The sequence below is a fragment of the Clostridioides sp. ZZV14-6150 genome (assembly GCF_020657875.1).
GTDB lineage: Bacteria > Bacillota > Clostridia > Peptostreptococcales > Peptostreptococcaceae > Clostridioides.
The window spans coordinates 346,029-403,699 of sequence record NZ_JAGWDA010000001.1; the positions used below are offsets into that span (position 1 = coordinate 346,029).

The following is a 57,671-nucleotide window of genomic DNA, read 5'->3' on the forward strand; positions in this document are numbered from 1 at the left end:
AATTATGTAAATGATTTATTAGCAAGAAAAGATATCACAGGAGTTGTAATAACACATGGTACTGATAGTTTAGAGGAAACTGCTTATTTTCTAGACCTTACAATTGACAACATTAAGCCTGTAATAGTTACAGGTGCTATGAGAAGTAGCTCTGAACTTGGTTATGATGGTTCAAGCAACTTATCTGCATCAGTTTGTACTGCTGTATCTAAAGATGCTATGGGTAAAGGAGTTCTTGTAGTTTTAAATAATGAAGTACTATTGGCTTCTGAAGCTACTAAAACAAATACACTTTCTTTAAATACTTTTAAATCTTTAACTAGTGGTCCATTGGGAATAATCGACTGTAACGAACTTGTCCTTACAAGAGATATTGTAAATAGAACAATTATAGATACTGATAAGGTAGAATCTAAAGTTGCACTATTTAAAGCATATGTTGGAGAAAATGCAGATTTTATAAGATTTGCTGTTGATAGTGGATATAAAGGTATAGTTATTGAGGCTATGGGTAGAGGTAATATTCCTCCTCAGATGCTTTCTGGTGTTGAATATGCTAGAGAAAAAGGGCTTCCTGTTGTTATAGTTTCTAGATGCCATTCAGGTAGAGTATTTGATAGTTATGGTTACTTTGGTTCTGGTAGAGATTTAAAAAATATAGGATGTATATTTGGTGGAGACCTTCCAGGGCAAAAAGCTAGAATAAAACTTATTTTAGCTCTTGGAAAGACTAATAATATTGATGAAATCAAAGACTTCTTTGAAAAAGGAATCTATTGTTAATTATATTATTGCGTTTAGAATTTAAAATAAATTATATCATAGAGTTTAAAATAAAATTTCCCCCTACTGCAATTTTTTAATTATATTGCAATAAGGGGATTTTATTTTATAGCTTTATTTTTTTATTTATTTCACAATTTTTTTATTTATTTCACAACTATATTAACTAATTTCTTAGGAACTGCAACAACTTTAACTATAGTTTTATCTTCAACTAGAGCTTTAATTTTTTCATCTTCTAAAGCCACTTTTTCCATATCTTCTTTAGATATATTTGAGCTAACAGTTAACTTTCCTCTGACCTTTCCATTAACTTGTACAACAACTTCTATTTCATCTTTTACTAGTGCTGTTTCATCATATTTAGGCCAATCTATATCAAAGACACTTCCTTCTTGACCTATCATAGTCCATAATTCTTCACCTAAATGAGGTGCAAATGGTGAAATTATAGTTACTATTGTTTGTACACCTTCTTTTATAACTGCTTCATTTATATTATCTAGCTCCTTATATTTGTACATATCATTTATTAATTCCATAAGAGCTGATATAGCAGTGTTAAATCCAAATTTCTCACTTAAATCTACAGTAACTTTTTTAAGTGTAGAATGTATAGTATATCTCATATCTTTATCTTGAGAACTTAACTCGCCAAACTCAACATCTTTTTTGAAGACATCTGCTAACTCATCAACTAATCTATATACTCTATTTAAGAATCTAAAGCATCCATCAACACCTTGCTCTGACCAGTCTAAATCTCTTTCTGGTGGTGCTGCAAATAATACGAAAAGTCTTGCAGTATCTGCTCCATATTCATCAATTATATCCATAGGAGATACTGTATTGCCTTTAGACTTACTCATCTTAGAACCGTCCATAAGAACCATACCTTGAGTAAGTAAGTTTTTAAATGGTTCATCAAAGTCTACCATGCCCATACTCTTAAATGCTTTTACAAACCATCTAGCATAAAGTAAATGCATTATAGCATGTTCTACTCCACCTATATATTGGTCTACCGGATGCCATCTGTTAACTAAGTCTTTACTAAATGGTTCATCTTCATTTTTATTGTCTACATATCTTAAGAAATACCAAGAAGAATCAACAAATGTATCCATAGTGTCAACTTCTCTTCTAGCTGGTTTTCCACAGTGAGGACAAGTTGCTGACATAAACTGTTTTGAAGTAGTAAGTGGAGACTCTCCTTTTCCAGTAAATTCAACATCTGTTGGTAAAAGAACTGGTAAATCTTCTTTCTTAACTGGAACTATTCCACACTCATCACAATAAACTACAGGTATAGGACAACCCCAATATCTTTGTCTTGAAACTAACCAGTCTCTTAATCTATAATTAATTGTTCTCTTTCCTCTACCTTCTTTTTCTAATTTATTTATTATTCCTTCAAATCCTTCTGAAGCATCTAATCCATCAAATTCTTCTGAATTTATCATTTTATTATCTTCTGTTATTACATCTATTATATCTAGATTATATTTTTCAGCAAAATCTCTATCTCTTTCATCATGTGCAGGAACTGCCATTATAGCACCTGTTCCATATTCAACTAATACATAGTTTGCTATCCATAGAGGAACTTTTTTTCCATTTAAAGGATTTATAACATATCTACCTATAAACATACCTTCTTTTTCTACATCAGCTGCTGTTCTCTCTATTTCTGTCATAGTATGCATTTTTTGAACAAAAGCTTCAACATCTGCTTCATACTCAGTACCAGCAACCAATTCTTTAACTAGTTCATGTTCTGGAGCAAGTACCATATAAGTAACTCCATAAGTTGTATCTGGTCTAGTTGTAAATACTGTCATAGATTTGTCAGTTCCATCTATATCAAATACTAAATCTGCTCCTGTACTTTTTCCTATCCAGTTTCTTTGCATTATTTTAACTTTTTCTGGCCATCCATCTAATGTATCTAAATCATTAAGTAATTCTTCTGCAAATTCAGTAGTTTTAAAATACCATTGTTCTAAGTCTTTCTTTAATACTGTTGATTTACATCTTTCACATGCTCCTTGAACAACTTGTTCATTTGCAAGAACAGTCTCACAAGAAGGACACCAGTTAACATAAGATTTTTTCTTATATGCAAGACCATGTTCTAAAAATTTCAAAAATATTTCTTGAGTAAATCTATAGTATTCTGGAGTTGAAGTTGCTACTTCTTTATCCCAATCATAGCTAAGCCCTAATAAATTTAATTGTTCTTTCATTTCTTCTATATTTTCCATTGTCCATTTATGTGGATGTATTCCATGTTTTATAGCTGCATTTTCAGCTGGCAAACCAAAAGAATCCCATCCCATTGGATGAAGTACATTATAACCTTCCATTTTTTTGAATCTTGCGACAACATCACCTATAGAATAGTTTCTAACATGTCCCATGTGTATCTTTCCAGACGGATAAGGGAACATTTCTAATGTGTAATAATTAGGTTTTTCAGTTTGTGCTGTATCCATTTTGTATTGGTTATTATCTTTCCAAATTTTTTGCCATTTCGATTCTACTTGTTTAAAATTATATACGCTCATATTTTGCCTCCTATTTTTAGTTGCGTTCAACTACTTTGTTTAATATTATTTACTTATAATTTCCAAATAATTCTTTGAAAATAAAAAATCCTCGTCACTAAACTTACGTTTAGGGACGAGGATAAATCTTCGCGGTACCACCCTAATTAGCCTACTTTTATAGACTCTCTTAGATAGCTTTTAATCCAGCCATGGAGAATAGGTTTTAATCTAGTAAGTTCAAAGTTATATAATATTAGTTCTCACCTTACACTAACTCTCTGAAAAAATATAATCTTTTACTGCTCTAGTCTATTCAATTCAATACAATTTTTCAAATTTTCTAACTATAATAACATATATTATCATGTTTATGCTAATGTGTCAATATCTATATAAGGTGCATCTTTCCATAATTTTTCTAAATTATAAAATCCTCTATTTTCCTCATTAAATACATGAACCATTATATCCCCATAGTCAAGAAGTACCCAAGTTTGAGTTCCTTGTCCTTCTTTTCCTCTTGGCTCTAATCCTAGTTTTGCTAATTCATCTTCAACATTACCAGCTATAGCTTTTACTTGTCTTTGAGAAGATGCTGTAGTAATAACAAAATAATCACATAAACTAGAAACTTTTCCTATATTTATTATAACTGTATCTTGACCCAGCTTATCTTCTATGGCATCATATGCTATTTTTGTCATTTGTTCCACTGTCATATAAAATTTCCTCACTTTCCTAATTTAAATACACTTAGTTATTCTAACATATTAATACGATTTTGTAACATAGTCAACTTTAATTTTATTAATATGTTTGCCTTTATATAAGATTTTTATAATAACTTTTCTTTAATTAGGTAGTTTCTTGCCATAACAGTTCTTGGATGTATTTCTTCTTTTTTATTAATGACAAACATTAAAGTATTATTAAATGAAGTTAAAAGTGCTTCGTCAAGCTTACCTTCATAGGCTAATTCTCTCAATGTATCTACAACTGGAAATTTTCTTCCTTCTTCAATTAAATCTGCTATGTAAATTATTTTTTCTAAAAGAGACATATCTTCTCTTCCTGTTGTATGGTATTTAATTGCATTTATAATATCTTCATCTTCTATACCAAACTCATATTCACATATGTATGACCCTATCACACTATGAGATAGAGAGCGGTTTCCATCTTCTATTGGGTCTAAGTATATTTCATACTTATTAACATAATCCTCTACTTCTTTATCACTTAAGTATTTCGCACAATCATGAATCATCCCCGCTATATAAGCTTTTTCTTTGTCACATCCATAAATTTCACACAATTTTACAGCACATTCTGCAACATTTTTTGAGTGACTAAGCCTCCCTACTGGTAGCATTTGATTTAATCTTTGGTTAATATTCTCTAAGTTCATTTAATCATCTCCATATTGATATAGTTTATTTTCATACAAATAATTTTCTACATTTTCGGGTACTAAGTAACGTATAGACTTGCCTTCATTTAGCTGTTCCCTTATATATGTGGATGATATATCCAATGATGGAACATAAACTGTTATAATGTCAGCATTATATTTTTTAGTCAGTTTCTCTATAGTTTCTTGTGACCTTAATAAGCTAATACCTGGTCTAGTCGCAGCTATAAAAGTAGCTAACTCAAAGTTTTGCTTTACATCTTTCCACTCTTCAACACTACAAATAGCATCTGCCCCTGTTATAAAGTAAATATCAGCATTTTTGTATTTTTTCTTTAAATATTTTAATGTATCGATTGTATAAGTCCTTTTATTTCTTTCGATTTCTATTTTTGAAACTAAAAAATCTTCATTGCTTTCAGTTGCTAGAAGTGTCATATTGTATCTATCATACTTATTTGTAGTGATACCTAATTTATGTGGTGGATTTCCTGATGGTATAAAGATAATTTTGTCAATTTCATACTTATCTCTAATAAACTCTGCTGTTGCTAAATGAGCATAGTGTATAGGGTCAAAAGTACCTCCTAATATACCTATTTTGATTTTGCCTTTATGGCGATTAAATTTCTCTAGTTTTTCAGTATTTTTCAATTCTGCCTTCTGAACTAGATTTTTACTTCTCATATTTTGTCTCCTTTTAATGTTATAATACTATTGTACCATTATTTTTTATTTCTTAAAGCTTATAAATTATTTTTTTTGGTATATAATCATATTTATATGGTAAAAAACACTTTAAAAAATAATTATTTAACATAGTTTCACTTAACTTTTTAATAAAAATAACTTTTTATTATTTTGTCTTAATTTAGATTAAATATAACGTATAATTATAAGTTTTTTATTAAATTTTATTAGTTACTTTTGTTAATATAATTACATATAAAAAAGGAGGTTATCTTTAGTTAATAAAAACATAGACAAATATAGTTATTTATAGTAAATCATAGTCAAGAGGTGATTATATGAAAAACAATAACTATAAACCAAAAAAGTTTGCAGAGTTAATTAATATTTCAGTCAGAACTCTGCAACGTTGGGATGTTGAAGGGAAGTTAAAGGCTTTTAAAACTCCAACAGATAGAAGATACTATACTTATGAACAATATTTAGAATATAAAGGAATACATAAAGAACAGGTAAATAGAAAAATTGTTATTTATACAAGAACTTCAACTTCTAATCAAAAAGATGATTTGAAAAATCAAGTGGAGTTTCTTAGACAATATGCAAATGCTAAAGGAATAATAGTAGATGAAGTTATTGAAGATTGTGGAAATGGACTAAATTATAATCGTAAAAAGTGGAATAAACTAATTGATAGTTGTATGACTAATGAGGTAAATACGATTATTGTAACTCATAAAGATAGATTCATTCGATTTGGATATGAATGGTTTGAGAGATTTTTAGGTAAATTCAATGTAGATATTATAGTTGTAAATAATTAAAGTCTTTCACCACAAGAAGAATTAGTTCAAGATATAATATCAATACTTCATAGTTTTAGTTGTCGCATATATGGATTAAGAAAATACAAGAAAAAGATTAGAGAGGATGAAGAAGTTGAAAAGAGCATACAAAATAGAAATTAATCCTACTACTGAACAAAAATCTAAAATACATCAAACGATTGGTGTTAGTAGATTTATATATAACTTCTATATTGCTCACAATAAAGAAGTTTATGAGAGTAAAGGTAAATTTATAAGCGGTATGGATTTTTCTAAATGGTTAAACAATGAATATATTCCTAATAATCAAGATATGAAATGGATTAAAGATGTATCTTCTAAGGCTACAAAACAAGCTATTATGAATGGAGATAAAGCCTTTAAAGATTTCTTTAAAAAAACTAAAAGTTTTCCTAAATTCAAGAAAAAGAATAACAAAACTGATTGGACTATTGAAAGGCATAGGGTCAAAATACCTACTCTTGGTTGGGTAAGACTAAAAGAATTTGGATATATACCAACAAATTCAATAGTTAAAAGTGGTACAGTAAGTCAAAAATCTAATAGATACTATGTATCTATATTAGTTGAGGAAGATGATATTCAAGTATCTAAATGTACTAATGAAGGAATAGGTATTGACTTAGGAATTAAAGATTTTGCAATATGTTCAAATGGAAGTAAATTTAAAAATATAAATAAGACTTCAACTATCAAAAAAGTTGAAAAGAAATTAAAAAGAGAGCAAAGAAAACTTTCAAGAAAATATGAGAGTTTAAAAGTAAGAAATAAAAATATAAAAGAAGGAGTAGCTACTCGTCAAAATATCCAAAAACAGATAGCCAAAGTACAAAAAATTCATCAAAGATTAGCTAATATAAGAACTGATTATATTAATAAAACAGTATTTCAGGTAACAGAGCAAAAGCCAAGCTATATAACTATTGAAGATTTAAATGTTAGTGGAATGATGAAGAATAAGCATTTATCAAAGGCTATATCAAGTCAAAAGTTCTTTGAATTTAGAACTAAACTAACTGCTAAGTGCAAACAAAATAATATAGAACTTAGAGTAGCTGATAGATGGTATCCATCATCAAAGACTTGTAGCCAATGTGGAGAGGTTAATAAAGGTTTAAAACTTAAAGATAGAGTGTACAAATGTGAATGTGGATTATCTATTGATAGAGATTTAAATGCAAGTCTTAATCTTAAAAATGCTAAAAAATATAAGATAGCTTAAAATCAAAGTGATTCGCCCACACGTGGCTTAAAAGTACTTATATATGTACGGAGGGCTAACTTCGGAATTTAAGCCTTTGGAGAACTATACCAAATCGTAGTAGCTTAGGCAAGGCGAGGTTCAGTGAAGAAGGAAAAATCTCGATATGGATATATTTGACCATATTTTGAGTAGCAGGAATTATGAGTATAATTACAAAAATAGAACAACAAAAAAGAAATGATGATAGAGTAAATATTTATGTTGATGATAAATTTTTTATTGCTATATTTAAAGAACTTGTTTATACATTTAATTTAAAAAAAGGAAATGAAGTAAATGAAGAGGAATTAAAATCTATTTTAGATGATGAGATGTATATAAAAGCTAAAAATAAAGCATTAAATATTTTATCTCGTGCTGACCAGTCTGAAAAAAAAATGAAAGAAAAACTATCAGCAGATTTTGAGGAAGATACAATTGATAGAGTTATAGATTTTCTTAAAAATTATAATCTTGTAAATGACAATATATTAGCTCAGAAAATAGTTAATACCAACGTTAATTTAAACAAATGTGGTAAAAACAGAATTAAACAAAATTTATACAATAAAGGTATTGAGAGAAGTGCAATTGATGAAGCAGTATCAGAATTAGACAAAGATACTGAATTTGAAAATGCCATGTATCTAGCAAAAAAAAGATATGAGAGAGTAAAAAAAGAAGATAAAAAGAAAATATATCAAAAAATTTCTCAACATCTTTCCTATAAAGGCTTTGATTATGATATTATTAAAAGAGTTTTAAATAAACTTTTAAATTTTGATGAATCTGATATATAAGTATATTTTTAAATATACTAAGGAGGTAAATTATGAAACTAATTATTGGTGGTTTAAGCTTTTTATTAGGATTATATAATATATATCAATTATATAGAGAAGATAGTATGAGATAAGTATTATTTTATTAAAATATAATATTTATTATGGAGGGGAAATCAAATGAAAAGTCAAAAAAGATTTAAAATTTTAGATGTTGATATTTACCTACAACCATTCGAGTCTGACATAAAAAAAAGAATGAAACACTATGAAGATGTAAAAGCAAAAATATTAACTAACTGTGAAAATTTTAGTTCTTTTGCAAATGGTCATCTTTATTATGGATTCCATCAAACAAATGATGGATGGTTTTATAGAGAGTGGGCTCCAAATGCAGATAGTTTATCATTAATTGGTGACTTTAATAATTGGAGTAGAAAATCCCATCCTCTAAAAAAAATAGATTCTGGTAATTGGGAAATTTTCATACCTGATAAAAACAGCTTACCTCATAAATCCGAGGTGAAGGTACAGGTCACTGCAAATGGTGAAATATTTGACCGTATACCATTATACATAAAGAGGGTAATACAAAAAGATTCTGGTAACTTTAATGGGCAGATATGGCAACCAAAAACTCGATTTAGTTGGACTGATAATGAATTTGACTTAAAAAACATAACTTCTCCTTTAATCTACGAATGTCACATAGGTATGGCTACTGAAAAAGAATCTATTGGAACTTATAATGAATTTACTGAAAACATACTTCCTAGGATAAAGAAAGCTGGATACAATACTATTCAACTTATGGCTATCATGGAACATCCATATTATGCTTCTTTTGGATACCAAGTTTCAAACTTTTATGCAATTTCATCTAGGTTTGGTACACCTGAAGACTTAAAAAATCTTATAAATACGGCTCATTCAATGGGAATTGCTGTTTTGTTAGATTTAGTTCACTCTCATGCTGTAAAAAATACTTTAGAGGGAATAAATGAATTTGATGGAAGTGAGCATCAATTTTTCCATTCAGGTTCAAAAGGTAATCACCCTGCTTGGGGAACAAAGCTCTTTAACTACGGTAAACCTGAGGTAATTCATTTTTTACTTTCAAATATAAAATTTTGGCTAAATGAGTATCATTTTGATGGTTTTAGATTTGATGGTGTAACCTCAATGCTATATCATAACCATGGTCTTGGAGTTTCATTTGACAGCTATAAAAAGTATTTCAGTACAAACACAGATATGGAAGCTATAACATACCTTCAATTTGCAAATGAACTAATAAAAGAAATCAAACCTAATTCAATAAGCATTGCAGAAGATATGAGTGGAATGCCTGGAATGTGTATACCTATAAGAGATGGTGGAATTGGCTTTGACTATAGATTAGCAATGGGAGTACCTGATTTTTGGATAAAGACTATTTCAAATTCTTATGATGAAAATTGGGATTTAGGCAAAATGTGGCACGAGCTTACTACTAGACGCCCTGGTGAAAAAAACATTGGATATTGTGAATCTCATGACCAAGCATTAGTTGGTGACAAGACAATTATATTTTGGTTAGCAGATAAAGAAATGTACTGGAATATGGAAATAAACTCAAATAATCATATTATTAATAGAGCTATGGCTCTAAACAAACTAATTAAATTAGCAACATTTTCTCTAGCTGGTGAAGGATACCTAAATTTTATGGGAAATGAATTTGGACACCCTGAATGGATTGATTTTCCACGTGAAGGAAACAATTGGAGTTATAAATATGCTAGAAGACAATGGAGTCTTTCAGAAAATGATAACTTAAAATATAAACAACTATTAAACTTTGATAAATCTATGCTTGAACTTACAAAATACAGTGATATTTTTACACAGAATAGCTATGAACTTGTACATATGGATAATGAGAAAAAACTTTTAGTATACAGTAAGGATAAATATTTATTTATATTTAATTTTCATCCTAATCTGATGCAATCAGTAGACATATCAAAGTTCCAAGACAAAAAATACAAGACAGTATTAAGTACTGATATGATAGAATTTGGAGGAAAAACAAGACCAGAAAACTTAATAGACTACGATATCTATTTTACTTCTACTCCTCCATCTTCTAAAATACCTATTGCATCTCGCACAGCAATAGTACTTTTAAATAATACTATCTAGATAAATAACTACTAAAAGCCAAATAACAATTTTGATTTTGATACAAAACGTTATTTGGCTAATTTATTTTCTTGCTACTTAATTATTTTTTACATCTGACATTATAACTTCCAATTTTTAATTTGTGGCATTATATTCATCTTAACAGTCTGTGTCTTTAAAGCATTTCTAAATTTTTCAGTAGATATATTTTTAAACATTTTACTAGAAGCACTTTTAAGATTTTCCATAGAATCCCAGTGTTGTATCATAATCCATTTTTGATTTTTTTCGTCATATAAAAGCTCAGTATCAATAAATCCCGATTGAACAGAGTGAAAATTTATTTCTAAATCATTTACAATCTCTACAAATGCATCTTTTGATAAATGCTCTTCCACATTAAATTCTACTATTTCTGTAATAATTTTCATATACAAACCCTCCAATTTATATTTCTTACATCATAACAAGAAGTAAATTAAAGGTATTGTAAAAAATCGACAATATAATTATAAATAGTTATACTTTGTATTTTCTTTAATAGTTTTATGCTCATTAATAAATTTAATTGGCGATACTCCTGAAAACTGTTTAAATTCTTTAATAAAATGAGCTTGGTCATAATATTCATTTTCATAAATCAGGTCAATTAAGTCATTATTTTTAGAGTTATAAATGAGCTGATTGCTTGCCATTTTAAATCTATATATTTTCCTTAGTGTTTTAGGTGTATATCCAGTATATTTTAAACAAGCTCTTTCTAACGTTTTAATATTTATGTTCATATCATCACAAAACAATTTTATAGTGCTATATTGATTATTATATATAAATAAATCCAGAAGATTTACCATCTTATTTGCAACTAAATCTTCATCTAGTACAGATACTAATATTTTTTCTAAATGTAAAACTATATCTTCTATTGATGATATTTGATTTAATGTACTTTCCAATTTCCCAACAAAACCTTCTGATACTTGTTTTAAATCAACAATTTGACTCTTAAACTCTGAAATTGGTATCTTTAAAAATGGATAAAGCCCAAATGGATAAAAAGAAATACCCATAACACGTATATTTCCACGTTGAATAACAAATCCATGTTTATCTCTTATTCCATTAAAATGTATATTACTTGCATTATAATTTTTATTTTCAATCTTATATTCCATAACATCAGAAAGATTAATGATAATATCTACACTATCTGTAGGCAATAACTTATTATTTAGCAATATATTTGATTTTGTCTCAAGATACCAAATAAACTTTACCCAGGGTTTTAAACGAGCATTTCTAACTGCATACCTTGTAACTGATAACATCGTAATTAACCTCTATCCTAAATTTTTTTATCATTATATACTCTATCTTAATATTATACAATATAATTTATCCTATCAAAAACTTAATCTATTCTATATCTATCTTATACATTTTTTTAATGCTTTAGAAATAGGAAGTGCTATTATAAGACCTATTAATACCTGCATTAAATTGCCTGGTATTGAAGTAAGTGGAGTTATAAAATTACCATAAAGTATAACCTCTGTTACATAATATCCAAACAACATCCAAATTGATGAAACTACTACTCCTATTACATTAATCAAAAAATTTTCTCCATTCTTGCCATTTGCCCATACAATCTTTCCAAGTAAATACCCCATGACACCTCTGACTATAAATGTAAATGGAGCCCATAGAGTCCACCCAGATATCAAATCAAAGAGAGCCATCCCAATAGCACCAGATAAAGCACCTTTTTTACTTCCAAATACTATTGCTGATATAAATAACATTGCTGTTCCTAAATGTACAAGACCTCCATTTATAGATATTGGCAATCTTATATTTATAAATTTAGTTGCAACAAATACCAACGCTATTAATAGTGAAGTTTCCACCAAATCTTTTGTTGTAAACTTCTGTTTAGCTGTAGCTTCCATACCGTATCCCCCTTTTATATTGTGACTAAAAATAATATTTATTAAATAAATCTATTAAACTTCCATTTGCATCAAATTCTAGTTCTTTTAAACTTTTATCTAATACATTTAATATGTGAACTATTTTATCAAGATTAGCATTTTCCCCCATATGACCTATTCTCAAAATAGTATCCATATATTGATTTAACGATGTTGCAACAAGTGTATTGTAATTTTTAAGCATATAATCAGTAAGTTTTAATGCTCCTATACTTTCAGGTATTTTTATTGCTGTCACTGTATTAGAATATCCTTCTTCTAAAAATAATTCTAAACCATATTCCTTAACAGCTTGTCTTACACTAGAAGCTATTTTCTCATGTCTACTTAATACCTTTTCTACACCCTCTTCTAGTATATTGTCTAATGCTCTATCAAGACCCATTATGTCACTTATTGGCATTGTATAAGGGAAATATTTTTTTTCATAATATCCTTCCCATATACTTAAATTACAATAAAAACCTACTATGTCTGTTTTTCTATTTTTTATACAATTCTTTGCATCTTGACTTATACCAACTATAGTAAGACCCGCAGGTGCAGAAATAGCTTTTTGAGAACCTCCTAATATTACATCTATTTTAGATTCATCTACATTTAACCTTTCTCCCACCATACCTGCTATAGAATCAACTACAGTTAAGATTCCATATTCCTTCAATAGTGGACATATCTTACTTACATCATTTAATACACCTGTTGGAGTATCACAATGAACCACTGTTGCATATTTAAAATCATTATCCTTTTCTAAAAACTTTCTTAGCTCATCAACATCTATACTTTTTGTATATTCACTTGAAAAAAGCACATACTCCCCACCATACATATTTACAAAGTCTTTAAATCCCTCTCCATATATACCATTGTCAATTACAAGAACCCTATCATCCTTCTCAGTCAGTGATGCACAAGCTGCTTCAAGTCCCAATATTCCTTCACCACTTAATATGTAAATATCGTTCTTTGTACCAACTATATTTCCAAATTTTTCACATGTCTTCTTATAAAATTCAACAAAATCAACATCTATATCTGGGTTAGTTGTTTTCTCTGCTCTTATTAATCTTACATTTTCTCTAGTTTCTGTTGGTCCTGGTGCATAATTGATTTTATTATTCATATATATCAGCTCCTTTTTATTTTCTATACGATTATTATACAAAATTTTCATTTTTTATGGTACAATTTTAAGTTTTTTTAAAATTGTACCGATACATTTTTTCTAATAACAATCTTCTGAATATTAAACATACTCTTATTTACTACTTAAATCTATACATTTTTTCTGATAACAATCTTCTGAACATTAAACACACTATCACTTACCACTTAAATTGATAAGTTATATTGATAAGAATTTTATAACAATAAAAACGACAAAAAACAGGACATATGAACATTTAAGCCACTTGCCCTGTATTTGTATATATTATCAACCTAATTTAATTCTATTTTTATATTTTCTCTAATTCTGTTTAAAAATTAAATATAGCTTTCTATACATTTTTATTCACTATATCTTACTCTATCAATAAGAGATTCTTTGTTAAAACTTCTTCCTATTAAGTAAGTTGTTATAAATTGAGCTATAAGGATAAATACAACCATAAATAAAATTGGTACTATTGGTAAAGCGTATGTTGCATATGATAATCCAGTTTTTCTTAAAAATACAACTGCAAAGTATCCTAACGTACCTCCAAAGACGATACTTCCTATCATCATTCTAGAAGTGTAATATATAGCTTCTGAATTAAGCATTTTTACTAATTGCTTATTAGTAAGTCCAATTGCTTGAAGCATTCCAAGTTCTTTTTTTCTAGTAACTATACTAGTTATCATTGTATTTACAAGATTCATAAATCCAATAACACCTATTATACCAGTTAAAGTATAGCCCATTATTTTTATAAATGAGATTGTAGCCTTATTTGATTCGATTCTACTATCTATAAAATCCGTTTCTAAATATCCGTTAGATTTAGCAATTTTCTTTATAGTGTCTTTAACTTCTTGATACTTTCCTTCTTCAGTATATATTCCAATGGTACTTGTTGTATCATATTTCAAAGTTCTATCTATAAAATCTTTTCCTATCCCAAAACTTGGAGTTCCCATAGCTATTGCTTGAACTTTAAATTCTTTTTTTATCTCTTTATCTCCATCATATAGAGTTAATTTTATTTTATCTCCAGCCTTTACACCCATTTCTTTTGCTGTATCAAGGTGAGTAATGACTATTTCATCTCCTGTTTGTAACCTTTCAAAATTTATTTTTCCATCTATTAGATTCTTATTTAATGAATTCACATCATTTTCGTTTATGCTCTGTAAAAGGTCATGTTCAAATTCAACATTATAATCTTCCATTCCAATTTTTACAGAGTTTCCTAATTCAGTTTTTTTGACTCCTTCTATACTCTTTATTTGATTTAAAAAATCTTTACCTAATGGATTATTCATTTGTAGAATATTCAAATTATTTTCAGGATTCTTGTTGCTATTCATTTCATATCCAGTAAATCTAACTTCTATATCATAAGGGAAATGCTCTCTAGCCATCTTCTCAGCGTTAAAACTTTCTAAAGCAGTCGATACTGTTATAAATATAGTTCCACTTAATATAAGAGATGTCAATGTCATATAAGTACGCTTTTTATTTCTTTCTAAATTCGCTTTTGATAAGTTCTTTAAATTTATATTTTTATGCCCTTTTCTATTCTTTTTACCACTTATTTCATTTCCAGTATATCTTACTGCATCAACTATAGATACTTTTGAAGCTACTTTCATTGGTTTCAAAAGTGATAAAACAACAGACATAAAACTTATTACCACAACTAATAATAACACTGGTAATTGTGATGATTTTACATCTACATCCATAAATGATTTTATTATAATATTTGCAAGTGCATAGCCTAAAATTGTTCCTACTGGTATTGCTATCCCAGCTAATATAAACCCTTCCTTAAACACTATCGCTTTTACTTGTTTTTTAGTTGCACCAATTGCTCTAAGTTTTCCAAATTCTTGAACTTTGGTAACTATTGAGATGTAAAATATATTATATATTACCAAAATACTAGATAATACAATTACTAAGCCTATAAAAACTCCACCCATAATTGTTTCCATATCTGGTTTTAAAGCATTTATATAATTTTCATTTACAAGTACATTATTAGTATCTAATCCTATATCATTAGCAATCTTATTTAATTTTTCTTTTGCCTGTTCTATAGATAAATCGCTCTTATCTTTTAGTCTAACATATATATTGAAATCTTCTTGTGACATATCTCTAGTATTTTTCATATATGTTTCTGATATAATAGCAGAATAATACTTTCCTGCTTCATATATTTCACTAGTTTCTAAGATTCCAGTTATTATAAATTCTTTTTCCATTCTTTTGTCGCTTTTATAATCATCATAAGGTATTTTTATTTTTTCACCTAATTTTTGACCATGACCTAATGCTTTTAAAGCTCCACTATCTAGTACTATTTCATTTTCTTTTGTTGGTAATTTTCCTTTTATAAATTCAAAATTATTTAATTTTAAACCCTCTTCATTCATATATGATAATGAAATAGTTGTATCATCTTCTAGTTTCTCAACACCAACTCCATTCATTTTTCCAGTTAGTTCAATATCTGCATGATTACTTAATATTTCAGCTTGTTTTTCATTTACATTTGCTAATACTCCTTGATAATTGCCTGAATACTTTATTGTATTTTCCTTTTGATATTCTCTTGTATCGACAATATAAATACCTATAGATGAAAGCATCAATGTTGAAAGTATTATAGTGATTATTATTAATATACTTTTTGATTTATTTTGTTTTACATTATTTTTTGCTATTTTAGTAGTATTAATCATTTTTGTCACCAACCTTTGATACCTTGCCGTCCTCTATAAATATAACTCTATCAGCCATTTGAGCTATACTATCATCATGAGTTATCATAACTAAAGTTTGACTATATTTCTTAGACATGGACTTTAGTATACTCATAACTTCATCTGATGTTTTAGAATCTAAGTTTCCAGTCGGTTCATCAGCAAGTATTATAGCTGGTCTTGTTGCCAAAGCTCTTGCTATTGCTACTCTTTGTTGTTGACCTCCTGATAATGTATTTGGTAAAACATCATGTTTATTTTCAAGTCCCAAAGATTTTAAAAGGTCTCTTATAAAGTTTTCATCCACAGCTCTTCCATCTAGACCTATTGGTAATACTACATTTTCCCACACATTAAGAGATGGAATCAAATTGTAACTTTGAAATATAAAGCCTATTTTTCTTCTTCTAAATACGGCAAGTTCTTCTTCTTTCAATGTAAATATGTTTTTATTATCAATGTATACCTTGCCAGATGTAGGTATATCAAGACCACCTATCATATGTAATAATGTACTTTTTCCAGAACCAGATTTACCTATTATAGCTACAAATTCACCTTCATTTATTTCTAAATTTACATCATCTAAAGCTTTTACTAGGCTTTCTCCTTTTCCATAATGTTTTGATAAACTTTCAGTATATAATATTTTCATAAAATTATCCCCTCACTCTAAGTTATGTTGCTCCTTAATCATTTACTTTTAATTTGTGGAGCTGTTTATACTTATATAATATATGTAGAGGATTACATTCTCCTTTCAGGAAACATTACATAGTTGTAAGAAACAAAGAAAATTTACTTCCTTTTCCTAGGTTAGAAGATACCATAATATTACCACCTTGTTCTTCTAAAATTTTTCTACTTAAATACAATCCTACACCACTACCTTCTATAGATTCAATTTCTTCATCTATTCCTCTATAAAAACGTTTAAATATATTATTAAATTCGTTTTTTGCAATTCCTCTACCATTATCCTCTATTATGATTTTAAAATAGTTTACAGTCTCTTCTATAGATATATTTACTTCTCCATTTCTTTCTGTATACTTAACAGCATTATCTAATACATTAAAAATACTTTCCTCAGTCCATTTTTTATCATGAGGTATAATTCTACTATTAAATTCATTTAATTTTAATGTTATATTTTTACTTTTTGCTTTAGGAGTTACACTTTCTATAGCATTTAAAATAGTACTTTTTATGTCATTATCTTCTTTTTTTATGCTTATCATACTAATCTCTAGCCTTGATATGTTGACTAAAGAATTTATTAAGTTTTCCAATTTATTTATAGAATTTTTATTAGTCAATAAAAACTCCTGTGCTTCATCTTCGTCTAAATCTTCTTCTATAAGTAATGTATTGTATAATTTTAATGATGCTAAAGGAGTTTTTAATTGGTGGGAAATATCTGTTACCAATGATTTTACACTTTCTTTCTCTTTTTCTAATTTAATAAACTTTATCTTTAAGCTCCTATTTAACTCATACAGACAGTTGTTAATCTTACTAAATGTACCCTCTTTAAAATACTCATTGTATTCTACTAAATATCCAAAACTATCTAACTTGGTACCTTCTTTTAAATAATTTTCTTGTGACATTTGCTCCACTATAAAATAAATCTTGCTTAATCTTTTGTTTATAAATCTTATAAAATAATATATTATTCCTGTAACAGCTATAAACATCATTAAAAAAACAAAAATTGATTCTTTAAAAAAAGATTTTAAATATATGCCAAAGTTTTTATCATTTGACATTTTATTTTCTAGCCCATATCCGAATTTTTCAAGTGCTTTTTCTCCAACCTCTGCCTTGCTATAGTCAAAATTATAAATAGACTTTATTATATCTACCTCATCATCTGGATATTTTTCAATCAACATACCTGCAATACTTTGAGTATTTTTTATTTGATATTCATATAAGTCATATAGTCTATTGTATTCAAAAAATATAAATACAAGTGTTACTACAAGCATAGATAAAATAGAATATATAACAACCTTTTTCATTATATAATCTTCTTTAATGCTCAAATTATCTTTGATATTTATATCTTTTAACATTTTTTTATACTCCTTTCTCCCCATATATATCCCACTCCTCTTACTGTTTTTATATACTTAGGTTCAGAAGGATTTTTTTCTACTTTTTGTCTAAGTCTTCTTATATTTACTGCGACTGTATTATCATCTACAAAATTACCACTACTATCCCATAAAGATTCTAATAGTTGTTCTTTAGTCAAAGCTTGCATTGAATTTTCCATCAAATATCTTAATAGTTTAGTTTCTGTTTTACTTAAAATTATTTCTTCTTCTTTGTCATCATTTTTTATAACCAATTTATTTTCTATATAATAAAAAAACAAATCATCACAAACCAATAAAGTATAATTCTTTACTGTGTTTACCCTTTTCATAAATGCATTTACTTTTGAGATTAACACCATCAAACTAAATGGCTTTGTAATATAATCATCTGCTCCTAAATCATAACCTGTAACAATATCCACTTCTTCATCAAGCGCTGTAAGCATTATTATGTAAACATCACTTTTCTTTCTAATCTCCTCACAAAAATCAAACCCACTTCCATCTGGTAGACCTATATCAGAAATAATTAAATTTATATCCTCCTTAAAAAAAATACCTCTTGCCTCTTCTATACTAAATGTATTAAAAACATTGTATCCTTCTTTTTTTAATTTAAAGCTAATCCCTCTATTTAAAGATTTATCATCTTCTAAAAGTAATATATTATTCATGCTTTTCCCCTCCATTATTATGTATACTAGCTAAATTATATCATACTAACTAAGCCATTTTATTTGACAATTTATAAATATTTTTTAATCACCAAGAAGATTTTACACACTTAGATAATAAAATAAACATACCAATAATAAGTTAATAATATATTTATTTTTAATCAAGAGTACAATTATTGATTGGATATTACTATACTAAATATAAAAAAACAAAGATAATCCAGTATTCAAACATCCAATTACCTTTGCTTAAGTTTATATTTTATCTAAGACTCAATATCTATTTATTAATAAATAGATATTGAGTCTATTTTATTATTTATTTCATTTTAATTTTTTCTTTTTTAAATTTATCTGGTTAGTGTTAAATAAGTAAATTAAAACACTTGAAGCTGCAAATATAAACATACTATCTTTTATACCTAAATCGCCTGTTTTAGGAGATTTCTCTTTAATTTCTGCTTTGGATGCTTTTACATTAGAACTTTCTCTAACTTTCATTTTATCTAAATTTTTACGTTTATTCTCATTCGAGTTTTTAGTATCCTCATTATTTATACTGTCTTCACTATCATTTAAATTGTCTTCATCACCATTTAATACTAAGTTACTCTCATTACTTTTAATTATCAATTCTTCCTTGGTTTTAATGCTAATTCTTCCATCTACACTCTTACAGATTTCTTTTTTATACTCTATATACTCAATTACTGCGCTTTCTAAACTTCCAAAATCTTTTAACATTGGCTCTTTTGATAAACAAGGAAATTCATCTCCACCTAGTGCTATATAATCATTAGTTGCAACTGTATACTCTTTATTCATGTCTAGAGATTTTCCATCTTTCATAATACCAGTTATTTTTTCTCCTTCTTTCTGCTTTGGGTCAAAATAGTATGAGATTCCACCCACTTGTAAAAAGGCTGAATTTTTTTCTGGATAAAGTTTTACTCCATGTTCTAAAACACTTTTAATTTGTTCTCCTGTAAGTTTTTTAGTAACTATAGTGTTGCTAAAAGGGAATACATCTGCAATACTTCCTATTGTTATATCCCCTTTTTCAATTGTATCTCTTATATTCCCCCCGTTAAATAGCGAAATATCTGCTTTAGTTTTATCTAATAAGATATCACTTATTAAATTTCCTAGATTCGTTTCTTTTGTCCTTACATTTTCATATGAGCCATCTAGAGTATTTTTTGTTACTCCTATCACTTTATCTAAAACTTTTTCCTGCTGTTTCTTTATTTCACCAATCTTTTCACTTACGTTAGAATCAAGCTTATACTCTAATGCTTCTTCTTTTTCAATTAATCTTGCTGATTTATTTTCTATTTTTATATGCTCTGTATCATTAGTATCCAATGTTAACTTTACTTCACCAATATGTTCTAGGTATTGCCCTGTACTTACAATCAGTGTATCACCAACCTGTTTACCATTTTCAAACTTAGTATGGCTATGACCATCAATAATTAAATCAATACCATTAACTTTATTTGCGATATCTATACTATTTGGCTTACTTAAACTATTAGTTCCAATATGTGATATTGCAACTATTACATCAGCTCCTTTTCTTTTTAATTCATTTACTTGCTCTTTTGCACTTTCTATAGGATTTCTAAACTCTAATCCTTCTACATTTTTAGAGCCTGTCTTACTTTTTGTTTCTTGAGTTGTAAGCCCAAAAAATCCTATTTTTATACCATCTATTTCTTTTATATCATTACTGTCAAATATGTTCTTATCATCTTCAAATATATTTGATGCTAAAAATTTTAAAGTTTTATCTCCTGAATTAGCAATTTTGGATAGCTCTAATAATCTATCCTTTCCATAATTGAAGTCATGATTTCCTGGAGTAATATAGTCATATCCAACACTTTTAATTAATTCAATTGCATCTTCACCTTTATTCATATTTACTATTGGTAACCCATGTAAGCAATCTCCTGCATCTACTAAAATTGAATTTGGAGTTTCCTTTTTTAATGTAGCTAGATTACCTATTTGTATATACTCATCACCTTCAGCATATCTTCCATGTATGTCATTAGTGTGAAAAATAGTTATTTCTTCAAAGCTCTCTAGTCCATAAGAAATAAAACTCTGGCCTGTTGTAATTAGAATTATAATTACTAAAATTAAATATCTTCTAATTTTCAATATAAGTTATCCTCCTAAAATTAGTTTCAGCTTTAAAATAAGACTCTTATTTTAAGATAAAGCTTTTTAGATAAATATTTAAATATACAAAGTTAATCATTTCGATTTTTAATATTTATCTATCAATTTAATTTTGTCCATATCCAACAGGTTTTAATCTAATTACATTTTTTCACACTTATATTTTCCATTTATTTTATATGTATTTTTTTAGAACCTTTTTAGCTGGTCTCTTTTAAAAGTCCATTGAGGAATTGTTAAATCCCCCTCAAAATTCAAGTTATACCAAGGACTTAAATTTGGTTGTTTACGATTAATAAGAAGCTGAGTTTGTTGAGCAGGCATATAACTTTGAGCTATCATAAAGACCTTTTCTCCAGTTTTTTCATTTTCTGCCATATCCATAATTATACTTGCATGTCCTGGACTGCCTCCAACTATAAAAACATCCCCTATTTTCATATCATCAAGTTGTACAGGTTTTAATTCTTTTTCAAGCGATAAAGTACCTGAATAAGCAAATACTATATCCATAAATTTTCTAAAACTCTCATATGATGTTGAATATTCACTTGCTTTATACCAACTTGAACCACTATCTTTTACTGAAATCCTATAACCTTCTGCCCATTTTGAATACTTAGCCTTAAAACCATCCACAAAGTCAAAACTTATTTCATCATATCTCTTATTCTTATACAGGTATTCTGCTCTCATAAGCATAATTGCATCTGCACATTGATGCAAATCTCTATCGCCAATATCGACATCGAATACACTATCATAGATTCCTTTTGATTCCTTAGTCCTACCATCGTAATACTTGACTTTCTCACCATAATTTTTCAACTTAGTATTCCTCAAAAAACTTTCAAAACTACCTTTTTCTACCTCAACCCTTTTAAATCCTTTTGGTGGTTCATACCTATCTTTTAATATATTTTCATCTTTATGTACTACAATAGCTTGCTCTTCTTTTTTAGAACTTTGAATTTTGTTAGAACCTTCAACTGTTTTTTTACTTTCCCCATTACTACATCCAACTAAAGTCAATATTATCAATGATAAAATAGTAATTCTTTTTGACAGTTTCATTAGACTTACCTCCTATAAATTTTTCAAAAATAAATTTAAAGTTATACTTATAGAGTTTTTGTATATTATTATACAAAGTTTCTATTTACTAATATTTCTTGACTCAAATACACATTTATTGTTGTATTTAATGTTAAAATAATTATAATAGGATATCATAATAAAAACAAACAACAGATTTGTGTTAATTTTAGAAAGGGGAAAAAATGATAGATTTAACTTTACTTGGATGTGGTGGAAATGTACCCATGCCACATAGATTTCTATCTTCTGTATTTATGAATTATAAAGGTAGAAAAATACTAATTGACTGTGGTGAAGGCACTCAAGTATCTATGAAGTTGAAAAAATGTGGCTTTAAAGATATAGACTTGATTTGTATAACACATTTACATGGTGACCATATATTTGGACTTTTAGGGCTTCTATCAACGATTGGAAATAGCGGTCGTACAAGTGATTTAACTATAGTTGGCCCTATTGGAATAATTGATTGTATTCGTTCTATGAGAAATTTAGTAGAATATATACCCTATACTTTAAAAATTATAGAAAATCCTCAAGGTAGTTTTTCTTTAGATAATGAGTATTTAAAAAACATAGAGATTTCAACAATCCCTTTAGAACATTCTATAGAGTGTATAGGATATAGTTTTAATTTTAAAAGAAATCCTAAATTTGATATAAATAAAGCAACTCAAAATAAAGTTCCTAAAACAATATGGAAAAAGCTTCAAAATGGTCAAAGTATTGTTTTAGATTCAAAAAAATACACTCCAGACATGGTTTTAGGAGAATCAAGAAAAGGAGTTAAAATAAGTCTTACAACAGACACAAGACCTATAGACTCAATACCTAACTTTATAAAAGATAGTGATTTATTTATATGTGAAGCTATGTATGGTGATGATTTAGATATTTCAAAAGCTGTCAAAAACAAGCATATGACTTTTAGAGAAGCTGCAAATCTTGCAAAACTAGGAAATGTTAAGCAACTTTTATTGACACACTTTAGCCCATCATTAGATATGCCTAATATGTACTTAGAAAATGCTACTAACGTTTTTGAAAATACGATTATTGGTGAAGATAGACTTAGTTTACACTTAAATTTTGATGAATAATTAATTTTATAGCTTTAGTAAAAATTATCCGTAATAAAAATTTAGGAATGAGCTTACCTTAGATAAAATTATTTTAGGGTAAACTCATTCCTTTAGTATTTATTACTATTATTTAATTTATTAATAATTACGTAATTATTAATAATTGCTTAGATAAAATTATTTAGATACATTTCCAGCTACATTTAATACATCCCATGTTCTTGCAAATGGAGGAGCATAACATAAATCTAACATACCAAGTTGACTTGTAGTCATTTTTCCAAAGATAGCAGCTGCTAACACATTAGTTCTTTGAACAGCATCTTTAAAACCAGCTACTTGCCCACCTAAAATAACTTTTGTATCTGCATCATAAATAAGTTTTACATATATTTTATTTCTTCCAGGATAATAATGAGTTTGATTATAATCAGAAATAAATTTGGATTTGAAGTTTAATCCCAAAGCATTAGCTTGTTTCTCTGTAATTCCAGTTGAGGCAGCCTCCATATCCATAACCTTTATACAACTTGAAGATAGAGAACCTTGATAAGAGACTTCTTTACCTGCTAGATTTTCTCCTACTATCCTACCTAATTTATTTGCTCCAGTTGCTAAAGGTATATATGCGTTTTCATTGCTTACTATATTCTTTATAGTCGCACAATCGCCAGCAGAATATATATCTTCAACAGAAGTTCTTCCATATTCATCAACTACTATAGCTCCATTTTTTAATGTTTTTATATTTGTGTTTTGTAAAAATTCCGTGTTCGGTTTTACACCAGTAGCAATTATCACAACATCTGTATCTATTTCACCTTTATTTGTTATTACTTTTTCCACTCTATCTTTTCCAGACAATTCTACAACTATCTCATTCAAATGCAATTTGACATCGTGATTCCTTATTTCATCCTCTAAGACATCTGTAATTTCCTTATCAAATACTTGTGGTAATATTCTCTCTTCCAATTGAACTACTTGTACATCTTTACCCAATTTCTTGCATGCTTCAACTGCTTCTAATCCTATAAATCCAGCACCTATTATAGTTACTTTTTTTATTTCTTTTCCACTTAATAATTTTTTTAGATATTCTCCATCATATAAGCTTTTTAGTGTAGAAACATTTTTTAAATTTATATTTTTTATAGGAGGCATTATGCTTCTTGCCCCAGTTGCTATCATCAATTTATCATAGTAATCTTCGTATATCTCATCTGTTTTTACATTTTTTATTTTTATTTTCTTAGACTCAGTATCAACTGCAATAACTTCTCTAAATATATTTAAATCAATACCAGATTCTCTAAGTTTTTCAGGTGTTCTTGCCAATAAATCATTAGCATCATCAAAAAAACCACCTACAAAATATGGCAATCCACAAGCTCCAAAAGACACTATTTCAGTTTTTTCATAAACTACAACCTCATATTCAGGTTTAATTCTTTTTAATTTCGCTGCAGCACTCATACCAGCTGCAACACCACCAATTATTATTACTCTCATTTTATCTCTCCTTAGACGTCTAATTAATTTCTCTACTTATTTTAAACTTTTCATTTGATATCTATTCTATGTATATATTTTCATGATAATTTTTAGTTATTTTTTTAACATTTTTTTATTTGAAATCAAATTTTATAAAAGTTATTCTTACATCTATTACCCTAATCCAAAGTCTTTAAACATATATTATACCCCATTTCCATCTATTTAATCACATTTTGATAAATTAAATCATTTTATTCTATCTCGGTAAATTGTGATATAATATTGACATTTTTTTAATATATTGATATCATTTAAACTTAGAAAAATTTATTTTTAGACAAAGGAGAAAAAATATTGGAAAGCTCATTCTTATCACAATTTCTTATGATTACAGATTTTAAAACGATTTTTTTCATAGTATTACTTATAGGTATATTTTTTATTGTTAGACAATTTGAAAAGAAAAAAATCAAATTTTCATTGAGAACAATATATGCTACAATAATTGGTCTTATATTAGGAATTATTATTCAAGCTTTTGCTGGTTTTCCTACTGATACAACTCAAATTACTTGGTTGCAAGAAGTAAGCAAATGGTATAGTTTATTTGGTTCTGGATTTATGGACTTATTAAAAATGTTAGTAATACCTTTGGTTTTCTTATCAATTATAAAAGTAATTATTAACATGAAAGATAATAATCTTGGAACTTTAACATTTAAATCTCTAGGAATGCTCCTTATTACTACGGCTATAGCAGCAATTGTTGGAATTGTTGTTGCAAACACAATGAAATTAGGAGTAGGAGCTGATTTATCTAGTTTAGGTGGAAATCAAGAACTTAAGGAAATAAACTCTCTTGTAGATACTTTAAGAGGATTATTGCCATCAAACCCTGTAATGGCTATGGCAAATGGAAATATTGTAGCTACAATAATATTTGCTACATTTATAGGTACCTCAATAAAGAGATTAAGTAAAAAACATTTTGAAACTATAAAGCCATTTATAGATTTTATAGAAGCATCTTACAAAATAATTGTTAGTGTCTCTATGACTGTTATCAAATTTATGCCTTATGCTGTAGTTGCACTACTTGCAAATACAATAACTTCACAAGGTATTAGTTCAATAATTTCTGTTTTATATTTTATATTAGCTCTTTATATATCAGTTGCAATATTATTTGTTATACATTTAATTTTTATAACTTTAAATGGTCTAAATCCTATTACTTATATAAAAAATTCAACTGAAGCTCTACTTCTAGCATTTACTTCACGTTCTAGTTTGGGAACATTGCCTGTTACGATAGAAAGTTTAGTACAAAATCACGGAGTTGATGAGGGTGTATCAAGCTTTACAGCAAGTTTAGGTGCAAATATGGGTATGAATGGTTGTGCTGGCATATATCCTGCTTTAATGGCTGTTACTCTTGCTAATATGGCTGGAGTAAATATGGATATCAGTTTTTATGTTATGCTGTTAATTGTTATAACAATTAGTTCACTTGGGATAGCAGGACTTCCAGGGACTGCTACAATAGCTGTTTCGGTTGTTATTTCTGGAGTAGGTCTTGGTTCTTATTTCCCACTAGTTGGTGGAATACTTGCAATAGACCCTATACTAGATATGGGACGTACAATGATAAATGTCAATGGAGCTATGGTATCTTCAATTACTGTAGGTAAATCACTTGGAAAAGTTGATAAAGAAGTATTCAATAAGAAAAATATTTCTTAAAAGGAATCATAAAAAATAAATGGCTGACATAGTACAAAGTTAGCCATTTATTTTTTATTTTATTTACAAAATGGAAAAAATTCTTTTGTAAGGTTTTGAGGATATACAGATATAAAAACAAAGTCATAATCTTGAGACTTTGCATATTCTAATATATCTCCATCATAATATCTAGGGTCTATCATATCCATAGTTGAACAAACAGAAGAAAAGAATGCTGCTGTTGGTACAATTAATGAGTCCTTAACAAATAACACTTTTAATCCTTCTGGATTTTCTATATTTTTAATTTTAACTAGTGGACGATTCCCCAATAAATATGTAAAATATTTATCTGATTGTCCATCCATTAAATTAAGGTCAGCATTAAAAGGGTATGATAATATCAAACTCTCTTCAAATCTTCCTTTTAATTCAAATTTTTGAGATTTAGAATCTGTATAGTATGTATAATTTGTCTTAAATTTAGGATAAATTAGTGTAAAATCATCTATCCCGCCATATAAAACTCCTGTCTTTCTTCCCATAGAACCAAGAAATGACCTAGGATATACAATCGAATTATAGTTCTCCTTATCTCTATAATAATAATTTTCATCTAATTTCATATTATATTTTTTATTAAGCTGTTCAATTAATTCTCCAAATGCCCAAAAAGAAGTCTCTACTTTCCAATGGTGGTCTGTTTTAAAGAATAAATCATCTTTTGAAATACCACTTTTTAAAATATTTTCTCTAAAATCTATATAGTCAACATTATCCTTTTTTAGCTCATTTAAAAAATTATCTGCTGTCTCATTACTATAGGAATAAGGTATGCCTTTAGGAAACTGTGTCACTCCTTTTATATATTTATCTGGAGTCATTAAATAAACCAATTTAGTATTTTGTTTATCCATTTCCTTAGAGAACTTACTTACTCTATCTACCAATACATCAACTTGATTTGGAGATTTAGCAAAATATGTGTAATGCATTTTTCCAGAAGTATCTTTCACAACACTAAACTTTGAAAATTCATTTTTACCCATTAGTTTTTGTAAATATCCATAAGTTTCAATAAAAGTATTTTTATATATCACTTTGTCATTTACTGTATTATCAATAGACGATATAGTATCCTTTAAACTATTCTTATCATTAATTGAATTTTTTATTTCTTGTATCATATCCTTTCCAGAATAACAGATATTAGAGATAGAGAAGGTGAATAAAACAACTAAGAATATAATTGTAGTTATTAGCCTTACTTTAAAAAATCTATTCATACTTTTCCTCCTCAGCTAAAAATTAAAGTAAATAAATGGATTATAACTTCCAGTTACTAAATATGTCACAGAAATAAAGAACAATAAAATAGAACAAATTGGATAAAATAAATTAAATAATGTACTGTATTTAGCTTGTTCAACAACAAATTTATTAACTTTCTTTGCAATAGGTACACTAAAAATAAATGCAAATATAAAGAAAATCAAATATTCTTTCAAGAACATATATGTATAATCACTCCATATAACTCCACTTGCACCAAACATAGCTTTAAAATAGTTATATGCTTCATTTAAATTTGGAGCTCTGAACAGTACCCATCCAAAGTTTACTACTAGTAAAGTATAGATATGTTTTATGAGATTATAATTTTCAATCTTTTCAAACATTATGAATCTCTCTATAATTAAAAAAACAAAATTCAAAATCCCCCAAATCACAAATGTCCATTCTGCACCATGCCATATTCCAGTAAATAACCATACTATAAACATATTTCTAATCATAATGTCTTTATTTAAAACTCTAGAACCACCAAGTGGAAAGTATATATAACTCTTAAACCACATTCCTAAAGAAATATGCCATCTTCTCCAAAACTCGGAAATTGATTTTGAAATATATGGATAATTAAAGTTTTCTTCAAATTTAAAACCAAACATAAGACCTAAACCTATGGCCATATCCGAATACGCAGAAAAGTCAAAAAATATTTGTAAAGTATAAGCTATTGAACCAAGCCAAGCCAACGATGCAGCTATTGAACCTTGACTATTCATAGTGTAAATATAATCTGCTACTATTGCCATATTATTAGAAATTAATACTTTTTTACCTAAACCAGTTATAAACCTACAGGTTCCAATAGAAAATTTATTCCATGTTTCTTTTCTGTTATGAATTTGTTCTGCAACACTTTCATATCTAACTATAGGTCCTGCTATTAATTGTGGGAAAAAAGCTATATATAATCCTACATAAAAAGGGTTCTTTTGAACTTCTCCATGTCTACGATAAACATCTATAACATAAGACATTCCTTGGAAGGTAAAAAATGAAATACCTATAGGTAAAACAATACTTGGAATGGCAAGTTCTGTATTAATAAGTGAACTAATATTTCTTAATGCAAAAGCTAGATATTTAAATATAAATAGAACACCTATATTATATATACACATCAAAATCAAAATAAGCCTTACTTTTCCTTTACTTTTTCTGTATCTATCTACTAGTAAACCAAATATATAGTTCATTATTATCGAAGCTATCATAATAACAACAAATTTCGGTTCTCCCCATGCATAAAAAAATAAACTAACAATAAGTAATATCATATTTTGGATTGTCCGATTAAATCTAAATAAATAATATAATACCAGAGTTGTTGGCAAAAAATAAAATAAAAAAATCAAACTTGAAAATAACATGCTATACCTCCTCTCTTTACTCAGTTTTTGAGTATTTTTTCCAATATAAGTATATACCTAAACATATTACTACTAAGGATATAAATAAAATGCGAATAAAATTTAAACTGTTATTTATAAAATTTACTGTTTTCATATTTTGTACTGTTGGTGATTGTTTAGGAGCTACTAAAGTATATGGAACACCATCTTTATCTTTTTGATTAATACTCCAAGACTGAGTCAATGCTATCTTCTTTCCAACTTTAAATTTGTCATCAACATTAACTTGTAAAATAATTTCTCCAGGTTGTACTTCATTATTTAATGTTAATTTACCTTCTTGAGATATATTTACATTGTTTTGTTTTTCTACAAATGAGTACTTAATTTTTGAACTATTTTCTAGTCCTGACACTTTATATTGACTTATACTTTGACCCAATACAGGTATTTGTACTTCTTCATCACCAATTATTTTAATATTATGCAAGGATTCAAGTTGCTCCTCTAAAAGTAAAGATACTTTTCTTATTGTAATAACATTATGTTCTTCATTAGATGGAATAAATGTAATTCCCCACCCATTAATATCTGATAGCACATTTGAATCTAACACGACATTATTTTTATCATTTATAAAACTGCTAAAATTTACATAAATTTTTCCCTCAAACTCACCTGGTATATCTATGCATCCATCTTTTATTTTATCTGAATATATTATATTTTGATTTTCAATAAATATTTCGCTACCTTCTTTTAACTTAAAGTCAAGCATATCCTTACTTTGTATATTTAAATTAATTCGCTGAGAACTTTTATTTTTATTTTGAATCTCAATATAAAAATTATGGAATCCATTCCAGTCCTCTTTTATATTTTTATAAATATATAGATAACGTTCTTTATTATTTTTAGAACTCTCTGTCTCTATTTTTATGCTTGTATTTTCATGTATAATGTTAGCACTTAAATTACTTTCCACCTTTTTAAAAGATAAATCTAAATTTTTATTACTTATTGCTGAACTTATAAAAATACTGTTTATAAAAAAAATAAACACTAAAATAAAATATTTTAAATAACACAAAAACACTTTTAAAATTTTCATTTTATCTCTCCTAAATATATTTCATGGGCTCAAACTCATCTGTGCATTCGTCTTTCTTTTCATTAGGTTTTGAAATTATAATTGTTTTATGTTGTAATATCCACTCCATCATTTCCTCTCTTAAAAATAAATTTTGCATTATACTATCAATATTATTTACCTTGTATAGAACACCTCTCACATCAGCTTTACCTTCACATAAATCACATTCAAGTATAATATCTTCATTAAGTTCTATTTCTATTTTTTGAGGATAAATATTTTTATTTTCAAAACTTAGTAATACATACTGATAATTAAAATTTACCAGTTTTACCTTACCTATATTTTCTATAGTGCGTTCAAAATCTGTATTAATTCTTGGACTTCTTCGCGATAAAGTTTTGGATTTTTCAATACGTTTTTTTACATTAATTTGCAAGTCATCAAAAAAACCTAATTGATTAGATATTGTCATTGGCAAAGTAGGTACCCTATCATGAACAATACACATCCAATTATCAAATTGATTATCTTCAATGTGTGTAATGTAACATGCATACTTCCATTTCGAGTTTATTTCCACAACATTAACTATTTTTGCCTTCATACTAGCTATATATATTTCATTTCCTGATTTTTCTCTAAACTCTATCTCAAATTCTTCTGGAGAAATATACTCTGGATTTTCCAACAAAAATGCAAATCCATTTTCTGATATATCAATCGTTTTTGAAGAAAGAATGTACGAATTTTGCTTTAGTTTAAAATCAATTTCAGCAACATAACGCTCAGATTTTCTCAATTGCTGTCTTCCTGATATAAACAACATTGCCATAATAAGGTTAAAAAGATTTCCAATTAACCAAAACAGTACAACTGAGTATGTCATTGAATTCATTTTAAATATTGATATAAACATCTTTAAGATTCCTATTATAGATAACACTATATAGATAAAATATGGTGCTCCCTGCAAGACCTTATATATTATTTTTTCTTCTGCTTTATTTTTATTAGTCACTGAAAACTTATTCTTAGATATTGCAAATGTTTCAAGTATTACTGCTGGCATTAAAGACTGAAACATTATAGTTTCATATATGTTAGTCCATCTTGTATTTCTTATATTTTGAGAAAATATTTTAAGAGATAGACTACTTAAAATATACATAGGCAACCAAAATATCAATACTTGAAGTAATGTGCATTTTACAACAATTACATTAAAGACTGAAAATAAAATGGGAGCCATTATATAAGTAAAGCGCTTTATACTTGCATACCAATAAGTAATTGAAGAAATATAACTTATTTTCTGCCAAAATCCTAAACCTTTTCTAAACAAAATATTTAATCGTCTGCCCGTCTGTATACATCCACGTGCCCATCTTTCACGTTGTTTAATAAGGCTTTTTAAATCTGTTGGAGACAATCCTGATGCATATACCTCTGGAATAGCATAGCATCTATATCCTTTACTTTGGATTAAAATCCCTGTTGCAAAATCTTCTGTGATAGAAAAAGTATAAAATCCTCCAACTTCGTTTAAAGCTTCTCTTGAAATAACTGTATTACTACCACCATAAATTACAGAATTGGTTTTATTTCTAGCTAACTGAATATCTCTATAAAAATAATCTTGTTCATTTGGAATTCTACCTTCAGAGTGTAAATTAAATTGAAATAAATCTGGATTATAGAAACTTTGTGGTGTTTGCACAAAACCAATCTTTTCGTATTGTTCTTTTTCTCCATCTTTTTTAGCTTGCTCATTTTTTAAAAAGTATGGTACTGTATCAATTAAAAAATCATGCATAGGTATCATATCTGCGTCAAACGTAGCAATTAAAGGAGAGTTTGTCTGTTGCATTGCATTATTTAGGTTTCCAGCTTTAGCGCCTTCTCTTTCTGTTCGAGTTATATAATTGACACCCATTTTTTCTGACAGAAGACGCATTTCCTCACGATTACCATCATCACATATGTATATATGCACCTTTTTCTTATCAGGATATTGCATATGAAGACATCCATTTATTGTTTTTCTCACCAAATCAACAGACTCATTATATGTTGCAATAAATACATCTACATGTGGATAAAGTTCTTCACTTATAATTGGCTTTTCAGGATACTCAATATTAGACATTCCATAATAATGTACAAACATTTCCATCATTCCTATTAGCTCCACTGAAAGTAGTATTATCGCACAGATTAATGCAAACGCCCCTTCTTCTTTGGGTATTGTATAAAAAATTCTCCACAATATATATATGATATTAGTAATAATAGTTAAGGTTATAAGTACCTTTTTTGAATTTTTCTTCACCAAATCACCTCTTTCCTATTAGTGCATTCAATATATCTTCATCCCAAGTACCTTCAACTTGATTATATATTCCAAATCCAGAAGCAAGTTCCCAATAAGCCCATGAAAAATTTCGTTTTTCAGCCTCTTCTCTTACTGCTTTTATCCAAGCTACTCTTGAAGCTTCTGGTGCCTCTTTTGTTATTCCAAACTCTCCCAAGAAAACTTTTACATTATTTTTATTAGCCCACTTCTCTACTGTATCAAATCTTTTCTTTAGATACTCAAGTTGTTCATTTGTTCCTTCCCAAGTAATATTACTTAAGTGCTCAAACCCTTTATGATAAATATTTCCTTGGAATGCAAAATCATTTGGTTCATAATAGTGAAATGAAACTACTATATTAGAATTTTTAGGAATATTCAAATCCTTTAAATAGTCAATTTGATAGTAATTGTATGGACCTACTATAATTGTCCTTTTATGGTTAGTTTTTCTAATTATATTTATAGCTTCTTCAAAGTATTCATTTAGTAATTGTGAAGACAAACTTTCTTTAGGTTCATTTAATAATTCAAATACCAAGTTTTTATCATAGTTTTTGTACCTACTAGCTATTTGCTGCCATATTTTTAAAAACTTTTCTTTATTAGTTTGTGGTTCTTGCATAATTTCTTCAAAGTGATGTAAATCTAGCACAACTACTAAATCCTTATCCAATGCATACTTTATATGCCCATCAATCTTTTTGAAGAATTCTTCATCAATTTTATAATCATTAGAATCTGAGGTGTAATCAGAAAATCTTACTGGTATACGAACTGTATCAAAACCTGCCTTTTTTATATCATCAAAATATTTATTTGACATTTTAACATCCCAAGGAAAATCTTTTGGTGATTCCAATGAATTTCCTATATTTATTCCTCGTTGCATTGTAACTGTATCACTATTTCCCCTTATTACAAAACAAACGCCAACAAAAACTATACTTAAAAAAGCTGTTATACTAATACCTATTCTTTTTATATTACTCTCCTCCTAACAATTTCATTTTTGTATGATACATTTTAATAAGTTTATTCTATCCGCAGTAGCCTTAATATAATTAATACCCTATTATAACAATTTAAATTATATCATGTCATGTCTAATTATGCTTCTTTATAAATTTTTTCTCAAATATTCTTTAAAAAATAAGGGCAGTATATCTTAAAATAATTAAAATTATTTTAAGATATACTGCCCTTATTTTTTTTACAATTTATCTAACAAATCTAAAACTTGTTTTTTTATCTTATCATATCCACAATTATCTAGTGAATATCCAAGCTCTATATTTCCAAAACCTTTAATCTCAGCATTTTCTTTTTTATTTAACAAAGTTTGCATAAGCTCAACTTCTATATATTCTCTTCCCTTTTCTTTTTCTAACATGGTGAATAACTCAAAATCTTGTATGCCAAATCTTAAGTTTTCCATTCTAACACTTCTAACAGGCTTTAAGTCTTTTCCAGGATAAACAAAGAACATGTCTCCAGCTTTCCAAATAGGGAATTTATAACTTGCGTCTTTCCAAGGGTCTTCTGTCCATAAATTATAATCCCATCTTAAAAATCCATCAAGACCAAAATAATAAGTATACCACCCTATTATTCTATTTTCTACAAAAGGAGAACTTATAAAACTATTTGGTTTTTCTGGGAAACAACAAACAAACCAAGTCAATATTCCGCCTTTATCATGCATTTTTTTCTTTAGATTTTCTATATCTTTATAATTTTGAATAGTAAGTTTTAAATTTATTGACATATCATCAACTTCATCTTTGGCTCTATCTAAAAAATTTTGGTCATGAGTTGCTGATTTATATTTAACTTGATGAGTACTTACAGTAGAGTTTATAAATTCGATACACTCTTTTACGACCTCTGGATTATTTGGTTCATCAGCTATAATTCTGACGCTATCCCATAGATCACATTCTATTAAATGATTTAATACTAACCCTATATACGCTTTTAAATCATCTGTATTATTTATAAATTTAAACACTTTGTCTTTTTCATCAAAGTATCTTACTCTTATAGGGTCTTTGTAGCCCTCTATCGGGTTTCCAAACTCTCCAGCACACCAATTACCCAACAGACCAAATAAATCTATCTCCTGAGCCATTTTGTACTTACTAGCTATACTTATATATTTGTCCATGCTTTCAAAATTACACTTGATATTTCCATCTAAATCTTTTGATACACCCACCATATTGTATTCGTATAAGTTTGATGGATTTTTATAAACTTTATAACAACTTTGACCTGCCCATGGATAATCTGAAACTATAACTGTTGCAACTTTTTCTCCTAAAGATGCTAGTTCTTTGAGATAATTATCTATTATCTCAAAATGTATATCAGACCACAATTCAACTTTATACATTCTAGCTAGACAACTTGGATGTTGCCATAAATCTAAAAAGAATTTACTTTCGTCTAAAGGCTTTAACACAACATTTTTTACTTCTATTGGCACATCAACTGTACAAACTTTTTCTTCATCTTCATATCCAAAGCTTTTAAATATATCAATACTTATATTAAAGTTATTTCCTAAAAAAGCCTCAGGTACTTGCCCTTCAATCCAAAACGTTTGAGGCAAATATTGTTCCACTAGCACATCTTTATCTCTCAAAATAGCATCATTTACAAATGCTTTTGTATCATCTTGAACATACCCTAATATATTTATACTAAAATTGTTTTCTAATCCATCAGACACATTTAGTTCTAATCTTACTCTATTTCCCAAGCCTTTCCATGATATAGCACTACTACCATCAATTGTGCAATTAAATTCTTCTGTAGCTTTCAACATAATTTGAAAGGCAAATTTTTCACCTCTAGCTACTACAATATTTAAATCCTTATGTTCCCAAGTTTCAGCTTCTATAACTGAGTATTTATTGTGTTTAAATGTGCAATCTTTCAATACATATGAAATTTCCATGTTTTAATTTCCTCCGCATCTATAAATTTTATTTTGTATTTTTAAAATAGACTATTTAACCTTTTATACCAGATAAAGATACACCTTCAACAAATTTACTTTGTAAAATTAAATAGAAAATAAATGGAGGTAAAAATGTTATTGTTGCTCCTGCCATCATTTGTCCATAATTCGTTATCTGGAATGTCTTAAGAGTGGATAGCCCTACTGTTAATGTCCTCATTGCATCTTTAGTTGTTGCTATAAGAGGCCACATAAACTCATTCCATGCTCCCATAAAAGTAAATATAGCTAGTGTAATTAATGCTGGTTTGATTAGAGGTAACACTATTTGTACTAAAATTCTAAGGTCTGAACAACCATCTATTTTTGCTGATTCTAAGAGTTCTTTTGGTACTCCTAAAATAGCTTGTCTCATTATAAATACACCAAATGCAGTTGGTATTGGCATAATAAGAGCCAAATAACTATTTATCCATCCTAAGTGTTTCATTATTATATAAAGTGGTATCATTGTAACTTGAGATGGTATAATTAAAGTCATTATCATAAATAAAAATAACTTATCACTACCTTTAAAATCCATCTTCGCAAAAGAATACCCTGCTAATGTACTAAATACTAAATTTAACAGTACTCCTGAAAAAGATACTATAGTTGTGTTTAAAAAATATTGCATAAATCCTTTTTTGGTAAATATATCTATATAGTTTTGAAGTGTTACTGTTGAAAAAGATATATCCAAATTGTACGAATTATATGTTACCTTTAATGATATTATCAACATATATATAAATGGTACTAAGCTTGCACATGCTATAAATAACAGCAACCCATCACTCAATAATCTCTTTGTTGTTTTCATATTATACCTACCTTTCTAAAAATCTGAACTGTCTCGTTTTACAAGCTTATTTTGTAAAATTGAAACTACTGCTATCAACAAAAATAATACATTTGCTACAGTCATTGCATATCCAGAATTGAAATTTTTAAAGTTTAAGTTAAATGCGTGCATAACTATACTCATAGTAGATATACCTGGACCTCCACCTGTCACAGTATAAACCAAGTCAAACACTTGTAACGACCATATTGTTCCTAAAAACACAACCATTATTGTAGTTGGCTTTAGTAATGGAACTGTTATTTTCATAAATTCTTGAAGTTTTGTAGCTCCATCAACCTTTGCCACCTCATAACAATGTTTTGGTAAATTCATTATAGCTGAAATATAAATTACCATAAAATATCCTATGTTTTTCCACATAGATATAAACATAAGTGTAGGAAGTGCTGTCTTACTATCACCCAAAAGTTTAGATGATTCTATTCCAAAAGCACCTAATAATTGATATATAATTGAACCTTCTCCATTTAATAAAGCTCTCCATACCATACCAATCAAAACCATAGATGATAATACAGGTATAAATATAGCTCCTTTAGCAAATGAAGCTATTTTACTATTTCCTTTTCCTGTAATCCAAACTGCCAAAATCAATGATAAAATAGTCTGGCAAGGTACTACTACAACAGCAAATTTAATTGTATTTATAATAGATACTTTTAATGTTTCATCTGTGAATAATTTTTTATAATTTTCTAAACCTATAAATGTTGCTGGACTAATAATATTGTACTTTGTAAAACTAAAGTATATTGACATTATTATTGGTAATACATAAAATGTCACTAAAATTATGCCCAATGGTAATATGTATATATATGGTTTAATATTTAGTTTTAATTTTTTTCTTGTTGAATTTTCTTCAAACTCTCTAACTAAGTTATTCATTTTTATCCTCTCCAATATAAATATTAGCATTGTACTTATAAATACAATGCTAATTTTAATCTGTAAAGTATTTTATAACATCTTACAGCCTTAAACTTTTATTGTGCTAATAAATCATTTGAATATTTTGCAGCATCATCTAATGCTTGTTTTGGAGTTTTATCTCCTGAAATCATAGTTTGAAGTTCTTTCCATAAATATTCATATATTTCAACACCATGTGGTCCTACTACTAATGGTCTATATACATCCTTATCATTTTCAACCATTTCTTTAAATCTTTCATCACCTTGATATGGTTCACCTTTTGTTATTGGTGCTCTTGGTATTGCTTTATGGAATTCTGTCATTGATTCAACACTTAACATATGTTGTATTAATTTATATGCAAGTTTTTTATCTTTTGCTGATGACATTAAAGATAAATGGTCTACTGCTCCAAAAGTTGCAGCTTTCTTATCTTCTAAACCAGTTACAAATCCCCAATTTAAATCTGGAAATGACTTATCAAATACACTTGTTGCAGCAGAAGACAACATTATAGTAAATGCTGCTTTTCCTGGTCCAAATACACTTTCTATCATTTCATTACTATCTTTAGATAAAGAATCTTCAGGTACATATGCTTGTAATTCTTTTAAGAAATTAGCCGCGTCTAAACCACTCTTATCATTAAATTTAACTGATTTTAAATCGTCATTAAATATGTCTCCACCAGCTTGCCATAAATATGGATACCAGTTCCAGTTCATGTTACCAAAAGTTTTAGCTCCCCATCCTTGAGCTAATCCCCATTGGTCTACTTTTCCATCGCCATCAGTATCCTTTGTTGCTTTTTGGCAGATTCTTTTAAAATCTTCCCATGTTTTAGGAGGTTTTTCTCCTATCTTATCTAGAATATCTTTGTTATAGTATAATACACCTGGATTTGCTGCTTGGAATGGCATTCCATACATTCCACCCATCATTTCAGATGTTTTTATGTAAATAGATTGTTCTTTATCTTCTTTAGTTGCATAGTTAGTTAAATCTTCTACTGCTCCACTTTGTATAAACTGAGGATACATTTCTGCATACATATACCCAACATCAGGGCCTTCATCAGCACTTATGGCTGTTGCAAATTTTTCTGAATAATTTTCCCAAGGAATTATCTGTAAATCTACTTCACAGTTATTTTTTTCCTCAAATTTATCTAAAATAGGGTCCCAAACTTCCTTCATATTATCTTCTACTGGTGGCATCCAAAGAACTAGCTTTTCTTTTTCTCCATCCTTTTTTGCATCTTTTCCACTACCACTTGAACACCCTGTTATAAGTGTTGTAGTCATAATTACCACCATAGCTAGTGAACACAATTTTTTCAACATACTCACTTTAATTCCCTCCATCTTGTTTGGTTTTTCTTTTTTCATTGTAATTCTACATAATTTTACTCCATTTAAAATATTATCAAAGCATGTATTTCTTGTCTAATCAGTTTTTTCTATATATATTTTTCTATTATAGTTTTTTTCTATAGCAACGTTGCTATTTTTATTTTTTATAGTAATCAATATAGTTAAGATAAACTAGAATTTTTTAGTGAAATTTTTGATTTTAAAATCTCTTTTATTAAATTGCTCCATAAAAAACAGACCATATAATTATATGGTCTGTTTTTATCTACTTAAAAAAATTTATTTTTTAGGTCTAAGTTCAGCTTTATCTCTTTTTATTTCTTCTAATATTTCTTTTAAATTATACTCAACACTAGAAAGTACATCTTCTGCATATTCAATTGAACCAATTCTTATCTCATTGGCTATTCTTTCAGCTCTGTCAACTATATCCTTAGCTCTTTGGTCTGCTTGAACAACAGGTTCGCTTGACTCTACATATGCTTTTACTACATCTTCAGAATTTTTCTTTAATTCTTCTATATTTTCCTGATATTCTTGTTGTATTCTTTCAGCTTCTTTTTGTGCTTGTTCAACTATGTTTGTAGCATCTTGTTTAGCTTGGCTTATTATTTTATTTCTTTCTTTATTTATCCAAACTGCCTGTGTTACTTCTTCTGGTATTAAAGTTCTTATATCATTAACTATTGCTAGAACTTCATCCTTATCTACAGTACATTTATGTGAAAAAGGAATTGTAGAAGCACTTCTAATTATCTCCTCTAATTGATCAAATAGTTCAATCATTTCTAAATCTATCTTCATATATCAATTACCCCCAGTAGTTTTTTTCTTTAATTCTTCCAAAACAATTTTTGGAACCAAATTTTTTATATCAGCATCAAAGAGCAAAACCTCTTTTATTAAAGATGAACTTATAAATGAATATTTTGTACAACTTGGTAAAATTATAGTCTCTATATCTGGATTAAGCTCTCTATTCATATGAGCCATTTGAAGCTCATAATCAACATCAGCACCACTTCTTACACCTCTAACTAATGCTCCAATTCCATTTTCTTGACAGTAACTTATTAATAGCCCATCAAAAGTTACAACTTTTATATTCTCTAGATGGCTTGTACTTTTTTTTATAAGTTCTACTCTTTCATCAAAGCTAAATAGACCTTTTTTATTAGGATTATTTAGGACTCCTATTTGTAATTCGTCAAATAACTTCGAAGCCCTGCAAATAATATCTAAATGTCCATTAGTAATTGGGTCAAAGCTTCCTGCAAATATAGCTTTTCTAGGTTTATTTTCCATTTTATGCCTCCACCTTATAAAAAGTTAATGTAGTATTTCCATATTTTTTATCTTTAGTTTTTTGTAACTTACATATTTTATCTGGAAATAAATCATTAGTATCATGCTCTACAACTATTATTCCATCTTCATTCAATAAATTGGAATTATCAATTTTTTCAATAGCTTCTATAAACATATTTTTATAATATGGAGGGTCCATAAAAATTATGTCAAATTTACTATTTTGTAACTTAAGCTTATCTATAGCAGTTTTAAAATCAAGGTTTAAAATAAAACTCTCATTTTCAACCCTTGCTTTTTTTATATTAGATTTAACAATTTCTATGCTTTCTTTACTAATATCTACAAAAGTACATGCTTTTGCACCTCTGGACAAACACTCTATCCCTAAAGAACCAGTTCCAGCAAACAAATCTAGAACTTCACTTTCCATTATATATGAATTTATTATATTAAATAAAGATTCTTTTACTCTGTCTGTTGTTGGCCTTACATCTTCATTTTTTGGAGTATTTAATTTTAATCCTCTTGCTTTTCCTGAAATTACTCTCAATATGACAATCTCCCTTCAGCACATTCTTACATCAATAATATTTTAACATAAATTAAAATTAATTTAATGAAATTTCTTCCAATGTATCTTTAAATTTATCTATAATTTCATTTTTAAGTGGAATATTCTCTTTCAATTGTAGATTATTATCTTCACCTAATATATATCGTGCTTCCTGCTGTGCTAACTTTAATATTTTTATATGCTTAAACAAATTTGCTACTTTTAATTCTGGAAGTCCATGTTGTCTAGTCCCAAAAAACTCTCCAGGGCCTCTTATTTCTAAATCCTTTTCTGAAATTCTAAATCCATCATTTGTTTCTTCCATTATAGACATTCTCTGCCTGCATACATCTGTTTTAGAGTCATAAATTAGTACACAATATGACTTATGGCTTCCTCTCCCAACTCTACCTCGAAGCTGATGTAATTGTGCAAGACCAAACCTTTCAGCATTCTCTATTATCATTAGAGTTGCATTTGGCACATTGACACCAACTTCTATAACTGTTGTTGAAACCAGAATATCTATTTCTTTATTCTTAAAGTTACTCATTACTTCATCTTTTTCACTTGATTTCATTTTCCCATGAAGAAGTCCAAGTCTTAAATCTGAGAAGTATTCAGCTCTTAATTCCTCTACTAATTCAACAGCTGACTTAGCTTCTATTGCTTCACTTTCTTCCACTAATGGACATACAATATATACTTGCCTTCCCGATTCAACTTCTCTTCTTACTAGGTTATTATAAGCTCTATCTCTCTTGCTCTTTTCAATAGCAAGTGTTTCTATTGGCTGTCTCCCTGGTGGGAGTTCATCTATAATAGAAATATCTAAATCTCCATAAAGTATAAGTGCTAATGTTCTTGGTATTGGTGTTGCTGTCATTACTAGTATATCTGGATTTATTCCTTTTAATGAAAGTCTACTTCTTTGCATAACTCCAAATCTATGCTGCTCATCTGTTATAACTAGACCAATATTATTAAATTCAACTTTATCTTCAATTAACGCATGTGTTCCTATCAATATATCAATTTCATTATTTTTAATTTGTTCTAATACCGTATCTTTTTGTTTTTTTGTAAGGCTACCTATTAATAAGCCTACATTTATGCCAAAATCTTTTAAGGTTTCAGTAAGTGAAATATAATGCTGTCCTGCTAATATCTCTGTAGGTGCCATCAAAGCGCCTTGATAACCATTTAAGACACAATTTGCAAGTGCTAAGAGAGCAACTACTGTTTTACCACTACCTACATCACCTTGAACCAATCTATTCATTATTTTATCGGAATTCATATCATTTATAATTTCATCTAATGCTCTATTCTGAGCTTTAGTTAATTTAAATGGTAAAGAACTTATTATATTTTTTAAACTTTCACTTATTGTAAATTTTATTCCATTTTCTTTATTTCTTCCACTTTTAAATACAAACAGTCCCAACTGTAATATAAGTAATTCTTCAAATACAATTCTATATAAAGCTATTTTTAACGATTCCTTATTGCTTGGTGAATGAATGTTTCTAACTGCAAAATCTATGTTACATAATCTATATTTTTCTATAATTCTTTGTGGCATGTATTCTTGTATAATTAATTCCTTATCTTCAAGTACAGTCTTAATTATACTCATAATCTCTTTATTTGTAACACCATATGTAAGTTGATACACAGGCATAAATCTACATGTATTTTTAGGTGAATTAGTAAGATATTCTAATTCACATGATGTAAGTTCTAAGTTATTAAATCTTTTCTTAACTTTTCCAAAAACTAATATTGAATCTCCAGGTCTAAATGTATTTTTTATATAAGTTTTATTAAAAAATACTAACTTAGCCGAACCAGTTTCATCTTTTACATCAATCTTTGTTAAAGTCATTCCTTCTTTTGGACTAAATGTATTTATACTTGATATTACTGCTTTTATTGTAGCTTTTTCATCATTCTCCAATTGTGCTATTTTCTTAAGATTGTTTCTATCTTCAAATTGCCTTGGAAAATAATACAATAGGTCCTTTAATGTGAATATACCCAACTTATTTAGCTTACATGCTTTTTTAGGGCCTATTCCTTTAACATATTGAACATCTTTATATAAATCCAACAAATATATCACCTACTACACAAAAATCCTGTACAACCAACTTTATAAAAGCTACATGGTCATACAGGTTCTTATAATCATTATTCAACTGAAATTAAGTAATAATAAAGAGGTTGTCCTCCATAATATAATTCCACATCTACATCTTCAAATTTTTCTTCTAAAGAAGTACGAAGTTCATTTGCCTGAGATTCTGTAACATCTTCACCAAAGAATAAAGTTATTATAGCAGTATCCTCATCAACCAATTTTTCAATAAGATTTGATGTTACTTCATCTACATAATCCCCTGCTGATAATAATTTACCTTCTGCAATTCCAATTATATTACCTTCTTTAACATCAATTTCATTCATTACTGTATCCCTAACAGCAAAAGTTACCTGACCTGATTTAACTGAATTTAAAGCATTCATCATAGCTTCTTCATTTTCATCTTCACTTAATTCTCCATTAAATGTTACTAATGCAGCAAATCCTTGAGGTGTGTTTTTTGTAGGTATAACTATTATATTTTTATCACTCAATTCTTTAGCTTGGTTAGCAGCCATTATTATATTGCTGTTATTTGGGAAAATAAATATATTTTTAGCATTTATATCCCTTATGGCATTCATAAAGTCTTCAGTACTTGGATTCATAGTTTGACCACCTTCTATTATATGGTCAACACCAAAATCTTTAAATATATTTGCTAATCCTTCACCCATAGAAGTCGCTATGAATCCAAATTCTCTTTCTTCTTCTAAAGGCTCACTATCATTTTCTTTTTTTTCTTCTACTTCCAATATTGTATTTTCATGTTGTAACTTCATATTTTCTATTTTTATAGTTAATAATTGACCATACTTTAGAGCTTCTTGAAGCACGTCTCCTGGGTCATTAGTGTGTACATGTACCTTTATGACTCCATCATCTCCAACTACTGCTAGACTATCACCATAAGCCATCATTATATCTCGTATTTTCGTATCTTCTACTTTAGAACTTTCTAGTATAAATTCTGTACAATAACAGTATTTTATATCATCTGTGCTAGTGCTATTCTTTGGGAAGTCTATATTTGTTGCAACATTAGTGTCTAGGCTAACACTTTTTATTTCTATATTGTTACCCTTTATAGAAGCTAACATACCTTCATATATAAGTACAAGCCCTTTTCCTCCAGAATCAACTACACCAGCATCCTTTAGATTTTTTAGGAGGTCTGGAGTTCTTTCTAGTGAAGCATTTGACTCCTTTACAAGCATACTTAAAAACTTTACTACATCTTTTTCTTTTTTAGCAGCTTTTACTGCAAACTCTCCGCTCTCTCTAACTACAGTAAGTATAGTTCCTTCAATTGGTTTTATTACAGCTTTATAAGCTGTATCAGCACCATTTTTAAAAGCTTTTGCTAAATCATCTGTCGATAATTTACTTTTTCCCTCTATAGACTTAGCTATACCTCTAATTATTTGTGAAAGTATAACTCCTGAGTTTCCTCTCGCACCCATTAAAGAGCCTTTAGATAATGCTTTTCCGATGTCTGATATATTATCATTGTCTACTTTCGCTAACTCTTTTAAGGCATAAGATATAGTTAAGGACATATTGGTCCCTGTATCTCCATCTGGTACAGGGAATACATTTAATTTGTCAACTAAATCTTTATTGTTTTGGAGATTGTTTGCACCTGAAATGAACATCTCTCTTAACCTTTTACCATCTATATACTGAATCATTTCTTTCCTCCTATAAAATTACTTAACTCTTATTCCTTGTACATTAATATCAATTTTAGTGACTCTTACGCCAGTCATCTTTTCAACTACATATTTAACTCTATCTATTATGTTATTTGCAACTGTAGATATATTTGTACCATATTGTATTATAACATAAAGTTCTATTGCTATGGCATCTTCTTCTACTTCTTCTACTCTAACACCTTTAGTAGCATTTTCACCTTTTAATAATTCTACTATTCCTTTAGATTTAGATGCTAAACCTACTAGACCATAACTTTCCATTGCAGCTCTATATGTGACTTGAGCTATTACTTGATTATCTATTTCTATACTTCCATATTGATTCATTACCTTTGCACTCATGGTTGACCCCCTTAAGTTTATTTTTATTAAAAATGTTTCTTAATTTATTTTTTACTATTTTTACTTATTTATTATATAAAATTATAATCATATCATACTATAAATATGGTATAATTTAAACCTAGAAAAGTTTTTGGATAAAATTTCTTGTATTGTCTATATATTTAAAGAAAAATAATAATTATTTTTCAAATATATTTACTTTATATAAAATTATATATATAATTTTATATTATAATAAGAAATTCTTCAATATATGTAAGGCAAATATATATTTCTATTGCAAATTTTTGTTATTTATGATAATATAAATATGTTTTTAGTCTTTAAATAGTTATCATTTTAAGGAGGTGTGCGTAGATGGCAAAAGTATGTAGCGTATGTGGTAAAGGTAAGGTTTCTGGAAACCAAGTATCACACTCAAATAAACATAATAAAAGAACATGGTCAGCTAATTTAAGAAGCGTAAGAGCGATTATAGATGGAGCTCCTAAGAGAGTAAAAGTTTGTACTAGATGTTTACGTTCTGGTAAAATTGAAAGAGCTTAATAGCCACGTTTAAAAGCCTACTTCCGAAAGTAGGCTTTTTAAATTTAATCATTTTTACTCTTTCTCATAAATTTTAAAACTATGTTTGAAATCCATTTTGGTAACTTTATTGTTACTACTTTCATCAATACTCACCCCACACTTTATAGTTAAAATTATTTTAACAAAAAAATAATAATGCTCCACATCCAATAAGTATTAATGCGGTAAGTGCTGACCAAATCCAGCCAGGAAGCAACATAGATAAAATTACTGCCATTCCTGTTGCTAGACACAGTATTCCTAGCAATACCTTAGACTTGTTATTTCTCATGGAACACCTCCACATAGAACTTGTATCTACAAATATTTTCATATTTAAGTTTATGCGATAAGTTCCCATTTTAGACCGATAAACACATTATGTAATTTTAATTTTTTATACTGGAATTATTACTATCTTCTGATGCAGATTCTATAATATCTAAAATACCTCTTTTTTTACTTAACCTTTCAGGTCCACTATATAAAACTACTGGTATAACTTTTGGGAGTTTAAAATCTTTGCGCTCTATTTCTTCAAGACTCTTTTTCATTATAAAGCTTTTCCAAATTTGCTCTCTGTATGATTTTAACCTTGGTACAATCTCTGTATCCATTTCTGTTTGAAACTCCAACACTATATAGTGTGAAATTTTACGATTTTCAGAAAAAACTTTATAAATTATATCTACCTCCTTTCCTTTATATTCACATATGAAAGATGTTTCTAACTCTATATTTTTAAGAGTTAATTCCTTTGCTATTGAGACGCTTGTAAAATTTTGAATCAAACTTAAAAAACTTTCTTTATCTGAATACAGCCTTCTATATTCTTCACGTTTTTCTTTGCTTCTTTTTAAATTCATACAATTCCTCCCAGGTTATAGATTCTCTATCTTTTGATAAAAATAATCTATAAATTTTATTTTTTAATTTTCACTAGTGATTATTGACACTTATGATTAAAATATCCAATAAAGATATTTTTTTATATTTTTATTAAAAGATATAAATTTTTATATTTTAATGTATTGACATTGACGTTACGTAAAAGTGTATATTTAATTTATAGGAGGTATTACTTATGGAATATACAGTTCAGAAATTAAGTAAAATAGCTGGTATAAGTACTAGAACCCTTAGATACTATGATGAAATCGAGCTTCTTAAGCCACTTAAAATAAATTCCTCAGGTTATCGTATATATGGTCAAAATGAAGTTAATAAGCTACAACAAATACTTTTTTATAGAGAATTAGGCATCAGCTTAGAAGATATAAAAAGAATTATAAATTCACCAACTTTTGACAGTCTAAGTGCATTAAAACAACATCATAGCAAATTACTAGCTAAAAGAAAACAAATTGACTTACTGATAGAAAATGTAACTAAAACTATAGCATTAAAGGAAGGAAAATATATTATGACAGATTTAGAAAAATTTGAAGGTTTTAAAGAAAAGATGATTGATGAAAATGAAAAAAATTATGGAACTGAAATTAGAGAAAAATATGGTGAAGATGTAATCAATCAATCAAATAAAAAATTTAAAAATATGTCTAAAAAAGATTATGAGGATTGGCAAGATTTAAGTGCTGAGATAATTAGTAAACTCAAACAAGCTTTTGAAACTGGTGATGCATCTAATGAACTTTCTCAAGAAGTTGCAATATTACATCAAAAATGGTTGAGTTACACTTGGAATACGTACTCTAAGGAGGCTCATGCTACTTTAGCGCAGATGTATGTAGATGATGAACGTTTTACATCATATTATGATAAAGAACAACCTGGGCTGGCAAAGTTTCTGAGAGATTCCATAGTATTCTATACAAGATAATACTCAATGTAAAGCAATAAAAAGAGTGCTACTTTAAAATAGCACTCTTAAAAAATTTTATTTTGCAAATTCTATAGTTATAATCTGTGATAAAAATCTAACTTAGTTTTTATTAAAAGTAATTGTAACTTTAAATAAATCTCCATCTATATCTATCTTCATTTTACCACCTTGTAGCTCTACAAAACTTTTTGCTATTGCTAGACCAAGTCCAGAACCTTCTGTATTACGTGATTTATCTCCTCTTACAAATCTCTCCATTATATCATCTACACTAAAATCAATTTCAGTTGCTGACATATTTTTAAGCATGATATTTACTTGTCTATCTGTTTCTAAAATATCAACATATACTCTTGAATTTGGCATTGCGTATTTACTTATATTTATTATAAGATTCTCAAATACTCTAAATGTGCGTTGACTATCTAATGGTAATATTATTTTTTCACTTGAAAAATTATTTCTTACCTTCAGTGATGACTCTGCTATTTTATCATCTAATTCCAGTAATGTCTGTTTCATTAGAGATATAATATCTACATTTACTATATTTAAATGCACATCTCCACTATTTACCTTGCTCACTTCAAATAAATCTTCTATTAAGTGTTGTAGTCTTTGTGACTTTCTATCCAATGTATCAATATATATTTTACGATTTTCATCTGTTATATTTTCATCCTTTAGTAAATCTATATAAGTGATTATAGATGTCAAAGGTGTTTTTAAGTCATGTGATACATTTGATATAAGCTCTGTTTTCATCTTTTGACTTTTAACTTCTTCATCGACAGCTTTTTTAAATCCAGATTGAATATTTCCAAGCTCATCTTTGATAGGATTAAAGAACCCTAAATCATCTTCCATATTTACTTCTAAATTTCCATCTGAAATTTTCTTTGTAACATCTAAAAGTTGATTGTATTCACATATTGTTTTCTTAGAGTAGTCTGACAATAACTTAAATAAAACTACTGAGTAAATTAATGCAAGTATTATTCCAAAGAACCACATACTACACATTATAACTATAATTAATAAGTTTACTGATAGAATTATAGCTATAGTTTTATTTGGCTTTTCTTTTAAATTTGTCATTCTAACTTGATTAATAACTACCTTACTTGATTTTTTAAACCATTTTAAAAACATTCCTGTCAAAGTATTTTTTACAAAGTATTCTTTTATTCCAAAGTTTAAAATATGTTTTAAAAGTGCTATAAATACAAATATTATTGAGAAGACTACAAACCAATAAATTAAATTCATTGAGCTTACTAATATATTTGCCATTTTACTACTTATATCATTATTTATTAGATACTTTACATAATTTCCATTCAATGTGTTACTTATTATACCAGTAGGATATAAATCTACAATACCCTGTATAATAGCAATAGCAATAAAAAGTATCTCTAATGGTATTCTTGTGATTATCTCAAACCCTAATAACTCTTTAAATTTTCTATATGGAAATACTACAGCTACAATTACAACTATAGATACTATGATTTTTATAATCATTGCAGAAATCTTATAATACGAATTATTCTCTACATTATTTATATATCCACTTATATCATCACTACTATAAATCATTCCATAATCATTATATGAGCTATATGAACTGTCTTGGCTTATTACTTTAGGTACAGCATATACTAATGTTTTATTTTTTATTGGAGATAATTTATATGAGATTGAATTCCCACCTAAATCTGTATCCATCAAATCTTCTCTAGATTTAGATAATAACATTTGGCTGATAATGTTTTGATTTACTCCATAAGAGTCTACAATATTTACTTTTCCATCTTTATCAAAATTCATTACAAGATAAAATCTATAATTTGCTTTTATATTTTTAATCTTTTCTTGTCTTTCTTCATCATTCATAGTTGTATCTTGAGGCTGATTTTTATCAGACTCTTCTTTTGATACATCATTTTTTGTTGTATCAAGTGCTTTTAATTCTTTATTTTCATTAAAAAGCTCAAAGTTATTTTCTTTATCAACTAAATAATATTTTAAATTTTTACTTGAATTATTAATAAAAGATTCCCATTCATCAAAGTTTTCATTAAAATCTGCATTAATACTATCATCAGAATAATAGTTCTCTGAACCTTCATATGTGCTTTTTTCTTTACTAGCATTTTTTATATAATTTATAGTTTCTTCACTTAAAAAAAGCTTCGAAGGTTGTATCATCTTACCTTCTTGTTCTTCTTTCATATTGTGATATAAAACATAACTTCCTTTATATATGTCATCTACAAATCCTTCTTGCTCAAATGGATTTTTAGCTCCACCTTTAGCAGCTGCCTGTATAGTTGGATATTGACTAATCATACCTAATGATGCTGATAACATAAGTATAAAAACTATCACACTAATTATATATTTTTCCTTAAATTTTTTCAATTTTGTATCCAACACCCCACACCACCTTTAAATATTTTGGATTTTTTGGGTCGATTTCTATCTTCTCCCTTATATTTCTAACATGCACCATGACTGTATCTGTATTTACAGCATTTTCATTCCAAACTCTTTCATATATTTCGTCTGCAGAAAAGACCCTTCCTGCATTTCTCATAAGTAAACTTAATATCTTAAATTCTATAGGAGTTGTTTTTATATAATTTCCATCAATACTAACTTCTTTTGTATTTTCATTTAATTCTAATCCACCTATTACAAATACACCTTCATTACTTTCTGAACTTTCTTCTTTATTTTTTATCATATTTAGATACTTAGTATATCTTCTAAGTTGAGAATTAACTCTAGCCAATAACTCTAATGGCTTAAAGGGTTTTGTTACATAATCATCCGCGCCTATGTTAAGCCCCATTATTTTATCAACTTCTTCTGATTTTGCAGATAACATTATCACTGGAAAATTATGATTTTCTCTAAGCTTCATTGTAAGCGTTATTCCATCCATTTGAGGCATCATTATATCAACTATAGCTAAGTGTATTTCTTGGCTTTCTATAATTTTAAGACCTTCCAATCCATTGTAACCTTTAAAAACATTATACCCTTGATTTAAAAGGTATATTTCTATAGCATCTGCTATTTCCTTTTCATCTTCTACCACCAAAATATTATATGAATTCATTTTAATCTCCTTTATATCAATTAATTTATAAACTACCTTTACATATATGATTATACAATATGATAGAAGTTTTTCCATTTTTTTATAAATTTATAGTGGTCTATTCTAATTATTTATCTTTAATGTCCATTTCAGAACCCTCCCTTTAATTTAACTTCAATACTGTTTTACCTTATTTATATATCTAATATTAAAGCTAAAAACTTAAGATATTATAGATACTTTTCTAAAGATTTTCTAAAGATTTAAATTTACTTGTTTTAATATACACAAAAAAAGTAGGCCTTATTGTATTAATTAAATCAACAACCTGAAATATAAATTTAATATCAATAAAATCTACTTTTTAATTTTTGCATATTTATTTTTAATTTATTTATTTTTTATAAAAATTTTTGTTTTTATTTTATAAATGTACATATGTCTTCTACTGGTTTTTTAGATGGACTTCTTAAGTTATCTTCTGGTACTCCAAGTGCCAACATTGCTCCCAAGAAATATTCGCCTTTTTCAAATCCTGTTTCTTTCTCTAAAACAGCTTCTATCTCATCTGCTGCATAGTTCTGGCTTGTCAACCAACAAGAACCATACCCAAGTTCAATTGCTGATAATGTAAAGTTTTCAATTGCTGCTCCTAAACTTTGCATGCCTGGATTTCTTACAAACAACTTATCTATAGTCTCTTTAGGTGCATTTATAAGTTCTAACTCATAATAGCCAGATGGATTGTATACCTTTGTAAAAACTAATACCAAAACTGGAGCTTTTAAATAAAATAAAGTAAAGTTTGGCACAAATTTTCTAAATCTATTAGCTTTTTCTACTGATATTTTATCCATCTCTACAAGTATTTCTTGCTGTTTTTTAGTTATCACATCTGCTATCTTTTCCATTAAATCACGACGCTTTATAACTACAAAATGCCAGTTTTGAATGTTTTTACCTGATGGAGCTGCCCCTGCAGCTTTTACCATTTTCAAAATATCTTCATCTAAAACATCTTGTTCTTTAAATTTTCTTACACTTTGTCTTTTGTAAATAGTATCTTGTAATTCCATTTTAAGTCCCCCTGTAGATTATTTTTGTTATTTAAAAACAAACTTTATACTTCTCTTATTTTAATATATCATGTTCTAACAAATCTTTAAATGACTCTATAGAATAATCATATTCATCCACATTTCCAAAACCATATTTTGCATATACAAAAGGAATCCCAGCAAATTTAGCACTATTTGCATCCCCTTGAGTGTCTCCAATATAGATTGGGTTAGTTAGTTTATTTCTATCAATTATGAGTTTATTATTTTCACCTTTATGCAATCCAGTATTGCCAGGACACTCAAAATCTATAAAGTACTTTTCTAGCTTGTGTGCTTTTAAAAAAGATTCTATATATCCTTTTTGACAATTACTTACTATAAATAATTTATATTTTTCAGATAATTTCTCAAGAGTATTTTCTATATCTTCAAATAATTTACCTCCATGTTCAGATAAGTAATCACATTCTCCTGCAGAACATTCATCTAATAGATTCATTCTTTGTTCTTCATCTAAATCTGGAAATAAACGCTTTGCTATTTCATCAAATGAAAGACCCATAACACTTCTAAATAATTCTACTGTAACATTTAAACCTATATCCTCACGTTTATCTAAGACCTCTTGCCATACCTTACATACTCCTTCAGTTGAATCCCATAGAGTTCCATCTAAATCGAAAATAATACTGTCTATCACAAAAAATCCCCCTTGCGTCAAAAGTTATTATATATTTATAATTATATACTAAAAAGCAGATACAATTATAAATATATTTTACTTGATTGTATCTGCTCTGTAATATAAAATCAATTATTAAAGTCCATTTTTATAAATTTCTAACTACAAGTACACATCCTTGCTCTACTTTAATTTTACAAGAATTCCCTAACATAACATTGGATATTCCAATAGGTACTGAATACTTCATATAATAATCATCCAAAGGATATTCTAAACCAGTAAGTGTTACTCCTTTAGCATCTCCTTTTACAGCTATTACAGAAATAGTATCTCCTTTGTTTCCAAACAAGGTAAATTCTTCATTTTCAACTATATACATCTCTTCTTTATCTGAGAGTATCCTAGAATATATTCCATCTTCTTTTAAATAATATAATAGCTTTATATTTGCAAGGGTATGGTCAATTCTTCCACCTAAGGCACCAAAAAAATCAATATGGTTAGCTTTAATAGTTTTAGCTAAAAAGAGACATAGCTCTGTATCAGTTTCATCCTTTTTAGATGGAAATTTTTCAAATTTAACACCTTGATTTATATAGAAATTTATCTTCTCTTCTTCTACTGAATCTAAATCTCCTAAGATATAATCTGGTATTATATCCATTTTATAGGTGTGATTTGCGCCTCCATCTGCACATATTATGCAGTCATAACATTCTTTAAGTATAATATCTCTTGTAATTTTATAGTCTTCAATTTCACCATTTAAAACAATACAGATTTTCATACCTAAGTCTAAACTAATTCTTCAAGAGAAGCATTCTTTCTAAATAAATTAACTGTTTCTTGAATGTCATCACTTCCAAATATTGCAGAGCCTGCTACTATTACGTTAGCTCCTGCTTGTACAACTTCAGCTACATTTTTAGGACTTATACCACCATCAACTTCTATATCAATATTTAATCCTTTACTATTTATAAGTGTTTTTAACTCTTTAATTTTATCTAGCACACAAGGTATGAATGATTGTCCTCCAAATCCAGGATTAACAGACATTAAAAGCACCATATCTAAATCAGATAGTACATGTTTAATAGTATCTATTGGTGTTGCTGGATTAAGTACTACACCTGCCTTTATTCCATGTGATTTTATATTTTGTATAGTTCTATGTAGATGTGTACAAGCTTCCTGATGAACAGTTATTATATCACATCCTGCTTTTACGAAATCTTCAATATATTGGTCTGGATTTTCTATCATAAGATGAGCATCAAATACCATATTTATATTCTCTTTTTTTAAACTTTTAACTACAAGTGGTCCTAGTGTAATATTTGGTACAAAATGTCCATCCATTACATCGATATGAAGATATTCACATCCTGCACTTTCCACTTTTCTTACATCCTCTAATAATTTTGCAAAATCTGCTGATAATATTGATGGTGCTAATTTAATCATGTTTCTAATACCTCCTACTGTTATTTTGTCTTATTTCATTTAGTAGCTGTATATAACTATCATATCTTTCTTTAGATATTTCTCCATTTGCAACAGCTTCTTTTATAGCACAATTAGGTTCATTTTCATGAATACATTTTGAACCAAACTTACAATCATTAAATTTATCAAATTCTATAAAATAATCTTTAAGTTCAACTTCTTCTATGTCTTCAAGTGCAAGTGAACTAAAACCTGGTGTATCTGCAACCATTCCACCAAACTCTAACTTTAAAAGTTCAGCATGACGAGTGGTATGTTTTCCTCTTTTGATTTTATCACTTACTACACCTGTTTGCAGTTTAAAATTTTCATCTATTTCATTTAATAAGCTTGATTTTCCAACTCCAGATGGTCCTGCAAATACTACTACATTTTCTTTTAATTCATCTTTTACTTTATCTATATTTAACTTAGTGACATTGCTTACAGGAATAACCTTATATCCACTAAGCTCGTATATATTTTTAACATGCTCTAATATGTTATCATCATCTAAATCTGCTTTTGTAAGGATTATTACAGTTTCTAAATTTTCTTTTTCTGCCAAAACTATAAATCTATCTAAAAGAGATAAGTTTGGTTTAGGATTTTTTATTGCAAATACTATTAGTGCCTTATCTACATTTGCTATAGGTGGTCTTATAAGTTCTGTATCTCTACTATCTATTTCTTCCACAATTCCCTTTTTTTCATCTTCATCAACAACACTTATTTTAACTCTGTCACCAACTAAAGGTGTTACTTTTTGCTTTCTAAATATACCTCTAGCCTTACATTCATAAAGACCTTTCTCTGTATCTACATAATAAAATCCACTAATCCCTTTTATAATTTTTCCTTCTAGCATCAAATACCTCCCTTTATAAAATTATATAAACATATGCTGTTTATGAGTAGTATATAGTGTTATTCTTTCCTATTTTTATATAATACCACATTTTTTTTAAATAACAAATCCTCCGTTTGGACTAATTACCTGACCAGTAATAAAACTTGATTTATCAGATGCTAAAAAAATAGCACAATTTGCTATATCTTCTGGTGTTCCTAATCTCATTAAAGGAGTTTCCTCTACAAGAGCATCTATCTCATCTTCATTATATTCAGATAACATATCTGTATTAATAACTCCTGGTGCTATGCTATTTACTCTAATATTTGATGGAGCAACTTCTTTAGCTAATGCCTTTGTCATTCCTATTATACCTGCTTTTGATACAGAATAATGTACCTCACAAGAAGCACCTGATATACCCCAAATTGAAGATATATTAATTATGTTTCCTTTTTTTTCTGATATCATGTATTTTAAAGCAATTTGTGAACAATAAAAACTTCCTTTTAAGTTAATATTCATCATATTATCCCAATCTTCATCAGTTATATCTGTAAATAACTTATCTTGACTTATACCAGCATTATTTATAAGTACATCCAATCCTCCAAACTCCTTTATGCAATAATCTATCATATTTTCAACTTCTTCTCTATTTGAAATATTAGCTTTAAATAATTTTACAGAAAAACCTTTTTCATTTAATACAGTGTATAGTTCTTTAGCCTCATTTTCTGATTTATTAAAGTTTATCAATACATTATACCCATCTTTTGCAAATGTTTTAGATATTGCTCTTCCAATTCCTCTAGAGCCTCCTGTGACCAAAACTGTTTTATTATTTTTATTCATAAATATTTATCTCCCTTATAATTAATCTAATATTTTATACAAAACAAACTGCCCCTTTAAAGAAAATAATTTCTATAAAAGGACAGCTTTTTATTTTTAGCTAATATTTATTCTGATTTGCCAATATTTCCACCAGTTCCTGATGGAGTTTCTCCAGTATTTCCTGAGTTTGAACCTCCTGAGTTATCTCCACTATTTCCTGAGTTTGAGCCTCCTGAATTATCTCCATTATTTCCTGAGTTTCCTCCACTATTTCCTGAGTTATCTCCACTATTTCCTGAATTATCTCCATTATTTCCTGAATTACCTCCGTTATTTCCTGAGTTTGAACCTCCTGAGCTTCCTCCACTATTTCCTGAGTTTGAACCTCCTGAATTTCCTCCACTATTTCCTGAGTTTGAACCAGGTGTTGTTGTATCATCCTCGTTTGGTGTTGTTGGAGTCTTATTTGGTGTTGTTGGCGTTGGCGTATTTGATTTTTCTGGGCCTTTGCTAACATATAGGTCTATTTCATCACCTTCTTGAACACTTGATGAACCAGAACTAGGGCTCTGACTTAAAACTGTACCTTCTTTATATACTGAACTATATTCGTACTTGACAGTACCAACTTTCAATTTATTTTCCTCTATAACTTTTTTTGCATTAGTTAAAGTAATACCTACTACATTGGGAACTGAAGCTTCATTTGCACCTTTACTTACAACGACATTTATAGTGTCACCTTTTTTAATATTTGTACTTCCACCTTCAGGTGTTTGCGATATTATACAATTTTTGTCAACCTCACTGCTATACTCTTCACTTTTTACACTTAAGGACAATCCTTCTTTTTCAACTTCACTTTGTGCTTCCTCTAATGTCATATTCACAAGATTAGGAACAGTTAAATCTTTACTACCAAATCCTCCAGCAAATAAAAATTTATATGCTAAGAATACTTGTGCACATAAGATTACTATCAAAACTGCTGCGACTACCTTTAGTCTTTTTCTAGCTTTAGGACTTTCTTGTTTTTTCTTCTTTTTCTTAGCCCTCTTACTTTGAGTATTCTTAGGTTTTTGATTCTTTTTAGCTCTCATTATCTCTTCCTCATCTTCATCTTCTTCATAAAAATCATCATCTTCATCTAAATCAGCAACTTCTATAGGTTTAACTACTTTTTCTGGAACTGGCTTTGCAAGTACTGGATTTACAGCTTTACTAATTTCTTTTTCATCAATTTTCTTCGTTGCAAAATCATCATATTCCTTTATAAAATCTAAGTCAATATTTTTTTCTATATAATCTATATCTTCTATTAACTCTTCAGCAGTTTGGTATCTATCTGCACTAGATTTTTCTGTAAGCTTTTTTATTGTAGTTCTTACACTTTGAGGAATCCTAACTTTTTCTTCTGATGTAAAATCTATATCATCATTAATATGTTGAAGTGCGATAGAAATTGGACTATCTCCTCTAAATGGTACTTTTCCTATCAGCATTTCATATAAAACTATACCTAAAGAATACAAGTCTGCATTATTAGTTACAAACTTTCCTTTAGCTTGCTCTGGTGAAAAATAGTGTACTGAACCTATTATACTACCAATATTAGTCATTGTTGAATTTGAGACAGCTTTGGCTATACCAAAATCAGCTACTTTTACTACTCTTCCTTCATTGGATATGAGAATATTATGAGGTTTTATATCTCTATGTATAATCCCCTTTTTATGTGCAGCACTAAGTGCCATAGCTATTTGTTTTGTTATATCTAGTGCAGTATATTCGTCTAATATCCCTTCATCCTGTATAATTTCCTTTAAATTTTTTCCATCTACAAATTCCATTACAATGTAGTGAACTTTTCCATCTTCCCCAACATCATATACATTTACTATATTTGGATGTGAAAGGCTTGCTACTGCTTCTGCTTCTCTTTTAAATTTTGTTAAAAATTCATCATCATCTACAAATTCAGGTCTGAGTACTTTAAGTGCAACAGTCCTGTTTAATAATCTGTCTTTAGCCTCATATACAAAGGCCATTCCTCCATCACCAATCTTCCTGATGATTTCAT

At 28.1% G+C, this 57,671-nt stretch carries 49 protein-coding genes and 1 pseudogene (2 of these 50 cut by a window edge); 9 read left to right on the forward strand and 41 right to left on the reverse strand.

The window, feature by feature from the left end:
• A protein-coding gene (locus KGF41_RS01560) for an asparaginase (protein ID WP_227828161.1) crosses the window boundary here: on the forward strand, window positions 1-783 show its 3' portion. 213 nt of this gene lie to the left of the window's left edge; only the last 783 of its 996 coding nucleotides appear in the window; the start codon falls outside the window, past its left edge; its stop codon occupies window positions 781-783.
• Between the two features lie 146 nt (window positions 784-929).
• On the opposite strand, the gene leuS is transcribed toward KGF41_RS01560, so the two are convergent.
• From leuS to nadD, 4 genes are all read right to left on the reverse strand, one after another.
• Window positions 930-3,350, reverse strand: a complete 2,421-nt coding sequence (gene leuS, locus KGF41_RS01565; protein ID WP_227828160.1) for a leucine--tRNA ligase — start codon at window positions 3,348-3,350, stop codon at window positions 930-932.
• 350 nt (window positions 3,351-3,700) lie between these two features.
• Entirely contained in the window at window positions 3,701-4,051 is a 351-nt protein-coding gene (gene rsfS, locus KGF41_RS01570) for a ribosome silencing factor (RefSeq protein WP_227828159.1), read from the reverse strand.
• Window positions 4,052-4,167: 116 nt separating this feature from the next.
• On the reverse strand, window positions 4,168-4,740 hold the full coding sequence (gene yqeK / locus KGF41_RS01575) for a bis(5'-nucleosyl)-tetraphosphatase (symmetrical) YqeK (protein ID WP_227432521.1): 573 nt from the start codon (window positions 4,738-4,740) through the stop codon (window positions 4,168-4,170).
• A complete protein-coding gene (gene nadD, locus KGF41_RS01580; protein ID WP_227828158.1) occupies window positions 4,741-5,430 on the reverse strand; it encodes a nicotinate-nucleotide adenylyltransferase in 690 nt (229 codons plus the stop codon).
• Window positions 5,431-5,771: 341 nt separating this feature from the next.
• Between nadD and KGF41_RS01585 the strand changes: the two are divergent.
• The 4 genes and pseudogenes from KGF41_RS01585 (at window position 5,772) to KGF41_RS01600 (ending at window position 10,490) form a co-directional block, all read left to right on the forward strand.
• Window positions 5,772-6,401: pseudogene (locus KGF41_RS01585) on the forward strand (IS607 family transposase).
• Window positions 6,373-7,503 (forward strand): transposase, encoded by a 1,131-nt coding sequence (locus tag KGF41_RS01590; protein WP_227854556.1) that lies wholly within the window; start codon window positions 6,373-6,375, stop codon window positions 7,501-7,503. Before KGF41_RS01585 ends, KGF41_RS01590 begins: the two are co-directional and overlap by 29 nt.
• Window positions 7,504-7,685: 182 nt before the next feature.
• On the forward strand, window positions 7,686-8,324 hold the full coding sequence (recX, locus tag KGF41_RS01595) for a recombination regulator RecX (RefSeq protein WP_227432519.1): 639 nt from the start codon (window positions 7,686-7,688) through the stop codon (window positions 8,322-8,324).
• 162 nt (window positions 8,325-8,486) lie between these two features.
• Window positions 8,487-10,490: an alpha-amylase family glycosyl hydrolase gene (locus tag KGF41_RS01600; protein WP_227828157.1), complete on the forward strand. Its 2,004-nt coding sequence runs from the start codon at window positions 8,487-8,489 to the stop codon at window positions 10,488-10,490.
• 101 nt (window positions 10,491-10,591) lie between these two features.
• Here the strand turns inward: KGF41_RS01600 and KGF41_RS01605 are convergent, their stop codons facing one another.
• From KGF41_RS01605 to KGF41_RS01650, 10 genes are all read right to left on the reverse strand, one after another.
• Entirely contained in the window at window positions 10,592-10,903 is a 312-nt protein-coding gene (locus KGF41_RS01605) for an antibiotic biosynthesis monooxygenase (RefSeq protein ID WP_227828156.1), read from the reverse strand.
• A 78-nt stretch (window positions 10,904-10,981) separates the two neighbouring features.
• The gene (locus KGF41_RS01610) at window positions 10,982-11,800 is read right to left on the reverse strand and encodes a helix-turn-helix domain-containing protein (RefSeq protein ID WP_227828155.1); all 819 of its coding nucleotides are present in this window, start codon (window positions 11,798-11,800) and stop codon (window positions 10,982-10,984) included.
• A gap of 99 nt (window positions 11,801-11,899) precedes the next feature.
• A complete protein-coding gene (locus tag KGF41_RS01615; RefSeq protein ID WP_227828154.1) occupies window positions 11,900-12,424 on the reverse strand; it encodes an ECF transporter S component in 525 nt (174 codons plus the stop codon).
• Between the two features lie 25 nt (window positions 12,425-12,449).
• On the reverse strand, window positions 12,450-13,592 hold the full coding sequence (locus KGF41_RS01620) for a pyridoxal-phosphate-dependent aminotransferase family protein (RefSeq protein ID WP_227856285.1): 1,143 nt from the start codon (window positions 13,590-13,592) through the stop codon (window positions 12,450-12,452).
• Between the two features lie 386 nt (window positions 13,593-13,978).
• Window positions 13,979-16,363 (reverse strand): FtsX-like permease family protein, encoded by a 2,385-nt coding sequence (locus tag KGF41_RS01625; protein ID WP_227856286.1) that lies wholly within the window; start codon window positions 16,361-16,363, stop codon window positions 13,979-13,981.
• Window positions 16,356-17,039 (reverse strand): ABC transporter ATP-binding protein, encoded by a 684-nt coding sequence (locus KGF41_RS01630; protein WP_227828151.1) that lies wholly within the window; start codon window positions 17,037-17,039, stop codon window positions 16,356-16,358. Before KGF41_RS01630 ends, KGF41_RS01625 begins: the two co-directional genes overlap by 8 nt.
• Before the next feature lie 115 nt (window positions 17,040-17,154).
• A complete protein-coding gene (locus KGF41_RS01635) occupies window positions 17,155-18,465 on the reverse strand; it encodes a sensor histidine kinase (RefSeq protein WP_227856287.1) in 1,311 nt (436 codons plus the stop codon).
• The gene (locus KGF41_RS01640; protein WP_227828149.1) at window positions 18,459-19,166 is read right to left on the reverse strand and encodes a response regulator transcription factor; all 708 of its coding nucleotides are present in this window, start codon (window positions 19,164-19,166) and stop codon (window positions 18,459-18,461) included. The genes KGF41_RS01635 and KGF41_RS01640 overlap by 7 nt, the downstream gene beginning before the upstream one ends.
• 327 nt (window positions 19,167-19,493) lie before the next feature.
• Window positions 19,494-21,338, reverse strand: a complete 1,845-nt coding sequence (locus KGF41_RS01645; protein WP_227856288.1) for a bifunctional metallophosphatase/5'-nucleotidase — start codon at window positions 21,336-21,338, stop codon at window positions 19,494-19,496.
• Between the two features lie 210 nt (window positions 21,339-21,548).
• Entirely contained in the window at window positions 21,549-22,433 is an 885-nt protein-coding gene (locus tag KGF41_RS01650; protein ID WP_227856289.1) for a DUF4846 domain-containing protein, read from the reverse strand.
• Window positions 22,434-22,639: 206 nt separating this feature from the next.
• On the opposite strand from KGF41_RS01650, the gene KGF41_RS01655 reads away from it, so the two are divergent.
• Window positions 22,640-23,557, forward strand: a complete 918-nt coding sequence (locus tag KGF41_RS01655) for a ribonuclease Z (protein WP_227839411.1) — start codon at window positions 22,640-22,642, stop codon at window positions 23,555-23,557.
• Between the two features lie 159 nt (window positions 23,558-23,716).
• Here KGF41_RS01655 and KGF41_RS01660 read toward each other — a convergent pair whose 3' ends face one another.
• Window positions 23,717-25,051, reverse strand: a complete 1,335-nt coding sequence (locus tag KGF41_RS01660) for a CoA-disulfide reductase (protein WP_227839412.1) — start codon at window positions 25,049-25,051, stop codon at window positions 23,717-23,719.
• Between the two features lie 339 nt (window positions 25,052-25,390).
• On the opposite strand from KGF41_RS01660, the gene KGF41_RS01665 reads away from it, so the two are divergent.
• Window positions 25,391-26,779, forward strand: coding sequence for a cation:dicarboxylate symporter family transporter (locus KGF41_RS01665; RefSeq protein ID WP_227842097.1), 1,389 nt, complete (start codon window positions 25,391-25,393; stop codon window positions 26,777-26,779).
• Window positions 26,780-26,838: 59 nt separating this feature from the next.
• On the opposite strand, the gene KGF41_RS01670 is transcribed toward KGF41_RS01665, so the two are convergent.
• The 15 genes from KGF41_RS01670 to KGF41_RS01740 form a co-directional block, all read right to left on the reverse strand.
• Window positions 26,839-28,047 carry an alginate O-acetyltransferase AlgX-related protein gene (locus KGF41_RS01670; RefSeq protein WP_227842095.1) on the reverse strand — a complete coding sequence of 403 codons (1,209 nt, stop codon included), beginning with the start codon at window positions 28,045-28,047 and terminating at the stop codon, window positions 26,839-26,841.
• A 15-nt stretch (window positions 28,048-28,062) separates the two neighbouring features.
• On the reverse strand, window positions 28,063-29,481 hold the full coding sequence (locus tag KGF41_RS01675) for an MBOAT family O-acyltransferase (protein WP_227856290.1): 1,419 nt from the start codon (window positions 29,479-29,481) through the stop codon (window positions 28,063-28,065).
• A 16-nt stretch (window positions 29,482-29,497) separates the two neighbouring features.
• Window positions 29,498-30,574 (reverse strand): hypothetical protein, encoded by a 1,077-nt coding sequence (locus tag KGF41_RS01680; protein WP_227856291.1) that lies wholly within the window; start codon window positions 30,572-30,574, stop codon window positions 29,498-29,500.
• A 10-nt stretch (window positions 30,575-30,584) separates the two neighbouring features.
• Window positions 30,585-32,888, reverse strand: coding sequence for a glycosyltransferase (locus KGF41_RS01685; RefSeq protein ID WP_227842090.1), 2,304 nt, complete (start codon window positions 32,886-32,888; stop codon window positions 30,585-30,587).
• Between the two features lie 4 nt (window positions 32,889-32,892).
• The gene (locus KGF41_RS01690) at window positions 32,893-33,804 is read right to left on the reverse strand and encodes a glycoside hydrolase family 5 protein (protein ID WP_227842089.1); all 912 of its coding nucleotides are present in this window, start codon (window positions 33,802-33,804) and stop codon (window positions 32,893-32,895) included.
• Between the two features lie 321 nt (window positions 33,805-34,125).
• The gene (locus tag KGF41_RS01695; RefSeq protein ID WP_227854505.1) at window positions 34,126-35,874 is read right to left on the reverse strand and encodes a DUF4091 domain-containing protein; all 1,749 of its coding nucleotides are present in this window, start codon (window positions 35,872-35,874) and stop codon (window positions 34,126-34,128) included.
• A gap of 55 nt (window positions 35,875-35,929) precedes the next feature.
• Window positions 35,930-36,739 (reverse strand): carbohydrate ABC transporter permease, encoded by an 810-nt coding sequence (locus tag KGF41_RS01700; protein ID WP_227828137.1) that lies wholly within the window; start codon window positions 36,737-36,739, stop codon window positions 35,930-35,932.
• A 15-nt stretch (window positions 36,740-36,754) separates the two neighbouring features.
• Window positions 36,755-37,672, reverse strand: a complete 918-nt coding sequence (locus KGF41_RS01705) for a carbohydrate ABC transporter permease (RefSeq protein ID WP_227828136.1) — start codon at window positions 37,670-37,672, stop codon at window positions 36,755-36,757.
• Between the two features lie 98 nt (window positions 37,673-37,770).
• Window positions 37,771-39,087, reverse strand: a complete 1,317-nt coding sequence (locus KGF41_RS01710) for an ABC transporter substrate-binding protein (protein WP_227828135.1) — start codon at window positions 39,085-39,087, stop codon at window positions 37,771-37,773.
• Between the two features lie 264 nt (window positions 39,088-39,351).
• Window positions 39,352-39,876, reverse strand: a complete 525-nt coding sequence (locus tag KGF41_RS01715; RefSeq protein WP_227828134.1) for a hypothetical protein — start codon at window positions 39,874-39,876, stop codon at window positions 39,352-39,354.
• A gap of 3 nt (window positions 39,877-39,879) precedes the next feature.
• A complete protein-coding gene (gene coaD / locus KGF41_RS01720) occupies window positions 39,880-40,377 on the reverse strand; it encodes a pantetheine-phosphate adenylyltransferase (protein WP_227432495.1) in 498 nt (165 codons plus the stop codon).
• 1 nt (window position 40,378) lies between these two features.
• Complete coding sequence (gene rsmD / locus KGF41_RS01725) at window positions 40,379-40,933, reverse strand: 16S rRNA (guanine(966)-N(2))-methyltransferase RsmD (protein ID WP_227828133.1); 555 nt, start codon at window positions 40,931-40,933, stop codon at window positions 40,379-40,381.
• A 58-nt stretch (window positions 40,934-40,991) separates the two neighbouring features.
• Window positions 40,992-43,049 (reverse strand): ATP-dependent DNA helicase RecG, encoded by a 2,058-nt coding sequence (recG, locus tag KGF41_RS01730; protein WP_227856292.1) that lies wholly within the window; start codon window positions 43,047-43,049, stop codon window positions 40,992-40,994.
• An 80-nt stretch (window positions 43,050-43,129) separates the two neighbouring features.
• A complete protein-coding gene (locus tag KGF41_RS01735; RefSeq protein ID WP_227828131.1) occupies window positions 43,130-44,773 on the reverse strand; it encodes a DAK2 domain-containing protein in 1,644 nt (547 codons plus the stop codon).
• Between the two features lie 18 nt (window positions 44,774-44,791).
• The gene (locus KGF41_RS01740; RefSeq protein WP_227432491.1) at window positions 44,792-45,142 is read right to left on the reverse strand and encodes an Asp23/Gls24 family envelope stress response protein; all 351 of its coding nucleotides are present in this window, start codon (window positions 45,140-45,142) and stop codon (window positions 44,792-44,794) included.
• A gap of 360 nt (window positions 45,143-45,502) precedes the next feature.
• Here KGF41_RS01740 and rpmB point away from each other — a divergent pair, with 360 nt between their 5' ends.
• Window positions 45,503-45,691 (forward strand): 50S ribosomal protein L28, encoded by a 189-nt coding sequence (rpmB, locus tag KGF41_RS01745; RefSeq protein WP_003416297.1) that lies wholly within the window; start codon window positions 45,503-45,505, stop codon window positions 45,689-45,691.
• Window positions 45,692-45,851: 160 nt separating this feature from the next.
• Here rpmB and KGF41_RS01750 read toward each other — a convergent pair whose 3' ends face one another.
• Together KGF41_RS01750 and KGF41_RS01755 are read right to left on the reverse strand one after the other, a co-directional pair.
• The gene (locus tag KGF41_RS01750) at window positions 45,852-46,004 is read right to left on the reverse strand and encodes a hypothetical protein (RefSeq protein WP_009893656.1); all 153 of its coding nucleotides are present in this window, start codon (window positions 46,002-46,004) and stop codon (window positions 45,852-45,854) included.
• Between the two features lie 97 nt (window positions 46,005-46,101).
• Window positions 46,102-46,578, reverse strand: a complete 477-nt coding sequence (locus tag KGF41_RS01755) for an Rpn family recombination-promoting nuclease/putative transposase (RefSeq protein ID WP_227850118.1) — start codon at window positions 46,576-46,578, stop codon at window positions 46,102-46,104.
• A gap of 218 nt (window positions 46,579-46,796) precedes the next feature.
• Between KGF41_RS01755 and KGF41_RS01760 the strand changes: the two genes are divergently transcribed.
• Window positions 46,797-47,552 carry a MerR family transcriptional regulator gene (locus tag KGF41_RS01760; RefSeq protein WP_227828129.1) on the forward strand — a complete coding sequence of 252 codons (756 nt, stop codon included), beginning with the start codon at window positions 46,797-46,799 and terminating at the stop codon, window positions 47,550-47,552.
• 102 nt (window positions 47,553-47,654) lie between these two features.
• Here KGF41_RS01760 and KGF41_RS01765 read toward each other — a convergent pair whose 3' ends face one another.
• The 9 genes from KGF41_RS01765 to pknB all read right to left on the reverse strand — a co-directional run.
• The gene (locus KGF41_RS01765) at window positions 47,655-49,997 is read right to left on the reverse strand and encodes a sensor histidine kinase (RefSeq protein ID WP_227856293.1); all 2,343 of its coding nucleotides are present in this window, start codon (window positions 49,995-49,997) and stop codon (window positions 47,655-47,657) included.
• Window positions 49,969-50,685 carry a response regulator transcription factor gene (locus tag KGF41_RS01770; RefSeq protein WP_227828127.1) on the reverse strand — a complete coding sequence of 239 codons (717 nt, stop codon included), beginning with the start codon at window positions 50,683-50,685 and terminating at the stop codon, window positions 49,969-49,971. Before KGF41_RS01770 ends, KGF41_RS01765 begins: the two co-directional genes overlap by 29 nt.
• 401 nt (window positions 50,686-51,086) lie before the next feature.
• Complete coding sequence (locus tag KGF41_RS01775; protein ID WP_227828126.1) at window positions 51,087-51,743, reverse strand: nitroreductase family protein; 657 nt, start codon at window positions 51,741-51,743, stop codon at window positions 51,087-51,089.
• Between the two features lie 55 nt (window positions 51,744-51,798).
• Window positions 51,799-52,428: an HAD family hydrolase gene (locus KGF41_RS01780; RefSeq protein ID WP_227828125.1), complete on the reverse strand. Its 630-nt coding sequence runs from the start codon at window positions 52,426-52,428 to the stop codon at window positions 51,799-51,801.
• Between the two features lie 130 nt (window positions 52,429-52,558).
• Window positions 52,559-53,200 (reverse strand): thiamine diphosphokinase, encoded by a 642-nt coding sequence (locus KGF41_RS01785; protein ID WP_227828124.1) that lies wholly within the window; start codon window positions 53,198-53,200, stop codon window positions 52,559-52,561.
• Window positions 53,201-53,208: 8 nt separating this feature from the next.
• A complete protein-coding gene (gene rpe, locus KGF41_RS01790) occupies window positions 53,209-53,880 on the reverse strand; it encodes a ribulose-phosphate 3-epimerase (RefSeq protein ID WP_227856294.1) in 672 nt (223 codons plus the stop codon).
• 4 nt (window positions 53,881-53,884) lie between these two features.
• Window positions 53,885-54,769 (reverse strand): ribosome small subunit-dependent GTPase A, encoded by an 885-nt coding sequence (rsgA, locus tag KGF41_RS01795; RefSeq protein WP_227828122.1) that lies wholly within the window; start codon window positions 54,767-54,769, stop codon window positions 53,885-53,887.
• Between the two features lie 96 nt (window positions 54,770-54,865).
• Complete coding sequence (ymfI, locus tag KGF41_RS01800; RefSeq protein WP_227828121.1) at window positions 54,866-55,609, reverse strand: elongation factor P 5-aminopentanone reductase; 744 nt, start codon at window positions 55,607-55,609, stop codon at window positions 54,866-54,868.
• A 107-nt stretch (window positions 55,610-55,716) separates the two neighbouring features.
• Window positions 55,717-57,671, reverse strand: partial view of a Stk1 family PASTA domain-containing Ser/Thr kinase gene (gene pknB, locus KGF41_RS01805; RefSeq protein WP_227828120.1) — the 3' portion only. It continues 28 nt past the right edge of the window; only the last 1,955 of its 1,983 coding nucleotides appear in the window; the start codon falls outside the window, past its right edge — the gene reads right to left on this strand; it ends in the stop codon at window positions 55,717-55,719.

What these genes read in the sequence shown, in the direction of transcription:
- leuS (WP_227828160.1), bottom strand. Translation starts at nt 3,350, where the DNA reads ATGAGCGTATATAATTTTAAACAAGTAGAATCGAAATGGCAAAAAATT.
- rsfS (WP_227828159.1), bottom strand. Translation starts at nt 4,051, where the DNA reads ATGACAGTGGAACAAATGACAAAAATAGCATATGATGCCATAGAAGAT.
- yqeK (WP_227432521.1), bottom strand. Translation starts at nt 4,740, where the DNA reads ATGAACTTAGAGAATATTAACCAAAGATTAAATCAAATGCTACCAGTA.
- nadD (WP_227828158.1), bottom strand. Translation starts at nt 5,430, where the DNA reads ATGAGAAGTAAAAATCTAGTTCAGAAGGCAGAATTGAAAAATACTGAA.
- recX (WP_227432519.1), top strand. Translation starts at nt 7,686, where the DNA reads ATGAGTATAATTACAAAAATAGAACAACAAAAAAGAAATGATGATAGA.
- KGF41_RS01600 (WP_227828157.1), top strand. Translation starts at nt 8,487, where the DNA reads ATGAAAAGTCAAAAAAGATTTAAAATTTTAGATGTTGATATTTACCTA.
- KGF41_RS01605 (WP_227828156.1), bottom strand. Translation starts at nt 10,903, where the DNA reads ATGAAAATTATTACAGAAATAGTAGAATTTAATGTGGAAGAGCATTTA.
- KGF41_RS01610 (WP_227828155.1), bottom strand. Translation starts at nt 11,800, where the DNA reads ATGTTATCAGTTACAAGGTATGCAGTTAGAAATGCTCGTTTAAAACCC.
- KGF41_RS01615 (WP_227828154.1), bottom strand. Translation starts at nt 12,424, where the DNA reads ATGGAAGCTACAGCTAAACAGAAGTTTACAACAAAAGATTTGGTGGAA.
- KGF41_RS01620 (WP_227856285.1), bottom strand. Translation starts at nt 13,592, where the DNA reads ATGAATAATAAAATCAATTATGCACCAGGACCAACAGAAACTAGAGAA.
- KGF41_RS01625 (WP_227856286.1), bottom strand. Translation starts at nt 16,363, where the DNA reads ATGATTAATACTACTAAAATAGCAAAAAATAATGTAAAACAAAATAAA.
- KGF41_RS01630 (WP_227828151.1), bottom strand. Translation starts at nt 17,039, where the DNA reads ATGAAAATATTATATACTGAAAGTTTATCAAAACATTATGGAAAAGGA.
- KGF41_RS01635 (WP_227856287.1), bottom strand. Translation starts at nt 18,465, where the DNA reads ATGTTAAAAGATATAAATATCAAAGATAATTTGAGCATTAAAGAAGAT.
- KGF41_RS01640 (WP_227828149.1), bottom strand. Translation starts at nt 19,166, where the DNA reads ATGAATAATATATTACTTTTAGAAGATGATAAATCTTTAAATAGAGGG.
- KGF41_RS01650 (WP_227856289.1), bottom strand. Translation starts at nt 22,433, where the DNA reads ATGAAACTGTCAAAAAGAATTACTATTTTATCATTGATAATATTGACT.
- KGF41_RS01655 (WP_227839411.1), top strand. Translation starts at nt 22,640, where the DNA reads ATGATAGATTTAACTTTACTTGGATGTGGTGGAAATGTACCCATGCCA.
- KGF41_RS01660 (WP_227839412.1), bottom strand. Translation starts at nt 25,051, where the DNA reads ATGAGAGTAATAATAATTGGTGGTGTTGCAGCTGGTATGAGTGCTGCA.
- KGF41_RS01670 (WP_227842095.1), bottom strand. Translation starts at nt 28,047, where the DNA reads ATGAATAGATTTTTTAAAGTAAGGCTAATAACTACAATTATATTCTTA.
- KGF41_RS01675 (WP_227856290.1), bottom strand. Translation starts at nt 29,481, where the DNA reads ATGTTATTTTCAAGTTTGATTTTTTTATTTTATTTTTTGCCAACAACT.
- KGF41_RS01680 (WP_227856291.1), bottom strand. Translation starts at nt 30,574, where the DNA reads ATGAAAATTTTAAAAGTGTTTTTGTGTTATTTAAAATATTTTATTTTA.
- KGF41_RS01690 (WP_227842089.1), bottom strand. Translation starts at nt 33,804, where the DNA reads ATGCAACGAGGAATAAATATAGGAAATTCATTGGAATCACCAAAAGAT.
- KGF41_RS01695 (WP_227854505.1), bottom strand. Translation starts at nt 35,874, where the DNA reads ATGGAAATTTCATATGTATTGAAAGATTGCACATTTAAACACAATAAA.
- KGF41_RS01700 (WP_227828137.1), bottom strand. Translation starts at nt 36,739, where the DNA reads ATGAAAACAACAAAGAGATTATTGAGTGATGGGTTGCTGTTATTTATA.
- KGF41_RS01705 (WP_227828136.1), bottom strand. Translation starts at nt 37,672, where the DNA reads ATGAATAACTTAGTTAGAGAGTTTGAAGAAAATTCAACAAGAAAAAAA.
- KGF41_RS01710 (WP_227828135.1), bottom strand. Translation starts at nt 39,087, where the DNA reads ATGAAAAAAGAAAAACCAAACAAGATGGAGGGAATTAAAGTGAGTATG.
- KGF41_RS01715 (WP_227828134.1), bottom strand. Translation starts at nt 39,876, where the DNA reads ATGAAGATAGATTTAGAAATGATTGAACTATTTGATCAATTAGAGGAG.
- coaD (WP_227432495.1), bottom strand. Translation starts at nt 40,377, where the DNA reads ATGGAAAATAAACCTAGAAAAGCTATATTTGCAGGAAGCTTTGACCCA.
- KGF41_RS01735 (WP_227828131.1), bottom strand. Translation starts at nt 44,773, where the DNA reads ATGATTCAGTATATAGATGGTAAAAGGTTAAGAGAGATGTTCATTTCA.
- KGF41_RS01740 (WP_227432491.1), bottom strand. Translation starts at nt 45,142, where the DNA reads ATGAGTGCAAAGGTAATGAATCAATATGGAAGTATAGAAATAGATAAT.
- rpmB (WP_003416297.1), top strand. Translation starts at nt 45,503, where the DNA reads ATGGCAAAAGTATGTAGCGTATGTGGTAAAGGTAAGGTTTCTGGAAAC.
- KGF41_RS01750 (WP_009893656.1), bottom strand. Translation starts at nt 46,004, where the DNA reads ATGAGAAATAACAAGTCTAAGGTATTGCTAGGAATACTGTGTCTAGCA.
- KGF41_RS01755 (WP_227850118.1), bottom strand. Translation starts at nt 46,578, where the DNA reads ATGAATTTAAAAAGAAGCAAAGAAAAACGTGAAGAATATAGAAGGCTG.
- KGF41_RS01760 (WP_227828129.1), top strand. Translation starts at nt 46,797, where the DNA reads ATGGAATATACAGTTCAGAAATTAAGTAAAATAGCTGGTATAAGTACT.
- KGF41_RS01770 (WP_227828127.1), bottom strand. Translation starts at nt 50,685, where the DNA reads ATGAATTCATATAATATTTTGGTGGTAGAAGATGAAAAGGAAATAGCA.
- KGF41_RS01775 (WP_227828126.1), bottom strand. Translation starts at nt 51,743, where the DNA reads ATGGAATTACAAGATACTATTTACAAAAGACAAAGTGTAAGAAAATTT.
- KGF41_RS01785 (WP_227828124.1), bottom strand. Translation starts at nt 53,200, where the DNA reads ATGAAAATCTGTATTGTTTTAAATGGTGAAATTGAAGACTATAAAATT.
- rpe (WP_227856294.1), bottom strand. Translation starts at nt 53,880, where the DNA reads ATGATTAAATTAGCACCATCAATATTATCAGCAGATTTTGCAAAATTA.
- rsgA (WP_227828122.1), bottom strand. Translation starts at nt 54,769, where the DNA reads ATGCTAGAAGGAAAAATTATAAAAGGGATTAGTGGATTTTATTATGTA.
- ymfI (WP_227828121.1), bottom strand. Translation starts at nt 55,609, where the DNA reads ATGAATAAAAATAATAAAACAGTTTTGGTCACAGGAGGCTCTAGAGGA.